This window comes from Staphylococcus sp. HMSC13A10, from assembly GCF_001808005.1.
GTDB classification, from domain to species: domain Bacteria; phylum Bacillota; class Bacilli; order Staphylococcales; family Staphylococcaceae; genus Staphylococcus; species Staphylococcus pasteuri.
Genome location: NZ_KV791856.1, coordinates 403398 through 459065 on the forward strand (window position 1 = coordinate 403398; position 55668 = coordinate 459065).

The window sequence follows — 55668 nt, forward strand, 5'->3', positions numbered from 1 at the left end:
CTCTGAAATCTCTGATTTCTTAGTGTTGCCCCGCAAAGATGATTAGATAACTAACGAGTGTTACGATGCTTAGTTATCAATCAGCTACTGCGTGGCATGAGCTTTAGCTCAGGCGTTCCTCTGCAACTTAGTAATTTTATTACTTAGAACTTCTTAGGGCGCTACTCTGAAATCTCTGATTTCTTAGTGTTGCCCCCGCAATGATGATTAGATAGTATTCAACTTACTTTAACCTTATAAATTTCTTGTTACATTTTTTCATTTAAATGTACGAGCCTGGGACATAAAACAATGTCTCAGGCTACATTTAGTGTTCAAATAAAATAAAGAAAAGCCTTCATAAGACTTTTTCTTAATGAAGGCTTTAATATAGATTTATTAACTTTTTGTACGTTCTGATAATTTAATAGTGCAGTAAATAATTAATATCACTAATAAAATCCAAATGACTAATGAGAATATTTGTGCAACATCTGGATTTGAAACCATAGCATCAATCGTTTTTTGACAAACTAACAATCCCAAACCAGTGAATTCTAATTTTCTAAAATAAATTCCGATTATAGCTAAAACAATTCCGACAAAGAAAACAAATTGATGGCCATATATTGATATTGGAATAATCGACCAATTAAAATGGAAACCTTGCATCGTAATGAGTATAATCGCAATTGCTGCTATAATAAATCCAAATATCATTTCAAACCGGTTACTGTAGAGATAGTTCTTTTTATTAATTCTGACATAAATCCAAATTGATATTGGAAAAATAACTAAACAATAAAATAGACTGATACCAGTAATCGCCTGAAATTGAACATACTGTTTATCATATAAATAAGAAATCAGAATAAAATTAATGATAAAAAAGATAATAGGATTAAGTTCAAGAGCAAATAAATTACGTTGAATAATCAATATAATTTGTGCTGGAGATTTACCTCTATATTCTATATAATCTTGGTCTTTGGCTTCTGACTTTTGGATATCTACACGAAACTTTTCTTTTATATCATCAATTAGATTAGGCGACATACCTTTATGACTGAAATAGTCATTGATATTTTCAAGTAAAACTTTATCATTTACCCTCATATTAAGCTCCTTTAATAACACTTTCTTGATGTTCATTTTATTCGATAAACTACTTAAGAAGAAAACTTAAGCATACTATTTTCACTCTATACATAAATTTTAAAATATTAAACACGCTTTAATTACTATCAATATAGCATTGTAACATAATATTTTCGTGATTTCTTTACACTTAAATTTAATTTTATACTAATGGTTAAGTTTATCCTAGATAAAATAAACTAATTTTATTTATTCAAAACACAAAATAACCGACAAACATATATTCAAAATATTGATGTACACCTTTAAAGTTGAACTAAGTTCCTAACTTTATGACATGTATATCATTTATGAATATGTTTATCGGTTATTAGCTATTTTAAACGCTATTTTATTTACCTAAATCCACTCTATAAAGTTTTACATTTTTATCTTTAGGTGAATTTGAGCTAAATTGATAGCTTGCATTTTTATCTTGGATATAACCAAAGTTACCAGTTACTTTATTATAATGTACACGGCTTACAGCACTAGGGCTTACATTTTGTTTAACTGATTTATATGTTGGTCCGTCAGCTTTATTATAAGTCATAGATACACGTGTCACGTGACCTTTATCTTTTTTGCCATCTGCTGTAACTAATAGAACGCCTTTATGTGTTCTAAATTCATAATAGTGTTCTGACCCATTTTCATTATAAGAATAAATTGGATGACTATATTTATTTAAAACACTTTGAATAGACTCGCCTATTTTAACATTTTCTAATGATTGATCGCCTTGAGTGATTTGTTGAACGGTTTGAAGTGAATTTCCAGTTGCTGCTTCAACGTGATTAACGTTTACTCCTGTGACAACTAGACCTGAAACAAGTAATGATGCCATTAGCTTTTTCATAAGCACACGCTCCTTTTTATCAATATCTCTTTCTTGTGCTTACTGTTAGTATACTATAAATATTACTAAAATGACAATAATATTACAAAAACATTACAAATTTCATTCTAAAGTCTTACATAAACCCTTCATTAAACCAATGTTTACATTGTTTATCAACGTATGTGTTGCTTGATAAATGTGGATACATCATCAATAAACTTATGTTCCTCTTCTACAAATGGATATAAACTAGAAGCACTATACACTAAAAATTCTCCGTGTACTATTAAATCTAATACTTCTTTCGCTTCTAATGTTGTTGTTCTTTCTCCATATTCTCCAGCAATAATTAGCGTCGGTGCCTCTACTTCTGAAAATACTTCAGCAATACCCTTAGATTTAAATACCTCTTCGATAGCTTGTATTTCCTCTTTTGTTGAAATAGCATTCGTATCTTCTACATGTTTTAAAAATTTATTCATTTTACGTGGTTTGTAATATTTTTTATTATTTAAAAATTTAGACTGTTCCTCATCATTCCAATTACGTATTTTATGAGCATATTTTCTAAATAATCGTTCTTCAGGTAATTCTCCCTCAACAGATGTAGGATTAACTAAAGTTAATGAAGAAACATAGTCAGGATATCTTACAGCCATATCAGATATAATCATAGTAGCTAGTTCATGGCCAATAAATGCAGCTTGGTCTATGTATATGTAATCTAATAATGCGATAATGTCATCTGAAAACTCTTTAAATACTATGTTTCTAGGCTTATCAGAGTATCCATGCCCTCTTAAATCGATCAACACCACTTGAAATGATTTAGCAAGCTTTTTAGCCAAATTATTAAAAACAGAATAATTATCGTATGCTGTATGAACAAGCACTACAGGATAACCCTCGCCTAACGTATTGTAGTGTAATGTTGTTCCATCATTTCTAGTAAATAAATCCATTAGATTGTTCTCCTTCTAAGTTAAAGTTTTTCGGTAATATATCTAATAATTCTTCGATTGTTGTAATTGTAAAATCTACTTCTTCTTTAAGAGGCTCTATTTCAGCATATTCTTGTTTATACCATACACTTACCATTCCCATGGCACGTGCAGGTGCGACATCATTTAAAGCATCGTCTCCGACATACATAATCTCCTCTGCTTTAACATCTAGTTGATCAATCATATCTTCAAATATTTTTGGATGGGGTTTTCGATAACCTACTGTTTCAGAAGTAGATAAGTAATTAATCACATGCATAATACCTAAAGAATGTAATCTGAATTGCTTTATTTTTGATTTCCCATTAGCTATAACACCAATAAGATAGTCAGCATTAGACAATCTCTCCAAAGTGTATAACGTGTCATAATAAGGAAAGACATAACGATAGAAATGCATCTCAAAGTCATTAAATAAATCTTTCCAAGTTAATCTATCAATATGAAATTGCTTTATAATTTCTTTATACAAATCCGGTTTATCATTATCTTCATCATCATCTAACTCGATAAATTTATTTTTAAAATCAGCGAGCTGTACATGGACAAAATAATCATGAAATCTTTCATATTGTTCTTCTATAAATTTCTCACGTGATTTTACTCGATCTAGCAATGTCCCCTCTAAATCAAAGACAATTGCTTTTATATGACTCAAATCCATCTTAGTAACCTCTTCATAGTTTATTAATTCCTATTTTAGCAAATGAATAGGATTAGCGTAATACTTTATATTGAGATAATAATATATAACATAATACTGGTATACCTAGTAATGCCATGACTATACTGGCTGGTATTTGTATTGGATGAATAACCGTACTTCCTATGAAATCTGCCATTATCATAACAGTAGCCCCAATGATTGTATTCAAAATCATCTGTATTCCTAACTCAAAACGCCAATAATAACGACGGACTAATTGAGGCACAATCATACCTATGAAGCCGATAATGCCCACATAGGCTACGACAACTGCCGTTATAATTGAAGCTATAGTAAGTACTATAAATGTAATACGTTGAACATTTAAACCTAAAGACTGCCCCTTCAATTCACCCAGTTGCAATAATTTAATAGAACGGATTAATAAGGATAAACATACAATAGCTACAATTAATACGATAGCTATCACTATATTATTTTCAATTTCAGCAGAGGCAAATCCTCCAAATAAATAGTTGGCTACTGAATTTAATTTTTGTGGCTTAATTAAAATCAAAATATATAATAAAGCATTAAATAAGGCACCTATCATCAAACCAATGAGTACTAAAACTCGCACAGGATACCCGTGAGATAATGCCATAGTTAGTCCTAACACTATTACAAGTGTAATAAGACTAAAGCCAATAGAGAAAAAAGGAATCCATAAGAAACTTAAACCAAGAAAAAGTGCTAAACCTGAACCAAATGTTGCTCCACTTGCTAACCCCAACGTAAAACTATCAGCTAATGGATTATTAAGTACAGTCTGAAACATTTGACCTGCTAAAGTTAAAGTTGCTCCCGTAAGTACAGCTTCTATCACTCTTGGTAATCTAACTTTCAATAAAATAGTTTGATTAAATGGATCTGATAAATCACCAATTTGCCATACCAAACTTATTAAAGTAATCACTATTAATAATAATGCCCATATTAAAATTGTTTTCAACTTTTTCATTTTATTCTCTTTCCTATTTACAATATAGATATCGTGCTCATCATAACAAATTTTAAATAAAAAAAGTACTAGCCATTCAAGTTACCACCTATCTAAAAACTTTACTTATAGGTCTGACATGTTTCTGCTAGTACTTTTAAATTCATATTATTTTTTATAAATAGCGTCTCTTAATTCTTTTAATCCATCATCAATTCTAGGTCCTGGTCGTGATATTTCGTCACCATTTACCGTTTCAATACGATTGTGTTTTACCCCATTCGTTTTATCGAATCCACCACGTTTTTCTATGATTTTTTTATAATCAGATTGGGGCATTCCTTCAGTTGAAATAAATATATCTGGATTATGCTTTATAATACTTTCTTTGCTTACAGATTTCCAACCTTCAATATCATTAAAGCTGTTTTTAGCTTGCAGTTTGTTTAACATATCATTAAAGAAAGTATGTTGACCTGCTGTGTAAATATCTGGTTTTGATGATACTTCAATAAATACATTTTGTTTTTTATGATGCTTTGGAATAGATTGCACTACTTTATTTACATTGTCTTTCGTTTCTTTGACTAATTGATTCGCTTGTTTTTCTTTATGCGTTAACTTTCCTATAGATTTAAATGTATCGTATGTTTCATCAATTGATTGAGCATCTTTCACATAGACGACCTTAATCCCGTCTTTTTTTAGTGAATCTAATACTTTTCCAGATGATGATTTTTGTGATTCGTGCGCAAGTATTAAATCAGGTTTTGCTTTTAATAACGCTTCTTTATTTAAGTTCATTGAATCAAATTGCTTTTTCCCTTTTTTAACATTTTTAGGGTAATCATCTACTGTAGATACACCTACTACATTGTCTCCTAAACCAAGTTCATATAGAATTTCTGTGTTGCTTGGCATTAGCGAAACGATTCGATGATATGGTGATTTTCCATCAGAAGCTTGTTTATCTTTATTATTAGATGATTTAGAATCATTACCTTGACTGCAACCTGCTAGAATTAAAATTGTAGCTATCATGACTATCCACAAATGACGTTTCATATATTCTCATTCCATTCAGTTTAATTTTTATATGTATAATCTTTCTTTTAATCATATCAAATTCTATACAAATTTCATTAGGTTTTTCATTTTTTCAAAATATAATTTATTTTTACATTGATTTTAAACAAAAATGAGGTTGAGACATAAAGTTTTTGTGCTCTGGGAAACCGATTAACGGCGTCCCAAAAGCAGGATTTTCGGCAGAAGCTCTCACGATTCGACAAAATTTGAGAAACAATTTTGCTCATCGTCCGGTTCTGCTCAAATCCTAAGCGCTTTTGTCCCGACCTCTTTGTTTTAATCTATTACTTATTTTCTTCAGTGATGACTTTTTGATCCCATTTTCCAAATTGATAATATGAGACTGCAAAGATACTACTTATAATAAAACCAATTCCCATACCTATAGCAATACCATTTTGACCAAACATTTTTGAAAAAAGCTCAGTTAATGGAAATCTTAGTATCCAGAATGAGATGATATTTAAAATTAACACTTGATACATGGCTCCTGATGCTCTCACAATACCATTAAACACAAAATTTAAGCCTAAGAATGGATAACAAAGCGCTACAATTCTCAAGTAATGACTCCCAAAATTAACGGCTTCAGGATCTTGAATAAAGAATCTAATTGCAACATCTGCAACTAAAATAACAATTAATGCAATCGTAGTCATAATCATGAAATTATATAATGCAGATACTTTGGCAATTTGTCTAACTCTTTTCCAATCACCAACACCAATATTTTGACCTGCCATACTATTTACTGCCGTTCCAAGTGCCATTGCCGGTAACATGATTAAACTATCTAATCTTTGAGATGCACTAAAACCAGCTACAGTATCTCCACCAAATTGAGTCACTACACTTAAAATAGCTGCATTACCGCCTTGAATAACAGCCATTTGTAGACCGGCTGGTATCCCTAATTTTAATATTAATAACACTTGTTCTATAGATGGTACTTTAGGAATGGTGAAGGGAACTAATTCGTGTTTCATTGAATGATATAAACTATAAATAAATGCTAGACCTTGAGATACAACAGTTGAAAGTGCCGCACCCGCTATGCCTAACTTAAATCCACCTATAAATAATGGGGCTAAAAAAGCATTGAGTACAACAGCTAGAAAAACGATACGCATCGGTGTTTTACTATCTCCAAGCGCACGTGACACAGTATTTACAAAATTATATCCAAATAAGAACAAAATACCTAAAAAGCTTATTTGTAAATAGGTATTTGCTTGCCCTAATAAAGATTCCGGTGTTCCCATCAATAATAATAATTGCTTTGAAAAGATAAATCCAAGTGCACCAAAAATAATTGCCATCGTCGTCATAACAACAACAAAGGCATTCAAATATTGTTTTAAACCTTGATAATCTTTTTTACCGAAAAATTGAGACAATATCGTTAATACTGCGTTATTGAGACCAATAATAAAAGAAAGCATTGTAAGTAAAATCGTCGTTGAAATTGCAACTGCACCTAAAGCATGTGCACCTAATAAATTACCTACCCATAAACTCGCAATAATCTGAAACGAAGATTGAAGAAGGTTTGTAAGCATGATTGGTCCTGAGAAAAAGAATAAAGATTTAAATATATTACCATGTGTAAAATCTCGTTGATTACTTGGCATGAAACCACCCTCATTCATAGTAATTAAACAAGCGACTCGTATTATCATTTGATTATAACTTTTTTATCTTACTTATTCACTAGGATAATGTCAATTTGTAAATATAAGTCCCCTTTTTTAAGAATTAATTTATAGTTGCTGATGAGTTTATACAAAATAAAACTGTATTATAAGCTACAAAGCTCGTAACACAGTTTTAAAAAATTAGTATTTATTTAAGATTGAGTTGTCTCACCTTTAGGATTAGGTCCATATTGGTTTGTTCCTTTTTCACTGTCTTGTATGCAATAGATTAAAGACATAATTGAAATGACAATAGCTAGTATTACAAACGCAAAAGAAATCACACCTAAAATACCAATTAAAATATGGTTATCTTGGTTTATTTGGTAATTAAAATTAAATAAGTTGATAATATTATTACACAATGAAAGAATTGTTAAAATTAGAAAGATAACTGGAATAGTCTTTCCTTTACCTATATCATGAAATCTTCTTACTGATAGTGTAAAAATAACAAAATAAATTAATAAAGCAATCACATTAAATAAAATACCGATTACTATTGTCAAACTACCTGTAATATTAGTTAAGGAACTAAGAATTGCTTCTAGTATAATTAATAAAATAAAATTACCCAACAAGGCCCACCAGAAATCTTTTCTTCGAGTTCGTCCTTCTAATATCAAGGCGTTTTGCCAAGATTTTTTGAATGCATTAATCATAATTAATCTCCTTTATTTTTAACTTTTTTAGGATTGGGACCATACTGATTCGTTCCTTCTTCACTATCCTTAACACAGTAAACTAGAGCCATAATTGAAATGACAATAGATGCTATTGCAAGAATTATTGAGACAATAGCTATAATTATTAATAATGCTACATTTGAATCAGAAATTTGAGAAATCCATTTATAATCCTCACTAATCTGATATATAGGGGATAGTAATGTTAAAACCAAATAGATGATTGGTATTGTTTTTCCTTTACCTATATCATGAAATCGTCTCACTGATATCGAAAACATAGGTATTGCCAGCACAACATAAAATATATAAAACACAATATCGTATAAAACTTTACCATTTTCCATATGTGCAAAAACTAATGCAGCAATAATCGCCATGATTATTAAACAAATAATATTTAATAAAGCACCTAACCAAAAATCTTTGCGTCGTGTCCGTCCTTCACACGTAAAAGCATATTGCCAAAACTTTTTATATGCATTAATCATAATCATTTCTCCTATTTTTTCTTATCTCCTATTATATAATTTATATATTGTTTTTCAAACGTTTTCAAAATAATAGTAATTTATAGTTATGATTAATTTTAAAATGATTATTATATGATTAAAGTTCACAAAATCAAAGAATACCAATACTTATCATAATTCTTTATATACAATATTTTATTCAAAATACGGATCTAAAAAGGTATAATGTGTGCCATTTTTAATATTGAAGTAGTTCTTTCCAAAGTTATCTAACAAAGCATGAAATTCATTAGCATCTTGATTCGTAAAAGTACTTGGTAATTGAATTTCTTTTTTAAACTTATCATAACTATCAGTATTAGAATATCCTAATTTGGCATACAAACGTCTCGTATAACTATCTGGAATAAATTCTATTCCACCAAAAATGTAAACTATTAATACGTCAGCCGTTTCACTGCCGACGCCTCTAATTTTTAATAATTCCTTTCTCAAATCGTCTCCAAATTTTGAAACAATAGCCTCATAATTAAATTGATAATCATTTAACCATGATAATAAAGCATGTATAGCCTTCCCTTTATTTTTATAGAATCCACTCGATTTAATGATTTGTTGTAAGTCTTCTAGTGGTATATCTAAAATGTGTTGTGGATTAAAATTTGTCTCATGTTTTAAAGATGTTAAGGCTAAGTCTGCATTTTTCCAATTTGTATTTTGGACGAGTATTGCTCCTAACATCATTTCTATTTCACTGGCGGCAGGCCACCAATGTTGAGGCCCCATATTTTGATATAGAATGTCATATAACTCTTGTGTGTGTAACAATTTTTCACCACTTTCTAGTTCTTTATATTAAAAATACCCCTATAACCGCAGCTATAAGGGTATTTGAGACAATTTGTTTTATACTATTTACTACATTGTTTCTGGAGCTGACACACCAACTAATGCTAAAGCATTATTTAATGTTATTCTTACCGCTTCTATTAATGCAACATGTGCTTTTGTTTTTTCAATGTCATCTGTAAGTACTTTTTCAGCATTATAGAATTTATGGAAATGAGAAGCTAAATCTTGAATGTAATTAGTCATACGATGTGGTGCTCTTGATTCTGCAGCACTTTCAATCGTAGTTTCAAATTCAGCTACTTTTTTCAATAATTCAATTGCTTTGTCATTAGTAATTTTTGAAAAATCAACATCAGTACTAACCTCAATACTTTGATCTTTAGCTTGTTTCAAGATAGAACAAATACGAGCATGCGCATATTGTGCATAATACACTGGATTGTCTTGAGATTGTTCTTTTGCTAATTCCATATCAAAATCAAAGTGTGTATCTGGGCTACGCATAGTTAAGAAGTAACGCGCAGCATCCACACCAACTTCATCCATAATTTCGCGTAAAGTAATCGCGTTGCCTGTACGTTTACTCATTTTAACTTCTTCACCATTTTGCATTAAACGTACCATTTGCATGATTTGAATTTCTAATCGGTCACTGTCTACACCAAAAGTTTCAAGTGACGCTTTCAAACGATTAATATAACCGTGATGGTCAGCACCCATTAAATCGATTAAAATATCATTTCCACGTTGAACTTTATCAAAATGATAGGCAATGTCAGGTAAGAAATAAGTGTAATTGCCATCTTTTTTAATTAAAACTCTATCTTTGTCATCTTTAAAGTCAGATGTACGTAACCAAGTCGCACCATCTGCTTCATAGGTATAGCCTAATTCATTCATTTTAGCTAATACTTCTTTAATTTCTCCTTTTTCATAAAGAGATGTTTCGCTAAACCAACTATCAAAATGAGTATGGAAATCTGATAAATCTTTTTTCAATTTAGACATTTCATAATCGACACCTAGCTGTCTAAATGTCTTCAAACGTTCTTCATCGCTATAATCTTTAATTTCTGGTTGTTTATCAGCTAAATCTTTACCAATTTCAATAATATCTTTGCCGTTATATCCATCTTCAGGCATTTCATGACTGTTATCACCTAACGCCTCAAAGAAACGTGTTTCGATAGAGCGCGCAAGATTAGAAATTTGATTACCAGCATCATTAATATAATATTCACGTGTGACATTATATCCAACTGCAATTAAAATATTAGCTAGCGTGTCACCAACAGCCGCATTTCGTGCATGACCGATATGTAAATCACCAGTTGGGTTGGCTGATACATATTCAAGTAAAATATTTTTGTTTTTAGATGTTTCTGCATTCCCAAATTGATGTCCTTTTTGGATTGCTTCTGGAATGATGTCAGTTAAGTATTGATTGTCTAGATAGAAATTAATAAATCCAGGTCCTGCAATATCAATTTGTTTAACATGTGCTTTACTAGCATCTAAGTTGTCGACAATCGCTTGAGCAATGTCTCTTGGGTTACGTTTAGCAATTTTAGTTAATACCATTGCGATATTTGTTGAATAATCACCATTCTTTACATCTTTAGGTATTTCAATTTTAATTTCTGGAATATCTTCTGCTAATTCAGCTTTTTTAATACTTGCTTCTATTTCTTGAATAAGCGTCTGCTTTACTTGATCGATAATATTCATTAGCCTAACTCCTTATAATTTATTTCATATTGGTATGAACCCATTTTTTCATCATTTTGATATAGTTCGTAATGTACTTTCAGTTTACCACCATCTGGTGTTACAAAATGTAGAATACTTAACGTTTTAACATTTAATGGAATACGTCCAGCTTGTATATCGTAAAGGGTTGTTGTTTCCACACCTTCTACAAAATGAAAGTTCATATTAATGTCGCCTTTACGGATCAATTTTACGCCGTCGTCCTCTATCTTAATCGTTACATTCACTTTGGCATCATCTATATTTTCGTTATATCTAATGATGTGAGACTGACGTTTGTGCCATGATCCCTCAGTAGTAAAATCAAACTTCTCTTTATCGCCGTTCTGTTTAATAATTTGTTTCGTTTGAATTTTTACATTATTTTCCAATTTACTACTCCCTTATTCTACACAATAATACATGATATTATAGCATAATTGCCCTATTGCTTGTAGTATTGGCCTATTTAAAATATTTAAAAAACAAAAAAATGAGCAAACTATAATTAGTTCACCCACTTAAAGTAAAACAAGTATACTTAAATCAAATCTTCTACTGATTCAATATCAACAATATCACTTTGATACTTATATTTTTCCATTTGATACTTATAGAAATATACGATGCCGAAACTCAATGTTGTAATGAATATTAATTTATTCATGTCTATACCTCATATTCTATAATATTAATTATTTAATTTTTATATTATCATTTTTATATGTATGTGTAAATATACCCTATGCTGAAATGATAACTATTGGAACGCTCCTTCTTTATAAATCACTTTTTCTTTATTTCCATCTATAAACTTGTCATAGTTTTCTTTTTGAAAGTCACTTAGCAACACTTTAGATGTGCCATATTTTAATATACCCGCTTCAGTTACAATTCGCATTTTTCTAAATAACATACCATCTTTAAGTCTTATCTCTATAACAGGTGCATAATCTAAAATATCAGCATCTTTAATTTCAAAAGTTTTAAATGCAATAGTGACACACGCAAACGTATCTTCTCCTAAATAATACACATGTAAGTCTTCTTGCTTATGTTGTCCTACTAAAAATCTACCTTTAACAAAATTTAACTCAGGATATTTTAGTTCTAAATAATCGATTAGTTCATTTTCTTTTAATTTAAATTGCATGGTCTCATCCCCTATATCAATTTTAATTCATTAAAATTCATTAAACTTTCCTATAATAATAGCCATTCATTCTTTTTCAAAATGAATGGCTGAATTTATAGCTGTATTTTATTTTCTTACTAAATTTAACTATTCTACTTCATATGATTTATCTTAAAAGCTATTGGTAAAATTATGCACCTGCATTTGATGCAATAATATATCCTAAAGTGAACCCTAAAATAGTGAATACTATTGCAGCGACGATAATGATAATACCGTGTGTCTTTTTACCTTTACTAATTGTTAAAGCACCAAACACAATTCCTGCTGGACCAAAAATAATTGGTAATACAATTAGTGATAACGCAGAAAATACCCATCCAAGGATTATAAAAACTAATGCATTATTATCTTTTTGTTATTCAGGCATATTTTACCCTCCTTATGTTTATCTATATTAAATATACATTTTTTTGATGAATTTTTTAATACTATTTAATCTTTTTTTTACAATATAAATATAGAAAACAAAATATTAATTCATAAATTTACATTTACATATAAATGAACAATTCAATGGTGGTAATAGTTGTATACTTTCATAAATTAAAATATTGCAATACCTATGATATAATTTAACTATAATAATCAAACAATTCAGAACAAAAACAAGAAGAGATTTCAATGCTTCTACAACGGAGGGGAATATTTTGTTAACAAAAGTATTATATGGGAAATCTGAAATAGATGTTGAAGTTCCTGACGATAGCACAGTCATAGAACCCTTAAATATTGATCCAGTGGAAAACGTAGAGGGAACGATTAAAGATGTATTACAACATCCTACCAACTCGAAGCCCTTAAAAGACATGGTTAAAAGTAGTGATACAGTTTCTATTGTCATTAGTGATATTACACGACCTACACCTAACCATATATTGGTACCGTTATTAATGGAAGAGTTAAGTCATGTACCTCGAGAAAACTTTGTGATTATTAATGGCACTGGCACACATAGAGATCAAACGCGAGAAGAATTAATAAGTATGTTAGGCGAAGACATTGTTGACACTGTTAAAATTGTTCACAATCATTGTAATGAAGAAGAAAGCTTAACAAAAGTTGGCCATAGTCAATATGGTTGTGATGTTTATTTAAATAAAGATTATGTAGAATCTGATTTTAAAATTGTGACTGGTTTTATTGAGCCTCACTTTTTTGCAGGTTTTTCTGGTGGTCCTAAAGGTATTATGCCAGGTATTGCTGGAATTGAAACCATTCAAACTTTCCATAATGCCCAAATGATTGGCGACCCTCGTTCAACTTGGGGAAATTTAGATGATAATCCTGTCCAAAATATGGCTCGTGAAGTAAATAAAATGTGTAAGCCACACTTTATGTTAAACGTTGCATTAAACAAAGATAAAGAGATTACTGCAGCATTCGGCGGAGAAGTTTTTGAAGCACACAAACAAGGTTGTGCCTATGTTAAAGAACATGCCATGTTTAAATGTGATCAAAGATTCGATGTCGTTATTGCCTCTAACTCAGGTTATCCACTTGACCAAAACCTTTATCAAACTGTTAAAGGTATGAGTGCTGCAAGTAAAGTGGTTAAAGAAGGCGGTAATATTATTATGGTTTCTGAATGTGCAGATGGTTTCCCAGATCATGGTAAATTCGCTGAAATTTTCAAAATGGCAGATACGCCTCAAGGTATTTTAGATTTAATACATGATCCTAACTTTTCTGAAGTTGACCAATGGCAAGTACAAAAACAAGCAAGTATTCAAACATTTGCCAATGTATATGTATATTCAGAGTTAACTGACCAACAACTTAAAGACTCAATGCTTAATCCTACATCAGATATCGAAAAAACATTACAAGAATTAGAAGAATCGTATGGTCGTCCATTAACGATTGGTGTCATGCCTCAAGGTCCATTAACAATTCCATACGTAGAAAATGAATAATTTAAATTACTTATAGGAGGAATTCAACATGACTAATATAAACAATAAAGAAGAAAAATTAGATCAATTATTAAACAATATGGGAAGTGTAGTTATCGCCTTTTCTGGTGGTGTAGATAGTAGTCTCGTTCTAAAAAAAGCAATCGACAATTTAGGAACTGAAAATGTAATGCCTGTTGTAGTAAAATCTGAACTTTTCCGTAATGAAGAATTTGACCAAGCTATCGAACTTGGTAATAGCTTAGGTATTCATGTAGTAGAAGCTGAAATGTCTGAATTGAATGATGAAAATATTATTAAAAACACACCAGAAAGCTGGTATTATAGCAAACGTTTGATGTATAGCAATTTAGAAGATATCAGAAAACAAGTCGGATTTAACTATGTTATCGACGGAATGATTATGGATGACTTAGAAGATTTCCGTCCTGGATTAAAAGCTAGAGAAGAATTTAATGTTCGAAGTGTACTTCAAGAAGCTGAGCTATACAAATCTGAAGTACGTGATTTAAGTCAACAACATCATTTACCAGTTTGGAATAAACCAGCATTATGTAGTTTAGCTTCAAGAATTCCATATGGTGAACCTTTAAGCTTTTCAAAAGTAAATAAAGTTAATGAAGCAGAAAAATATATTCTAAGTCTAGGCGTTAATAATGTTCGTGTACGTTATCATCAAAATATAGCACGTATTGAAGTAGAAGATGATGCGTTATCTACAGTTATTCAAAATAAAACAAATATTACATTAAGACTTAAAGAGCTAGGATTTGACTACGTAACTATCGATTTAGAAGGTTATCGTACAGGTAGTATGAACGAAGTTATAAACACTAAGTCATCTGAATTTTAAGTATTAATTCTAATAATTATAAGGATGTCAAAATATGAAAGATAACAACGAACAACTAGAACAAATTCTAAATAAAGTTCACAACAATCAAATATCTGTAGAAGAAGCGAAAGCCCAACTCCGTCATTACGACGAATTGGGCTTTGCTAAAATCGATTTACATCGTGCACAAAGACAAGGTTTCCCTGAAGTCATCTTTGGACAAGGTAAAACTAAAGAACAAATTGATCAAATTATCGAAAGTTTACTTAATACCAATCAAACTATTCTCGTAACTCGAGTGAATAATGACAAAGCGCAATATATTATCAATAATCATCCACAATTACAATATCATGATTTAGCACAAATCATATCTAGTCCAATTGATGCTATACCTAAATCAAACGCGTACATTTCAGTATTATGTGCTGGCACTTCGGACTTACCTATCGCTGAAGAAGCAGCCTTAACAGCAGAAGTCATGGGTACAAATGTTCAAAGATTTTATGATGTAGGTGTTTCAGGTATTCACCGCCTTTTTGAACATATCCAAGATATACGTAAAGGTCACGTTTCAATTGTTATAGCAGGTATGGAGGGTGCATTAGCTAGCGTTGTCGGAGGATTAGTGGATCATCCTGTTTATGCAGTTCCTACTAGTGTAGGTTACGGTGCTAATTTAAATGGTATAACAACATTATTATCAATGATTAATTCATGTGCGCCTGGAACAAGTGTACTTAATATAGATAATGGTTTTGGTGCTGGTTATAATGCTTCGATGATTATAAACATGTTGGAAAATAAATAGAAATGGAGACACTAATATGAGTAATGCATTGTATTTAGATTGTCATGCTGGTATTGCTGGTGACATGCTATTATCCGCACTTGTAGATATAGGTGCTAACCCTCAGGAAATTGAAAATGAATTAAAAAAATTACCCATCGATACGTTTTCATTACATTTTAATAAAGTAATGAAGCAAGGCATACAAGCCACGTCACTGAAAATTGATTTTGAAGAATCACACCATCATCGTAAAGCTTCTGATATATATAACATTATAGATAATAGTACTTTAAATGATAGAGTTAAAACGCGTAGCAAAGCTATTTTCAATGTTATTGCACATGCTGAAGCTAAAATACATGGTATGTCAGTAGACGAAGTTCATTTTCATGAAGTAGGCGCTATGGATTCAATCATTGATATTATTGGAGGCTGTATTGCTCTAGAACTTTTAGACATAGATATTCTTTATTGCTCACCTATTCCAACAGGAAATGGTCGAATAAAAATCGCACATGGTGTTTATCCAATTCCAGCACCAGCTACTGCAGAAATATTAAAAGGAATACCTTTAGCACAGTTTAATGTATCTAGTGAATTAACTACACCTACTGGGGCAGCTTTTGCTAAAAGCCTTGTAAATTCGTTTGGTACATTTCCTGCAAATACAATGAAGAACATTGGTTATGGAGCCGGAACCAAAGAATTCGACTTTCCAAATGTGTTAAGAGTCATTCAATTTGAAGTGCTAGATCAACAAAATGAAGCTGACCAGGTACAGGTCATAGAATGTCAAATTGATGATATGACCGCTGAAATGTTAGGTGATATAATGGAAAATACTGTAAATCAAAAGGTATTGGACATATTCTACACACCAATTATTATGAAAAAACAACGCCCTGCTACTCAACTTACAGTTATTTGTAAACCAGATTATAAATCAACTATTGAAGATTTCATACTTACACATACATCAACATTAGGTGTTAGAAGCTATACAGTTAACCGTCGTATTCTAAGTCGTCAATATCATGATATTGAAACACCTTATGGCAATGTGTCAGTTAAATTAGCTTATAAAAATGATGAATTAATCAAAGCCAAACCAGAATTTGATCAAATCAAAGAAATCGCCAAAAAGTATAATCAAAATATCCAAACTATTTACCAACAAATAACTAAATGTATGGTTGAACAACTCAATTTATAATATAAAAATAAACCAACAACTACACATCATCAAAGGATGATTTTGAAAGTTGTTGGTTTATTAATTATTTATTCAAATGCGTCAAATAATTCTTTGCTTGAGTTATTCCACATATCTTCATTATGATTTTGTAAAAAGTCTTTAAGTACTTTTTTATTCTCTTTACCAATATGATCGATAATAATTTGATGTTTCATAGATTTATCCATCATGTTCACATGTTCAGGCATACTTTTATACCCACGACGAATGCTTTTATTTACTAATAAATAGCATCCCGTTACACCAGCGTAATATGGGCCATGTTCTCCTCTTTCAGTAGTAACCCAACAAAGCCAGTATTCTTTTGCTTCTTCGCCTTCTACTTCTGATTTGTCGGTAATCCATTTAACACCTTTTTCAACTTTAGCACGTGCATGCATGCCACCAATATCAATAAAAGCTTCTTGATTTGCAACATCTATAAATACTGGCGCAATATTATCTAAAGTAATTGAACCAATATTGGTACCTTTATGTCCATCTAAGGGATCATTTTTAATAATATTAAAATTAAAACCTTTCTTTTCTGACACGTAGGCCACCTCCTCTGACAATTTCCAACTGAATTCTATATTAAATGAGCAAACAATTTCTATCAATCGATTGATTAATTTAATTCATTTAAAAGATTAATAATAGAACCTTTTATCTCTTCATCCTTAATATTTAAAATCAATTCTTTTGGATAATATAATTTATAATCTTCTCTATTAATTCCTGTAATACTATTAATGACTAATGATTGATTACTAATCTCTCTAATTGAACCATCTCTTCTTAGTAAGTGAATGGGTTTACGATTAGAACCTGGTCGATCATAATCGTAAGGTAAATCTGAAAACGACTCGCTCACAAAGTAATAATTAGGATTAATTCCTCCCGCTTCAAATAACTCTTGAAGTTCTGAAATTGTTATTATTGAGCCGTCAAACGGAATATATTTAAATAAATCACGATTAATAAAACGACGTGATAAATCACTCAAAATCATGTCATCTTCCTCGACCCATTTTTTCAAATAATAGATAACAACTGCTTCGTCTAAATCAACATATTGTTGAATTGTCATTGTCCCTTCGAAAAATGGTATAAAATCTTCAGGTGATTTCTTAAATTGATACCCTTCATTATATAGTTGTTTAGCTCTTTTCAGACAGTTATTTAATAATACCTCTCCACCTCTGCTGACAGGATGGAAATATATTTGCCAATACATTTGATAACGACTCATGATGAAATTTTCAACTGCATGCATACCACTTTCTTTAATTAAAACTTCATCTTTAGAAGGTCTCATCAAACGTAAAATACGTTCCATATCAAAAGCACCATATGATACTCCAGTAAAGTAAGCGTCACGTTGTAGATAATCCATTCGGTCTGCATCAATTTGTGATGAAATCATAGATATGACTAACTTATTATCGTGAGTCTTATTAATTACATCAGCTACTTGTTGTGGAAATGTAGCTGAAACACGACTCAATACTTCATTTACTTCTGTATTTCCGGTAATAATTTCCTGAGTAAACGCTTCATGATCTGTATTAAAAATCTTTTCAAAGCTATGTGAAAACGGTCCATGACCTAAATCATGTAACAACGCAGCACACAAGGCAAGAGGACGGTCTTCGTTATCCCATGCATCGCGACCTTCAAATGTTTCATCTATCATACGACGCACTATTTCATAAACACCTAGAGAATGTCCGAATCGACTATGTTCAGCTGTATGAAAGGAAAGATATAATGTGCCAAGTTGCTTAATTCTACGTAATCTTTGAAATTCCTTTGTCTTCACTAAATCCCAAATCAATTGATCTTTAACATGTATATACCTATGTATAGGATCTTTGAATACCTTTTCCTCTGCAAGTTTCGTCGTTGCATACGATGATTGTGTCATGAAATACCTCCTTTTAAAGGGAGACATATATTTTTTTGTCCCCTAACATTTACTCTATAGACTCTATTCAATTTAGTAAGTAGTCATAATCATTGATAGCATACATTCATTGTAATTTTCTTTAAAATAAAAATAATTGTGAACTAAAAGACTTTCTTCATTAATGCTAAATTCATGACTTCCCCATACATTTCTGGTTGATAAGATCTTATAATTTCAAACCCTTGTTCTTTATAGAAATGAATACCTTCATCATTTTGATTATCAACTTCTAAGAAAACCGTGTCATACTTCCCTTTAAATGACTCTAAACCTTTTTCTAATAACAACGTACCATAGCCTTTATGTTGAGACTCAGGATGTACATAATGCGCTGATAAATATAATTCTTCACCATAAATAAAATTGGCAAAACCTACAATTTCTTCATCTTCTTCTGCAACTAAAAATAATTGCTCTTGCATTCTTTTCTTTAAATGTTCTTCGTTATATGACGCTGCTAATAATTCATTGATTGTGCTAGCAGCATAAATATTTAAATACGTATTATACCAAGCTTTTGTTGCTACATCTCTAATCGCTATCGCATCTGTACTTGTTGCTTCTCTGACTCTATGCATTTTTGTCTCCCCTAACAATTACAAGTTATTAATAAATGCATTATATCATATATGTATCGTATTCATTTAACGCAGCGTATTTAATTTTATATACTTATATATTTTTTAAAATTATCTATGAAAACAACTCATAAAAATTCATATTTTGTATTCTTCGTATTGTAAGAAGTACTATAAACATAACAAAGCCCTTCACTAATACATAAGCGAAGGGTCTTATATTGTACTACAAGTTATTTACATTAATTCTATTGTTTGAATAAATGATTCCATTCTCTCGCTCTTTCTAATGCGTAATTGTCTTTCATGATATCGCCAGGTCTTTCAGCTGTACCAATAATGTAACCAGCGAGTTCTCCGCCAATAAATTCTAATGTATATTTCATTTGATCAACACAAGGTTTAGACTTCACTTTTGGACAGTCTCCACCTACTAATATTAATCTAAAGTCTTTTTTAGACATTATTTCTTTAAAATCTGAATATCTTTCATCTACCATTGTTTCTGACCAATGATCAATAAACGCTTTTAATGATGCTGATAAACTATACCAATAAATTGGCGACGCAAAAATGACAACATCACTTTCTAGCACAGTTTTAATTAATTGTTCATAATCATCTGGATATGAATCTATCTTCTTATCATTATGACGTACATCTCTTACTGGATTTAATTGATATTGTGTAACGTCTATCCATTGGTGTTCAACATTTTCTAATGCGTATTGCGTTAATTGCGCTGTGTTTCCTTCTGGACGACTGCCACCGAATAAAACTGTAATCATTACCCTTTCCTCCTTATCTATTATTCTTTAAGTAAGTTGCTCAACTATTCAATATGTTTTTTTACCCGTTAAAGTTAAAAATATGTATCAGAGAATGAAAAAATTTTAACTATTATATCTAATCAATTGGAATTATATAAATTTAAAATATCCCGTAAATCGCCAATATTTAGCTTATTTACGGGATTAATTTTAAAAAAGGTTGGTTTATTTATTTGTTAATTGGAAATAGAGAATCGATTTTATCAATTTCGTCTTGTGATAATTTTACGTTAGCCGCTTCAATATTTTCTACCACTTGTTCAGCACGTTTCGCACCTGGAATAACAACATCTAACGCTGGACGAGTAAGATAAAATGCTAACACTACATTAGCTATAGTTGTATCATGAGCTTCAGCAATATCTGTAAGCTGTTTTACTCGACGTACATTATCTTTAAATACCTCAGGTTTAAAGTCTCTTCTTGTCGCACGATGATCTTCAAATGTTGTATCTTCATCATATTTACCCGCTAGAATTCCAGACGCTAATGGGAAATATGGCACGAATGTAATTTGATTATCAGCAGCGTATGCCATCACTTCTTCATTTTCTCTATGCAATAAATTATATTCTAATTGAACAACATCTACTAAACCATCTTTATTTGCTTCTTTTAATTGATCTAATGTGAAGTTAGATACACCGATTGCTTTAATTTTTCCTTCTTCTTTTAATTCTTGTAATGCTGCAACTGCTTTATCTTTTGGCGTATTATCATCTGGAAAATGAATATAAAATAAATCAATATAATCTGTTTGAAGACGTTTTAAACTGTTTTCAACTTGTTGTTTAATAAACTCTGGATCATTATTTTGATGTACATCATTGTTTTCATCGAAGTAATGAGAACCTTTCGTAGCAATTTTGATTTGTTCTCTTGGATATTCTTTCACAACTTCTCCAACTAATTCTTCAGAACGTTCAGGACCATAAATAAATGCTGTATCTAGTAAGGTAATTCCATTATTAATCGCTTGTCTAACAACTTCTTTACCTTGTTCTTCATCTAAATTTGGATAAAGATTATGTCCACCTACTGCATTAGTACCTAGTGCAATTGGAAATACTTTAACATCTGATTTACCTAATGTTACTTCTTGAGCCATTCTATTCATCTCTCCTTCAGCGAATTGTATTTTAATGCTTTATGTTTACCCTAAAATTAAACGTATCATTCATATAGTAATATTTGATATTATAAAGTAACTATGAGAAGGAGTTGATTAAATGAGAATTAATGTTTTACAACATACACCAAATGAAGGTGTAGGAGCTATTGGTGATTGGGCAAAAGAAAATAACCATGACTTATATATCTATCATCCCTATTTTTATAACGGTGTATTACCAACTGCAGACGAAACAGATTTACTTATTATCTTAGGTGGGCCTATGAGTCCTAATGATACAGATGAATGGATTTATAAAGAAAGAGAACTTATAAGAGACTTATTAAAAGTGAATAAGCCAATGTTTGGAGCTTGTTATGGTGCACAACAAATTACAAAAGCGATTGGCTACACAGTAAGTAAATCACCAGTGAAAGAAGTTGGTTGGGATAAAGTTTACCTAGAAACTGATACTATTCCATACTTACCAAAAGAATTAATGGCTTTACATTGGCATGAAGAAATGTTTCAAATACCTAAAAATGCCGAGCTATTATTTTCAAGTGAGCATTTAAACAATCAAGGCTTTCTACTAAATCAAAATGTAATTGGATTACAATTCCATTTTGAACCAGGGCCTTACGACGTTAAAGAAATCGTTATTAATGACTATACTTATGCAGTTGATTCTGTATTAAATCAAATGCCTCAAGAGATTATTAACTATGATGTACCTGAGGAAAATAAAGAAGTCATGTTTAAATTATTAGATTTCATAACGCAATCATAAGATTAATTAAAAATCGTACTTTTAATCTCTTCAAATTTATACCCATTGACTATTAATTAATTTTTTTATTTAATGTAACTATAACAGTTACATTTTGGAGGATGTTATGAACTTAGAGTTTAATATTGCGATTCATGTGCTCGCTTTCTTAACAAAACATAATCATCAAAGATATCACAGTACAGCATTAGCAGAACTTACTTGCATTAACCCTGTTCAATTACGACGAGTTGCAACGCTTCTTACCTATCACGATTATATTGTCACCATTCGTGGAAAAAGTGGTGGCTACCAGGCTAATGATATGACAAAACATGTTAAACTGTCTGACTTATATCAATACTTTGTGTTAGATAAACAACCTAATCAAAAACGTATTTTTACAGGGAAGCAATCAAGTCATTGCATCATAGCAAGACATATTGCCGATACAATGACATACCATCAAAACCAAGAAGCAAATCATATATTAAACTACTATAGTTCTATAACTATCCAAGATATAGTTCATCAAATACAACAGGAGGACAACATCAATGAACAAATATGATCTAATTATTATTGGATTTGGTAAAGCTGGGAAGACATTAGCAAAATTCGCAGCAGCACAAGGACAACAAGTCGCAATGATAGAGCAATCAAAATCTATGTATGGTGGCACCTGTATCAATATAGGGTGTATCCCATCAAAAGTACTTGTTCATGACGGGATTGCAGGTACAAAATTTGATGATGCATTTTCAAGAAAACAAGAAGTTGTACAAGCATTAAATCAAAAAAACTATCAACTTTTAGCAAGCGATGAAAATATAAGTGTATTAAATTATAAAGCGCAATTTAAGTCGAATACTGAAGTTCATTTGTTAGATAAAAATAACAACATCATTAAGACTATTACAGCCCCACATATCGTTATTAATACTGGAGCTAAAGCAAATATTCCTAATATTAAAGGTATCAATAATGCTAAACATCTATTTGATTCCACTGGTTTATTAGATATATCTTATCAACCTAAACATTTAGTAATCATTGGTGGGGGTTATATCGCTTTAGAATTTGCCTCTATGTTTGCTAATTTAAATACTAAAGTAACCATCTTAGAACATGGTTCAAAATTAATGCCTAGAGAAGACCGTGACATCGTTAATGCAATTATTAATGACTTAGAGAATAAGGATGTTACTATTTTAACTAATGTTAATACGACTGAATTGATTGATGATGTCGACAAAACCATTATTAAAACCACTCAAGGAAACTTTGAATCTGATGCTGTATTACTTGCGACAGGACGTAGACCAAATGTCGATTTAGGATTGGAAAATACTGATATCCAATTAACTAAAGATGGTTCAATAGCAGTGAACGAACATCTACAAACATCAGTAGCACATATTTATGCAGCTGGTGATGTTAAAGGTGGCATGCAATTTACTTATATATCATTAGATGATTATCGTATTATACAATCTCATCTTTATGGAGGTGGAAATCGTACAACAGAAAATAGAGGTTTCATACCTTATACTATGTTTATAGATCCACCATTATCTCGAGTTGGAATGACTAGCGATCAAGCTAAATTAGCAAATTATAATTATATAGACAAGCTACTTCCCGTCAATCAAATTCCTAGACATAAAATTAATAATGACAGTCGAGGATTATTTAAAGTAGTCATTAATAAAGAAAATCATCAAATTTTAGGTGCATCATTATATGGTAAAGAATCAGGAGAAATGATCAACCTAATTAAGTTAGCAATGGATCAAAACATTCCATATCAAGTTTTAAGAGATAATATCTACACACATCCAACAATGACAGAATCATTCAACGATTTGTTTAACATATAAAGAAAGAAGCCATCATTCGTTAATATGATGGCTTCTCTACTATTATTTCAATGCTTTTTTCTTTTCAAGTTTTTCTTTTAATTTTCTATCTTGTTCTTCTTTACGTCTTTTACGTTCTTCATTACGTTTTCTTAAACGTTCTTCTTCTTCAGGATCTCGAGGTTTTTTCAGTTGTTTAGTAACCTTTTCAATTAATTCCTCTTCAGTTAAAGCAGCTAGTGGACGATTATTTACGAATGCAAAAGTCTTACGTCTACCCGGACCACAATATGACTGACAACCTATTTCTATTTCAGCTTCAGGGTCTAACTTTTCTAATTTCTTTTGCAAAGTTTTAACGTTAACTGCCTGACATTCATCGCATATTAAAAATTTATTTTTCATATTGTCATCGCCCACCTTTCTATATTTTTGTATTATTACTTTTTAATAGTTATCTATTTTTATAATTGTGCTTCCTAATCTATATATAACTTTAATTATTTTACTCTTTTTACCAAAAAATTCAAGTTACTTTTTAACTATGTAACGTTTTGTTCATAAAAAAGCCTTCTAAAATAGATTAGATATTTATCATCAAGTTATTTGTTATAACGACGATAAAATCAATCATTTTAAAAGGTTCATATCATTATTGCCCATGATATATTTTAAATAGTAAAGGTTTAATACCATTAGACGTCCATTCTTCATATATCTTTTGTTTGTCAGCATTTTGGTGAATGATGGCAATACCACAATCTCCACCGCCAGCTCCTGAAGTTTTAGCAGCACCGCCATGTTGCTCAGCGATGTCACACAAATGTTTTAATTTCTCTGTTTCAATATCTACTGATGCTTGATTATCCATTTGACGAATGATAAGACGATTTTGACGAATCATCTTTTGTACACCTTTAATATTGTTAGTTTTAAATGCATGGATTAAATTTTCAACACATTGATGTGAACTATCTAAAAATTCGCCATAAAAAGCGGGATCAGATTTAAGTCTTTTAACTTCGCTAACTAGGTGTGGTGAAGATGCTGGTGAACCAGTCCATCCTATTAATACTTCCATATTTTCTGGCGCTTGTAATGGTTCGATATGAAGACCAGGCCAATTCTTGTCTAATACCGTATTTACTGAAGTCGTTTCGATTTGCTGCTTAACCCAGTCATGGTCGAATGTACTATATGCTAACCAACCACTATAAACACTTACGGCAATGTCGCCACAAGAACTTAAACTTTGTAATTTCATATTCGAAATAACTGCTAATTTATAAATATAAAGATTAGATAATTCTAATTCATAAAACTCGTTAAGTACTTTAACAACTGACACTAACACAGCGGCACTTGAACCAAGACCATACTTATTACCATTAGCATCATCTAAGTTACTATCAATTGTTAAATGAAAATGTTTTAAAGGGATGTCACAACTCTTAGCATACTGTTCAAACACTTCTATGGCTGTAACAACATAATTTAATTGTTTAGCCGCCTGTGGATCAGAAATGACAATGCTATCTTCATCTCTATAAAATGTTACAGGTTCGTGATGTAATGTTTTTGAATGAATTGTACCTTCAACTTGATTTGAAGGTTCGATTGTTGCTGTAACAAAGCGATTTAATGCAATTAACACAGATTTATATCCTGGTTCTGTAACTGCATATTCACCAGCTATATAAAGTTTACCGGGTGCTTTGACCTGAATCATTCTATCAATTCCTTACTTAATTATTTCAACGCCTGTAGCGATAATATCACTTGCAATTATTTTTGAATCATCAAATTGTTTTTTAAATTGTTCAATCACTGCTTGTTTATTTTTCTTTTCAACAAGGACTTTCACATTTGGACCAGCATCCATTGTGAAATAACAAGGTAATCCCATTTCCCTACATTTGTGAACAATAGCCATTGCATCATAGCTTTCTTGTACTAAATATGTAAATGGCGGTTGAGCACCAAGGTTTGTAGCATGCATACGTAAACCATTTGCCTCAATCACTTCTCCAAGATGTTTAAAGTCTTTAGATGACATCGCGCGCTTAACTTCAGCTATATCCTCATCTACGTGATCTAACCAATATTGATAAAAGCGAGATGTATCACGTGTCAATGACATACCTGAACGACTGGATACTTTTTTAGATTGATTATTGATAACGACAAATATCATAGACAAATCATCTTCCCAATGATTTGCATCGACTGGATGAGCATATGATGTTTCGTCATCATGACCCTTTTCCCATTCAGCAAAACCACCGAAAATGCTTCGAGATGCCGAACCAGACCCAAGACGTGCTAAACGAGATAAATCTTTATCTGTTAATCGAAGTTGTAAAGCTTCATTACAAGCTGCTGCGAGCGCTGCGTATGCACTTGCAGATGATGCTAAACCAGCAGCTGTCGGCACAAAATTATGACTATCAATACGAGCATGTAAATTTGTACCTGCTACTTCTCTAACAATATCCATATAAGATTGAATTTTTTTAGTTTCTTTTTCATTGGCTTCTTCACCATTTAAAATAAATTGATCATTTTGATAGTCACTGTCAAACGTTACTTCAGTTTCGGTATAAAACTTTTCCAATGATACAGATAGACTATTATTCATAGGGATAATTAACTTTTCGTCAGCTTTTCCCCAATATTTAATCAATGCAATATTTGTATGTGCACGTGCTTTGCCACTTTTTGCCAATGGGTTAACCTCCTAAATACTCAATCCATGTATGTGCAGCTCCTGCTTTTTCAACTGCCGCTACAATTTTTTCTGCAGTATGTAAATCTTCAGCTAGTAACAACATGCTTCCGCCACGTCCACCACCAGTCAATTTACCTGCAATTGCACCATGGGATTTTCCTATTTCTAACAACTCTTCTATTTTATCATGACTTACTGTTAAATTTCTTAAATCTTGCTGACATTCATTAAAAATATTGGCTAATTGTTTGAAATTATGATATTCGATTGCCTGACTTGCTTGGTATACTAAGTCCCCAATATTTTCAATATGTTTCATGTATTCTTGTGATTCACATAAATTGTGAACATCTTCAACTGCTTGTTTTGTTGAACCTTTTACGCCAGTGTCAATAACAACCATATAGCCGTTTAATTGAAGTGTTTTTAAAGTTTCAGCATGACCATTTTGAAACCATACTGGTTTATTAGAAACAATCGTTTGTGTATCAATACCACTTGGTTTACCGTGAGCAATTTTTTCTGCCCAGTTAGCCTCTTCAATTAATTCTTTATCACTTAAAGTTTCTCCTAGAAAATCATAACTTGCTCTAGTAAAAGCAACAGCTATTGCTGCACTTGATCCTAACCCTCTTGAAGGTGGTAAATTAGTTTGAATTTTAATTAATAATGGCTCTTCTACACCCGTTTTGTCGATAAAACGTGTCACGATTGATTTTAAATGCTCTGGCGCATCATAAAGAAGACCATCATAAACATCACTTTCGATGGCTGAATAATTTCCCTTTTCAAGGCTTTCTATTAACACTTTAATTTTACCGGCGTTAAATGGAATAGCTATAGCAGGTTGGCCAAAAGTTACTGCGTGCTCGCCTATCAAAATAATTTTACCTGTAGACTCCCCGTATCCTTTTTTTGTCATGTTATTATCACCTTTTATTATACCTTCACTAATCTGATTCTTCATTGTCTTTACGTGTTTATGTTTGTATATATAGTTTTTTACAGAGTAATATTTTAACGAGTATCATATGTAATGATATTATTACGATTTTAAATAACAAACTATATATTTTATACCTCTATACAAAATCTTGAATATATTTACCTTTAACTAAGGTTTTGTAAACATTTTTACATTTTATAAACTTAAATCTGCTCTTTTTATATAAATTTTTCCACCTAAACTATAATACTACAAATAATTCTTGGAATACACAGATTTATATATAATATAAGAAATTTAATGTACTCAATACATCATTTTTATAGTTTATTAAACTACGTTATCACTGCAAAAACTATAAAAAACCGTCTTATTTTAAAGACATTAAACCTCAATATCGATTATATTGTGGTACTAAGTCATATTAAATAAGACGGCTAATTATTTTAAATTGTCATTGTTATCTAATTTATACTACTTTTCGTTCATTTTAGTTATCATTTTTGCATTACGGTCTATCATTTTATCAAAATAACCTTCATAGCGTTGCCACTCATCGTCAGTGATTGGGTCCATATTTAAGCGTCCACCTAAATCTTTGATGGCATATAGTAATAAAAACATGGTGTCTTGTACAGTAATCTTTTTATTTAAAAGCGTTTCAAGGGATGCCATGCATTGTGGTTCAATATCAGGATAAATAAACTTAGTTGTTTCACCTTTTAAAGCACGGTCATAAAAATGTTTCATCATTAATGCACGTTCTGAACCTGAACCTTCAACACATAGATAGACTTGAACTGCAATACCGCCTCTTACACGTCTTTGTGAAATGCCTGCAAATTTCTTACCATTAATACTTAAATCGAATTTTCCTGGGCAATAAGAATGTGTAATTTCAAGAGTATCTATCTCTACATCTTCGTCTTCGAACATTTTGGCAACAAGCAAATACATAACAGTAAATGCTTCATCAATTGTCGTTTCTGACTGCCCTTTGAACATTAATGAAATATTTAATATTCCTTGATCTAAGACAACCCCAAGACCTCCCGAATTACGTACAATCGCGTTATAGCCCATTTCATCTGTTAGATAGGCAATACCATCCTTTAAGAATGGTAATCGAGAGTCATGAATACCAAGAATAACAGTATGTTGATGAATCCAAGTTCTCACTACGTTAGGTGATAAATCTTTACCTACACTTTCGCTAAACGTGTCATCAAAAGCAAATGATTGCATAGGTTCCAAACCACTGGAATGGTCAATGTATCGCCATTCTATGTCATTAAAATATTTATTTGCTAAGTCCATTATTGTAATGATTGTGCAGCAGTAATAATTGATAAGTTATAGACATCTTCAATTGAACATCCACGAGATAAGTCATTTACAGGAGAATTCAAGCCTTGTAAAACTGGACCAACTGCATCATATCCACCTAATCTTTGAGCTATTTTGTAACCAATATTACCTGCTTCTAAACTAGGGAAAATGAAAACATTTGCATCTCCTTGAATTTTAGCACCTGGCGCTTTTTTCTCAGCTACACTTGGTACGATTGCTGCATCAAATTGGAATTCCCCATCAATAACAACATTGTCTAATTGTTCTTCAGCTACTTTATCTTGCGCTAATTTCAATGCATCTTGAACTTTAGTCACGTCATCTGATTTAGCAGATCCTTTAGTTGAAAAGCTTAACATAGCCACTTTAGGTTCCATACCAAAACTTTGTGCAGATTTAGCACTTTCAACAGCAATTTCAGCAAGACCTTGTGCATCTAATTCAGGGTTAATTGCACAATCGCCAAAGATATATTGTTCTTCGCCTTTCATCATAAAGAAGATACCAGATGTTTTAGATACGCCAGGTTTAGTCTTGATAACTTGTAATGCTGGACGAACAGTATCACCAGTTGAATGCGCTGCTCCACTTACTAAGCCTGCTGCTTTACCAGTGTATACAAGCATTGTTCCAAAGTAATTAACGTTTTCTAATAATTCTTCAGCTTGTTCTTGTGTTGCTTTGCCTTTACGGCGTTCAACAAATGCGTCTACTAATTCTGATTTCAATTCACTTGTTGAAGGATCGATGACTTCTATATTAGCAATATCCAAACCTTTGTCTTCTGCTAAGGATTGAATTTTTTCTTTATTACCTAAAACGATTGGTGTTACATAATCTGTAGTTTGTAATTGTGTAGCCGCAGTTAACACACGTTCGTCTTCCCCTTCAGGTAACACGATATTTACATTTTTTCCTGATAATTTGTTTTCTAATACATTTAATAGATTAGTCATAATGTCCTCCTTGAATTTCTTTTTCATAATAACGTTTACAAAACTAATTATACGTTATTTTAAAATAGAATTCCATTTCACTTTTTTGTAATCATTTACTTAGGAGCTGACTATTTATTTATGATAAAATTTAATGTGAATTGATATTATAGAATTAAAGGAGCGATAAATATGAGTGAAGCAGCCGAAACATTGGATGGTTGGTATAGTTTACATTTATTTTATGCAGTTGATTGGGCTAATTTTAGATTAGTCCCTCAAGAAGAACGCGAATCAATGATTGCTGAATTCGAAAGTTTCGTGAACGATAAATCTGAAGCTAGAAGCTCTCATACAGGAGATCAAGCTATTTATAATATTACAGGACAAAAAGCCGATTTATTATTATGGTTCTTACGTCCTGAAATGAAAGACCTTAATTTAATTGAAAATGAACTTAACAAATTACATATAGCTGATTTCTTTATTCCGACATACTCTTATGTGTCAGTCATTGAATTAAGTAATTACTTAGCAGGTAAATCTGATGAGGATCCATATGAAAACCCTCATGTAAAAGCTAGATTATATCCTGAACTACCACATTCTGATTATATTTGTTTCTATCCTATGGATAAACGTAGAAATGAAACATATAACTGGTATATGTTACCAATGGAAGAAAGAAAATCATTAATGTATAACCACGGAATGATTGGACGTAAATATGCTGGTAAAATCAAACAATTTATCACTGGTTCTGTCGGCTTTGATGACTTTGAATGGGGTGTTACTTTATTCTCAGATGACGTCTTACAATTCAAAAAAATTGTTTATGAAATGCGTTTTGATGAAACTACTGCACGTTATGGAGACTTCGGAAGTTTCTATATAGGTCATATTTTAAACCCTGAAAACTTCAATCAATTTTTCAAAATTTAACAGTTGATTATTAGAGAATTCCTATTTTTATATGAATAGGGATTCTCTTTTCATATCTATAAACTAATTAAAAAAGTACACTTTGCAAGCAAAGTGTACTTCTGACGTGTAGTATCCTTGGGAGAACTTTAATCACTACTACGTATAAGTTAACTAAATTAAATATATTGTCGCTACCCAATATATTTTGTAATAGTTAACTAATATTAATTTAACCTTTTTGAAATATTTGAAACATTATTTTAGTGTTGAGTTATATATATAAAATGCAATAAGTTTATATAAGTATCAATTTATACATTTTCCTTTTATTTTTCTAAATTTTATCGAAAAATCATGAATTAAATTGCTTATCAATTTTGTCATTCACTTCTTTTTTCTATATAGTTATTAAAACTGAAATGTTTTACAGCCTTTCTTTATCGCTATATAATGGTTTTTTCTCTTTTCATACTCTATAATTAATATATCTAAATTTAAAAATTTTAAAAACTGGTGATTAAATGACAAAAGTAGTAAATGAAAACGAGCATGAACGTCTCATCAAAGATGTGGTTATGTTAGCCGCACGTGTTTTACTTGAATCTGGTGCTGAAGGTACACGGGTAGAAGATACAATGAATCGCATCGCTAAAAAATTAGGTTATCAAGAAAGTAATAGCTTCGTTACAAATACCGTTATTCAATTTCATTTACATAATGAAGCAACCCTACGTATGTTTAGAATAAAAACAAGAGACACTAATTTAATTAAGATTTCACAAGCAAATGAAATTTCTCGTTTAATTACTAAAGGGACGATGGGTCTTGAAGAAGCTAAAGAAAAATTAGAAAAAATTTATGTCGCTAAAAGAGATAGCAGCCTTCCTTTTAAAGGATTTGCCGCAGCAATCATTGCAGTTAGTTTTTTATATTTACAAGGTGGTTCCCTAGTAGATATTATTACTGCTCTACTTGCAGGTAGTTTAGGTTATCTAGTTGTTGAAATACTAGATAGAAAGTTACATGCTCAGTTCATACCTGAATTTATAGGCTCTGTTGTTATAGCTTTGATTGCTGTAACTGGTCATACTTTAGTACCTCAAGGTAATCTTGCGACCATTATTATCGCTTCAGTCATGCCTATTGTTCCTGGTGTATTGATAACAAATGCGATTCAAGATTTATTTGGTGGCCATATGCTTATGTTTACAACGAAATCTTTAGAAGCACTTGTCACTTCATTTGGTATAGGTGCAGGTGTAAGTTCAATATTAATATTAATCTAGGAGAGTTGTTATATGTTTTGGATATTAAATTTTATATTTAGTTTTTTAGCATCTCTGTTCTTTTGTGTCATATTCGATGCTCCTAGAAAATTATATCTATCTTGTGGATTTGTTGGGGCTTGTGGTTGGATGGTTTACACACTGTTCTATAATGGATTAGAAGCTCATACAATATATTCCAGCTTCTTCGGTAGTCTTGCATTAGGTCTATTAAGTCACTATATGGCTAGATATAAAAAAGAACCCGCTATTATTTTTATGGTAACTGGAATTATACCTTTAGTTCCTGGTGGTCTTGCTTACGATGCTACTAAAAGCTTAGTTTTATTACACTTTAATAAAGCAATCAATACCATGCTTGAAGTTACATTAATTGCAGGTGCTATTGCTTTAGGTTTACTGTTTGCAGATCAAATTTCAAAAATCATTATTTCTGGGTTCGCTATAACTAGAAAAAAACTATAAATATAAAAAAAGTCATGATGAGTATTTAAGAGGTTCTCTCTTTTCTCATCATGACTTTTTAATTATTATTTATTTTTGACTGGTTCATCAACCATGTTTTCTACCTCATCTTCACTTCTGTTTAAAATTAATCTACTTAATTCATCGTTATCAATTTTTTTCAATTTAGGATAGCGAATGACAAAGAAAATCAATCCTAATACTAACCATACACCTAATGCAATATAAGATGGTAATGAAAGTGATGCTGGTGTACCAGGTATTAATAATAAACATAAGAAAATGAATGATACGACTGAACCAATAATACCGAATGTTTTATAAATTGGTGCATACGTATTACTTTGTTTATTGTAACTGAATAACTTAGTAGCAGATAAACAAGTCACAAAGTATGCTACAGAAACACCTGTTGAAGACATATCAACAATCCATGTTAACGCAGTACGTCCTAACCATGGTGCTATTAAAGATACCGCAACTAAGAAAATAATTGCTACATAAGGTGTCTTGTATTTACTATGAATGCGGCTAAATACTCTTGGCATAATTCCTGAACGTCCCATAGAGAATAGTAGTCTGCTGGCACTCATCAAGAATCCATTTAATCCAGTAAAGATACCCATCATAATAGCAATAGCTAATACAGCTAAACCAATATAACCAAATGCTGTTTGTGTTTCTGCACCTGTTAACCATAACTGGCCATTTAAACTTTTTTGATCTGTACTTAACCATCCTGTATATAAAATCATTACAACATATGTCATAGATGCTGCAAGTAAACTATACACAATTAACTTAAATGTTTTGTTTGGTGCAAAGTTAAATTCTTCGGCTGTTTGTGGTATATTATCGAATCCTACATAAGCCCATGGAGCAATTGCTACTATAGTGATAATAGACATGAACCAACCTTCATGTGGATTTGATAATGGTTTTAAGTTATCTAAGGCAAAGTTATTACCAAAGAATGAACCAAAGAACATTAATAATACTACAATAACCATAGATACACAAAAATAATATTGTAATGACCCAGATACACTTGCGCCTCTAATAGCTATAAACATAAAGACAAGTAATAATACTGTTGCAATAATAATTTCAGTTATGTAGACATCCCAACCTGCAACTGAATACATTTTTCCGTTATTGAGTACACTTGGTAATAAAAATTTAATCAATAAACTAAAAGCGGTGGCATTCAATGCTACAACACAGACATAACCAAAGGTTAAGAACCATGAAGAGAAGAAACTTACATATCTACCAAAACTTAAGAAACTAAATGCAAATGCCCCACCAGAAACGGGGAATTTTTCTACTAAAGCACCATAACTTACTGCGATTAAAATCATAAGTATAGCGCCAATGACAATACCAATGGATGCAGCTACAGGACCTGCTTGCCCAATCCAATCCCCTGGTAGTATAAATGCGCCCCAACCAATACATGAACCATATGCAATCGCCCAAACAAACTTTTCTGATAAGTTCTTTTTGAGGTCGCCTCTATCTACCTTTTTATTTTCGTTATTTTCCATAATTAAAAACTCACCTCGATGTATGTGTATACCCGAAAAGGTGAGTCATGTAACTTAAATATCGAATTATTATTAATTTTATTTCAAAAACTGAACTAACGGTTTTATTAACCTGAAAACTTAAACGTTGCAATAATTAACATTAACCAGCCGACAATAAATAATACGCCACCAATTGGTGTAATAGCACCTAATATTCGCACTTGTGTTAAAGCTAATACATATAATGAACCACTAAAGAATACAATACCAAAGAATATTAACCATCCAGCCCAATTAATGTTGATTGATGTTGTTCCGCCAATCACACCAATAATTAATAATGCTAGTCCATGGTACATTTGATACATTGTCGCTTTTTCCCAAACAGACATGTACTTTTCTGATAGCTTACCTTCTAAACCATGTGCACCGAATGCACCAGTTCCAACAGCCATCATTGTATTTAAGGCTCCTAATATAATAAATAATTTCATCATAATTTATGTTCTCCTTTATGTTTAAAAATCAAATATAGACTCACCGTTGCCTATTTCATCATCAGTCGTCATTAAATTAGAATTAGAGATTGAATTCGTATTGGTTGGTTGAGATTTTGCACTTTCCGTATTAGAAACTTTTCCACCCATTGCTCTAATTTCTTCAACTGTCACATTATCATAGCCAGATTTACTATAATTATCACTCATTGGTTTATTCGCTGTACTTACCTCTGTATGCGTAAAATCATTACCTTTAGATTTTCCCATACTCATTTTGTCTGTAGCCGAAGATGTATAAAGTGCTGTAATTGTATGTATCGCATACATATGTTTCTCAAAATCTTGTTGTGAAGTTGATTCGTCAGCTTGAACGAGTTCTCGTTCTATTAATTGAATCACTTTGTCTTTATCCATGACTATTATCCTCTCTTTCACACCAATGAATAGGCGTTTTACCTTTTGATACTAAAAATGAATTTGCTTTTGAATAAGGTTTAGAGCCGAAGAACCCTCTATACGCAGATAATGGACTTGGATGTGGTGACTTTATTATATAATGCTTAGATGTATCGATTAATTTTATTTTTTGTTGGGCGGGTTTTCCCCATAAAATAAACACAACATCTTCTCTTTCCCCTGAAATGGTACGAATCACTTCATCTGTAAATATTTCCCAGCCAATATCTTTATGGGAGTGAGCATCACCCTGTCTTACAGTTAATACTGTATTAAGAAGTAACACACCTTCTCTTGCCCAATCCTGTAAATGTGGTGACTGACGTCTACAACCTATGTCTTCTTCTAATTCTTGGTACATATTTCTTAATGAAGGTGGAAATTTAGCATTAGGTTGTACTGAAAAAGCTAACCCATGCGCTTGATTAGGGCCATGATAAGGATCTTGCCCTAATATGACAACTTTAATGTCTTCAAACGGTGTTAAATCAAAGGCTTGATAAATATTTTCTCTATCTGGATAAACAATTTGTGTTGTATATTCTTTTTCAAGAAAGTCATGCATTGCCTTGAAATCATGTTTAGACGTAATATTATGAAAAACTTCAGACCATTCCATCCTTTTTCACCTCAAAGATATTTTAACATATCTCTACCTTCAAATTATAATTAGGTTTAATGTAAACTTTTGTTTAAAATAAGTTTACAAATTATCTTGAATTATATATAGTTCATAATAAGATGAATTAAAAGTTTGGAGAGACGTATATGTGTACAGGATTTTCATTTTACACAAAACAGCAACATCATTATTTAGCTAGAACTATGGACTTTGCTTTTGAATTTAACGGCATACCAACTGTAGTACCTAGAAATTTTGATTATCAATTTGATTTAGAACCATCTATGAAACTCACTTACGGTTTTGTCGGCACTAATTTAAAGGTAGGTCGATATCGTTTTGGAGATGGTGTTAATGAATGCGGCATCGCTATTTCAAATCATTATTTTACTGGCGAAGCATCTTATAGCAAACATAAACGTTATGGTTATTTTAATTTAGCTCCTGAAGAATTTATCATATGGGTGCTTGGCTTCACTAAAAATATTCAAGACTTAAAGCAAAAAGTCAAAAAGGTCAATATTATGCATGAGAAGAATGAAACGTTGAACATTGTACCACCGCTTCACTTCATTATAACTGACCGTGAAGGTCATACTGTGTCAGTAGAACCACATAATGGTTTGCTTATTGTTAAAGACAATCATATAAATGTGCTTACTAATTCACCCAATTTAGAATGGCACATACAAAATTTAAGAAATTATGCTTTTTTATCGCCTAAAAAGTCTACTAATCATTTAGTAGGCAAATTATTAGTAAAATCTATGGGTGCTGAAGCAGGTACAAATGGATTACCAGGTGGATATACTTCTCCTGAACGTTTCGTAAGAGCAAGTTATTTAAGACATCAACTACCACAATCAAACGATGAAGAACAAAATTTGATTAATTGTTTTAAAATATTAGATTCTGTAAGCATTCCTCAAGGTGCCGTCATTGATGCTGGGGAAACACACTACACGCAATATCAATTAGTAATGGATAGTAAAAATAGGACTTATTTTTTAAAACCTTATTTCACAAACCAAATATTTAAAATTCAATTAAATGAAGACTTACTATCAAAAAATGATATGACATTTATCGATATTGATCATCAGTTAAAAATAACTCATCTTAACTAATTAGATAACATGACAAATAAACTTTATAATATGACACTATTTTATTTTGCTACTATGTGAATCGTGATATGATGGTAACAGTATTAGAAAACATTAGGAGTGAATTCAAATGGCATTAAAAAAAGTATTAACAATTGCTGGTTCAGATACTAGTGCAGGTGCTGGTATGCAAGCTGATTTAAAAACTTTTCAAGAATTAGACGTATACGGTATGGTAGCTTTAACTTCTATCGTAACTATGGATAAAGAAACATGGTCTCATGATGTAACACCATTACCTATGGATGTATTTGAAAAACAACTTGAAACTGCTATTTCTATTGGTCCAGATGCTATTAAAACTGGTATGCTAGGTACAGAAGAAATCATTAAACGTGCTGGTGAAGTTTATGAACAATCTGGCGCTAACTATTTCGTTGTCGATCCTGTTATGGTTTGTAAAGGTGAAGATGAAGTACTTAACCCGGGAAATACTGATGCAATGATTCAATATTTATTACCTAAAGCAACAGTGGTTACCCCTAATTTATTCGAAGCTGGTCAATTATCAGGATTAGGTAAACTAACTTCTATTGATGAAATGAAAAAAGCAGCTCAAATCATTTATGACAAAGGTGCTCAACACGTTATTATTAAAGGCGGTAAAGCTTTAGATCAAGATAAATCATATGACTTGTACTTTGATGGTAAAACATTCTATCAATTAACTACAGATATGTTCCAACAAAGCTACAATCATGGTGCTGGATGCACATTTGCAGCTGCGACAACAGCTTATCTTGCAAATGGTAAATCACCTAAAGAAGCAGTCATTGCAGCAAAAGCATTCGTTGCTTCAGCTATTAAAAATGGTTGGAAAATGAACGACTTTGTTGGCCCTGTTGACCATGGTGCTAACCGTCGTATAGAACAAATTGACGTTCAAGTAACTGAAGTTTAAATATAATCATAGATTTTATTAAATAGACTAGGCTTACACTATCGCATGTTTTGTATAGTGTAAGCCTTTTTCATTCTATTAATCACCTAACTTCTACCTACATATATAGTCGTAGTTGATTATCCAATGATAGACTGAGTTAAAGTTGATACCAAAGCCTCATGTCTAATGGTTGATGAACGTGTATGATATAAAGTGTAGAGAGATAAAGGAGGTATAACAACATGATTATTCATAAACAAGATATCCAAGACGGTATTCCTAAATACGAAATCATTACTAAAAAATTCAAATCAATCACTGTTAAGTTTGATGAAACCTTTAATAAAAATGATATCTATCGATTACTCTCTCTACTTGAAAATGACGTCGACAGAATGCATTTCAGTCACGCATGATTGTTATTTTCAGCATCAAGAATCTACAGATTTAAAGTTTAAAAGGTAAAAGATCCATGTTTCAAACGTTCAAACAATGGTTTTAAAGTTTCTTGTCCCCTAACTACAGACACTTTAAATGCCATCATCCATAAAATACTCATCTTAATAACGATAAAAAGTGCTAATGTTAACCAAAGTTGTCCCCTTTGGTGGTTCAGAGAGAAACTTTGAACCTTCTTAACATTAGCACTTTTCTATTAAAAAAAGAGTCTTATGACAATTGTATTTAACAATTACCACAAGACTCACATATTAATTAAAAGTCTTCTTTTTCTTGTCGTTCTTTTACCCACCATAATGCTTTTTCAGGGTGAGCTTCATAATAAGCTTTATCTTTTTCATTATCTACGTTAGGGTAAGAACCTTTAAGTGACTTACCTGCTGTAGCTGCATGTAATAATGTAATAACTAAGAATCCAATAACACTAATTGCTGTTAAGTAATAAGCTGGTGCTAATACATTACCTGTAGCTTCAACTAACCATGAAGCAATTAATGGTGTTGTACCACCAAATAATGATACAGATACGTTAAATGTTACTGATAATGTACGATATCTAATATGTGTATAGAATATCGTTGGAAGTGATCCTGGCATTGTTGCTTCATAAGTTGATAAGAAGAATCCTAGAATTAAGACACCAATGATAATGAACGGTAATGATTTTGTTGCTAATAATGAAAATGCAACAATACTTAATAACGTTAATCCACCAGTACCGATTAAGAATACTTTCTTTTCACCTATTTTATCTGCCAATTTACCGAATCCTAAAGCTAATGGAATCATAATTGCCATGATACAAGTAATGATGACACTAGTTGTCGTTTGATCTACTTTTGCAACTTGACCTAAATATGTAGGTAAGTATGCTGTCACCATATAGTTCGTAACGTTAAAGAATACTACTGCTACGAAACAAACTATGATATCTTTGTACTAATAACGAATGATACCAAAGAAATTAATCGTATCTCTTTTCGGAGTTTCTGCAACATCATTTTCAAATACAGGTGATTCTTCCAATTTTCTACGTAAGTATAATCCAAATAAACCTAAGAATAAACCTAAAATAAATGGAATTCTCCAACCCCATGCTTGCATTTGATCATGAGTTAAGAAGAAACTTAATAATGCAATCATAATTGAAGCTGCAATATAACCAGATAATGTACCAATTTCTAATCCACTACCTAAGCTATTACGCTTTTTATCTGGTGAAGACTCTGCAACATATGTCATTGCACCTGCATATTCCCCACCAGTAGAGAAACCTTGTAAAATACGCGCTAATAACAAGAGAATAGGTGCCCATATACCAATCGTGTCATAATTTGGTAGTAAACCAATTGTTAATGTAGACAGTGCCATTAATATAATTGTTGTAGTTAATACAACTTTACGACCGTATTTGTCTCCCACAATACCAAATACGATACCACCTATAGGTCTAAGTAAGAATGCAATCGCTAATGCAGCAAATGTAAATATTTGCTGCATTTGAGGATTGTCGACTGGAGAGAAAAAGTTCGCTCCTATGTAAGCTGTCGTATAAGCATAAACACCAAAGTCAAACCATTCCATGGCATTACCAATACCGGTTGCGACAACGGTTTTTTTCGCTTTTTGAGCGTCGACCATGTTAATATTTTCTTTTTCGAAATCCATGTAATTTAACACTCCTTTGTATGTTACATAATTATACTATGATAGTTAATGTTGTCAAATTGATTTAATTTTATTTAAATTCAAAAATACAAATTTATTCATTTTACAGAAAATTAGTTAAAATAAAAAAATCTATTCAATCAAATCATCCATTAAGAAAAATTATTTAAAACAAATTCTATTTTATCTAATTTTTACAACAATTAACTTTACCCCATCTTCTTTATTCCAAACCGTTATCGTATCCTTATTTTTCATTGAATAATCAATATCTTCATTAATACCAATGGTTCTAAAGTATTTTATTTTATAAGAAGACCACGTTATATCGAGTTTATTCATCACAATATCACAAACTAATTGTCCTGGAACAATATCATCATGGATTTCATTTTTATCGTTTACACATGCCAAATAGTGTTTTATTAGTTGCTCATTTATCTTCATATCTGATTTACCTTTATAAATATTTGTTCTATATAAATACAATTATTATTATCTTTATTAATTTTCAAAGTGTAGGTGTATTTGATGAAATTTTTGATTTTAAGTACCTCTTTTTTGCGTAATTCTGCTTTATAATTTGTACATGTAACTAATTTATTGGTTTGGTATACTTTTGTTTCTTTCAAATAGATTTTTTCATTTATAAATTCCTGGAACAATGTGAATTCTGGCCATAACTTGGCACAAAATAATTCAGGAACATAACCCTTATATTCCACACCAATAATTTGACAATATCTCATTACCTCCTCTTCATTAAATCGAATTTCTCTTATTTCACTTTGTGTCCCATCGTTCGAATAAAGCTGCATTACCGAGGCCACCTCCTATACCCATAGTCGCTATTGTTCTAAAATTATCTTTCATATAAAACAATCGTGTCACTAAGGCTGCACCACTTGCTCCATATGGATGTCCAGACGCTAAAGCACCACCCCATTGATTTAATTTATAATCTGGTATATTTAATAATTTTTGTGAGGCTAAAACTTGTGCGCTAAATGCTTCATTCAGTTCTATTGCATCAATATCATGAATGGTTAATTCATAACAATTAAGTAAATTCTGTACAGCAGGTACCGGACCAATCCCCAGTATGTTAGGGTCTACACCTTTTGTCATAGCACCCTTAAAATATAGACCATTGTTAAATCCATAATATTTCGCTGTTTCAAGTTCCATAATTAAAACCAATACAGCTCCATCATTCTTCATACAACTATTTCCTACTGTCACTGTACCATTAGGTAATTGTGGCTTAAATCGCGATAATGTTTTTAAATTTAAATTAGGTTTTATACTTTCATCGTCTTCAAATTTTTCACCTTTTACTATTAAAGGGACTATTTCTTGGTTTATATTTCCATTTTCATAATTCAATCTTGTGCGCTGATGACTTTGATATGCAAATTGATCTTGGTCTTCCCGTGATACGTTGTATTTTCTAGCAACGTTTTCAGCTGCTTCAATCATAGTTGGATCCTGTCCCTTTGGTGCAAATGAAGCTTTCTCATAAAATTGAGGGAAATGTTGTTCATATACAGATTGAGGTCGTAGTATTTTCCATGGTGCTCGACTTGTACTTTCTACTCCTCCAGCAAGATAAATTTTTCCAGCTTCACTTTGTACCATTCGACAAGCATAAATGATACTTTCTAACCCCGAACCACATTGTCTATCTATCGTTAATCCTGGTATCGCATCATCAATGCCAGCCTCTAATAAAGATTTCCGTGCAATATTGCCACCATTTCCTACTGTATTTCCTAAAATAACTTCATCTAAATTAGCAATCACTTCTGAATAATTATCTTGATAATAGTTAAATAATGATTTTAATAATTCCTCTGGTTCTAGATGTTTTAATTTACCTCCATATTTGCCAAATGCTGTCCTTTTAGCTGCAACAATAACGGGTTGTTTCATTATTTTAGTTCTCCTGTATTCCATCTTTTTTCCATTTCAAATCGAGATATTTTGCCGCTTCGTGTATACGACATTTTAGTTACCTTCTTTATCTTAGAAGGAATTTCGTACCTATCTATTTTATTCATTAAATACGTTTTCAATTGTCTATAATCTAATTCAATATCGCCTGTATATAGTAAAACAGCAATTTCTCCAAATTTATCATGTTGCTGTCCTATAACAATAGCTTCATTAATTCCATGGATTTTAGTAACTTCGCTTTCTATTTTAGCTGGATAAACGTTTTTACCGCCTATAATCAATCTTGACCCAACTCTTCCTCTTAAATACAAACATTGCTTCTCATCAATATGTGCATAATCACCTGTACTAATCCATTGATAATCATGTAATTCGTTCTCATCATTCACATAACCACTAAACGTCATATTACTTCTGACATATAATCGACCTATACCTTCTTCATCTTTGTTCTTTATTTGGTAATCAACATTTGAAAATAATTTACCAACTGATGATTCGGGTGCGCTTTGGTTTAAGTTATAACTTATAAAACTAGCTTCCGATGTCCCAAAAAATTCTATTAAATTTACATGAGATAACTGTTCTTTTAATTTATAGAACATATGCTTATTTAATTTAGCACCACTACTAAAAATACTAGACAAACATGTTGGCATATCATGATTGGACAATAGTTGATGTAACATGGTTGGCACTAAAAACATCGCAGTAGGAAGTTGAATGGTGTTCAATTTGTCAATGAGTTGTATCGAATTAAAATGATTTTGTCCAATAAACGTGCGACCAGTATAAAGAGCGTATATACAAGCATATAGTGACAAAGAGTGTGATAAAGGGCCAGGTGCTACAAATATTTTTTCTTGTCTTTGCATAAGCATTTCATTTTGTTCGAACGAAACAATCCATGACGGTTCGTTACGATAGTAAGTTTTAGGTAAACCAGTTGTACCTGAAGTAAAACCAATATGTAAGATATTAGTTGGATTATCTTTTATTGATGTCAGTTTAACTGCTGAGACTTTCGATATTTCATTTTCCATATTATGAAATGGTATATGATAAGTATTCATAAGCTCTCTAATCATTTTCAAACTCCATTTGCTATCCAATAAACACGGTACACAATCTAAAGACAATAAAGTCAAATAGTCGATAATATTTTTTAATGCATTATGATGGCATAATGCTACCCTGACGCCTTTTGGGATAGAAGTCATTGTTTTTTTGTTTTGGTTTATCAATAAACATATTTCATGGTACGTAACTGTTTCATCATCAATAATCACAGCTGGTTGATCTGATTTTGTTATAGCGTATTGTTGTAATTGTCGAAGTAATTCTGACATATTCCCACCTACAAATGTTAACTTATTTGTATATTATATTAACATTTAATTTGTTTCATTGATAAATAAAAAAGTTAGAGCATTTTTAACTGTCATTTTAATGACTTAATACTCTAACTTTAATTGATATATTATTTATTTATCATGTTTGTAAGTTATAAAACTCTAATTATCTCGTCCACTTCACTTAATACATAATCTGGATTTTCACTGATTAAATCTTTTGATGAATGTGAACCCCAAGTTACTGCACAAGATTTAATTCCAGCTGCTTTAGCCATTTGAATATCAAATATAGCATCCCCGATATATATACTATTCGCTGGATTAAGGTTATGATTTTGAAGAATGTACTGTAATCCGTCTGGGTCGGGTTTATAATGTTTCACTTTATCAGAACCAATAGCTTCTTTAATAAATCGACTCAAACCTAAATGTTCTAAATTCCTTTGTAATACATTCGTTTTTTTACTAGATACAACAAACATTTGCTTATTTTGTCTACTTAATTGATCTAGTGTTTCTGCTATTCCAGAATAAGAACATAAATATCTCGCCTCGAATTGTTGATACTGTTCTCTAAAAAGTTGTATCAGTTGATCTAACGCTTCTTCAGATAAAAAACGATCACTCATCTCCATAAATGACTTTTCAATTGGTATTCCCATATAATGAATAATTTCTGAATCACTTGGCTCTGTTAATCCAAATTGTGCAAAGGCTTCTTTAGTCGCCTCAATTGAACATTGCTTTGAATCTGCTAATGTCCCGTCAAAATCAAAAATATAATTATCAAAATTCAAATTATTCACCTCTAAAATATCAAATTAAGGTTTATCTTTTTATTATATAACAAAATTAACATATATTATGCCATAATAAAAGCTGAGACATCTTTCTATGTCCCAGCCTAAATTGATTATTTATTCTAAGTTTGCATGATTATTTTGCATTGTCGTTTCGTCAACATTAAGTTGGTTCATTAAACCAATCACAATACTATCTAAAAAGATTTGAGACGATTGTTCGAATAAACTACCTAATGGTTGATTTGAACCTTCAGCATCATGTTTAGTACCTGCCGGCAATTCAACAACCGTGTCTGCAATTTCACCAATTGCAGAATCAAGTTTAGTAGTTAATAGTACAACTTCTGCTTCCACTGATTTTGCTTTATCAGCTAATAAACGTAAATGTTCTGTAGAACCTGAACCAGAAATGACAATGAATAAATCGCCTTTTTGTATAGATGGCGTCGTTGACTCACCAATGACAAATGCTTGCTTGCCTAATTGATTCAATCTCATTGCAAAGCTATTTGCAACAAATCCAGAACGACCCTTACCTGCAACGAAGATTCGTGAAGCTTCTGTTACTTCAGAAGCAAATCCGTCGAATTCTTCATCCTTTACGTGAGATAAAGTTCCTTTTAACTCATCTAAAATGAGTTGATAATTATTAAATTTAGTCATAATTACTTACCTTCAATAGCGTCACGACATTGTTTAGCAGCTTCTACAGGGTCGTCAGCGTTAGCAATACCGCCACCAACAATAACTAAGTCAGGATCTTCTGCAACAATATCTTTAATAGTATCTGGTTTAATACCGCCAGCTACAGCTACTTTAGAATTTTTAATTACTGATTTAACTTTACGTAAGCTATCTAATGGAGATTGTCCTTCTGCTTGTAAATCATAACCAGTATGGACTGCAATGTAGTCAGCACCCATTTCGTCTAATTCTTTTGCGCGTTTTTCTAAATCTTGCACTGCAATCATATCTACTAATAATTGTTTATCATTTTTGTGTGCTTCTTCTACTGCCGCTTTAATTGAAGTATCTTCAGCTACACCTAAAATTGTTACAACATCTGCACCAAATTTAACTGCTTGGCTAACTTCATAGTCCGCTGCGTCCATGATTTTTAAGTCAGCTAAAACTTTTGCATTGTTAATATTTTCATTTAAATGTTGTACTGCAGGTAAACCTTCATTAATAACGATTGGAGTACCAATTTCAACAATATCAACATATTCTTCTACTTTTTTCGCTAATTCTGCTGCTTCTTCTTTATTTAATAAGTCAATTGCTAATTGTAATTCCATTATAATTCATCCTTTCAGTTTAAACTGTTTTTCTCTCACATTGAATGAATTACCCTTTAAACTTTTACTTTAAACGAAACGTATATTTATAAGCTAATCGACATCCGGTGTAGCTGCATCATCTACATATATTTCTACATTAGCATGTGTTTTTAAAATGGTAGATGGAATATCTTCTGATATAGGTTGAGTTAATAAATTGTTTATGGCTTGTCTTTTTTTCTCGCCAAATGCTAATAATATAATTCTTTCAGCTTTAATGATGGATTGAAGTCCCATAGATACTGCTTGTTTAGGCACTTCAGACTCATGATTAAAGTATCTACTATTCGCTTTAATTGTACTTTCAGTTAAATCAACAACGTGTGTTTCGCTACCAAAATCTGTACCTGGTTCGTTAAATCCTATATGTCCATTTTCTCCAATACCTAGCAATTGAATGTCGATAGGCCCCTCAGATTCAATGATTTGATTATACCGTTTCACTTCTTCATCTAAGTTGGGTGCATCTCCATTTGGTATATGAATATTTTGACGATTGAAATACGGATACTGATTAAATAAAATTTGATTCATATAATAATGATAACTTTGATTGTGTTCAGGCTCTAAACCAACATATTCATCTAAATTAAATGTTGTTATCTTTGATACATCTAATTGATTTTTCTTTAATAACGAAACTAAATGTTCATAAACATTTGTCATAGTTCCACCAGTCGCTAAACCTAAATTACTATTTGGATATTCATCCATTTGTTTAAATAATTCGCAAGCAACATAAAATGATGCTAATTCTTTAGTGCCTAAATTAATAATTTTCATAATAAATCACCTCAAATAATTACTACCAAACAATATAATAACCAACCCCTTAATTACATTTTGGATTATAACACGACACAACATTTTTCCGTAATAAAGTGATATCCCTTCATGAAAATGTTAATATATGGAAATAATTACAAAATTAATTAAATAAATTGAGCAGAGATGTACATTTATTGAGTTGTTTTTAGTAAAATAGACTGATAAACACATTGAATGGTGTAAGGAGTGAACGTGTTGGAACCTATTAAATATGAAGAAGTAATGGATTTATTAACTTCTTATGAAAACAAACCCGTTTACCTACATGTTGAAACAACAAATGGTGCTTATGCTAACCATTTTGATGAACGTGTATTTAATGCTGGTACTTTTTTGAGAAATATACAAGTAACATTTGAACATGCACAACTTAAAGGTGGAGATAAAGATCCATACCGTATCGGATTAAAACTTCGCGACGGAGGTTGGGTTTATGTTCAGGGACTAACACATTATGAAGTTAACCAAAATAATGAATGTCTCATAGCTGGATTTAATTATGAAGGACAATTGGCTGCTACATTAGAAATTAGCGATAAGCCATTTACAATATAGAGGAGGTAAGATTCATGACAGATGAAAGACATGTACTCGTTATATTCCCTCATCCAGATGATGAAGCCTTCTCATCTGCGGGAACAATCGCAAGTTATATCGAGGCAGGCGTTCCGGTAACATATGCTTGTTTAACTTTAGGCCAAATGGGCAGGAATTTGGGTAATCCTCCATTTGCTACTAGAGAATCATTACCAGATATTCGTGAAAAAGAATTGGAAAATGCCGCTAAAGCGATTGGCATTACTGATTTAAGAAAAATGGGACTCAGAGATAAAACTGTTGAATTCGAACCACATGATCAAATGGATGATATGGTTAAAAATTTGATTGATGAAACTAATCCTTCATTAATTATTTCTTTTTATCCGAAATTTGCAGTTCATCCAGACCACGAAGCAACTGGTGAAGCAGTAGTAAGAACTGTTGGTCGTATGCCAGAGAATGAACGTCCAAGATTAACATTAGTTGCGTTTAGTAATGATGCACCCGATATATTAGGTGAACCTGACATCCAAAATGATATTTCTAAATATAAGGATATTAAAATTAAAGCCTTTGAAGCACATGCTTCACAAACTGGACCATTTTTAAAAGAATTAGCAAGTCCACAAGTTGGTGGAGAAGTTCATAGCTTTTTAGAAATTGAACCATTCTGGACTTATCATTTCGAATCTTAATGGAGGTTAACAATGACAGAATTTGATTTATCTACACGTGAAGGCCGATGGAAACATTTTGGTTCTGTTGACCCTATCGAAGGTACGAAACCCACAACTAAAAATGAAATGACTGATTTGCAAAGTACGCACAAAAACTTCTTATTTGAAATCGAAGAAGTTGGTATTAAAAACTTAACTTATCCTGTATTAATTGATCAATTTCAAACAGCAGGTACATTTAGTTTTTCAACAAGTTTAAATAAAGATGAAAAAGGCATAAATATGAGCCGCATTTTAGAAAGTGTTGAAAAACATTACAATAATGGTATTGAATTGGAATTTAATACGTTATACCATGTTTTACGAACATTGCAAGAAAAAATGAACCAAAATGCTGCGGGTGTTGATGTTAGTGGTAAATGGTTCTTTGATCGTTTTAGCCCTGTAACTAATATCAAAGCGATTGGAAATGCTGATGTCACTTATGGTATTGCAATTGAAGGTACTAAAGTTACGCGTAAAGAAGTAACTATTCAAGCAGCTGTTACTACTTTATGTCCTTGCTCTAAAGAAATCAGCGAATACTCTGCGCATAACCAACGTGGGATTGTTACAGTTAAAGCATATCTAAACAAAGATGACATAGTTATAGATGATTACAAAGATAAAATTTTAGATGCTATGGAAGCTAACGCTAGCTCAATATTATACCCTATATTGAAACGCCCAGACGAAAAAAGTGTTACTGAACGTGCTTATGAAAATCCACGTTTTGTTGAAGACTTAATTCGTTTGATTGCTGCAGATTTAGTTGAATTCGATTGGATTGAGGGATTTGATATCGAATGTCGAAATGAAGAATCAATACATCAACATGATGCATTTGCTCGTTTAAAATATAGAAAATAAAAAAACAGTCCATCCGATATTTCTATAACGGATGGACTGCCAATATATTATTTATTTGTTAACCTGAGACTTGTAATTAAGTCTCAGGTTATTTTTATTTTGAAATATGCATTTTCTTTTCACCTGGTTTAACAAAGCACATTGCAACAATACTAATCAATGATGCTACTACTGCAGAAACGAACATTGAAGAATAACCATATGATGCTACTAAGTAACCTGTTAATGTTGGTGCAATAACTGTCGCTGTATTAACAAAGAAATGTGTGATACCACCAAATGTACCAGTATTATTTGGTGTAGTATCAATGATAACTGCCCAATAAACTGCGTTTGGTAAGAAAATAAATGCATTTCCTATCATCATCAATATCATCACTGCGACAATACTATGCGTAAATGGAATAATCACGAAACATGTTCCAGCACAAATCATACCAGCTATTGATAAACCTGATCGTGCAATTCTTAAACTTCCCGTTTTCTTTCTAAGCCAATCTGAAAGTTGACCACCAAAGTATGCTGTGAACACCGCACCTATCCAAGGAATCATACCTAAATACCATAAAGAGTGTATTTCAAAGTGATATTCATCTTGTAAGTATTTAGGAGTCCAAGTTAATATCAAGAAGTTCACATATTGGAAACCAAAATAACCTAACATATTACAAATAAGTGTTGTACTTGTGAAAAAGTGATACCATTTTTCTTTAGATTGTTCAGTATCAACTGTCTTTTCAACATTTAAACTATCCTCTGTAGAACGTATTGATTTAAGTTCTTCTTCAGAAATTCTTTTATTATCTTCAGGGTAATCTGTAAATACCTTCGCCCAAATAACTACCCAAACAAGACCTAATAAACCTAGTAAAATAAATAATAGACGCCAATTTGAAATAGTTAAAAAGCCTGAAACTATTGGAGCTGTAATTACTGCGCCTATAGGGACTCCAATTAATCCTAAGGCAGAAAGTAAGCCTCTTTCTTTTGGTGCTGCCCAGTTCGCATTTGTTTTACTGATTGTTGAAAATATTGGACCTTCAGCTATACCAAACATAACGCGTAGCATACCAAAACCAGCTAAAGCTGAACCACCAAACACTGCTATACCTAGTTCCCCAGCAAATGCCATTCCAATTTCAACTAATGACCAAGCTGTTCCTGCTACAATCCAAACAAATTTTGGCCCTTTTTTATCCGCTGTAATTCCACCTAATAGGGAACCAAACATATAACCATAACCGAAATAGCCAAGAATAGTTCCCCAAGCAATCGTGTCAAATCCAAATTCTTTAATAATATCTTCTTGCGCGTATGAAATGGCCCCCCTGTCAATGTAATTAATCATTGTCATAAGCACAATCATAGTAATAATAAAATAACGATAACGTTTCATTAAGCCCCACCCCTTCATGAACATTTACACTTGTATGTAGTTTATCATATATTTATTTGTAAGCGCTACCACAAATAGTTAGAATTTTAAAACAATTATCCTTAAATTATATAAATCACTTAAATCACACACAATATCATGATATAATTATTGAAGATTTATTTTAAAATTTAAGTTATCCTATTTTTATTAATATTTTTAAATAAAAATGCTATTAAAAAGTGTAGGGAGTTTAAGGGGATTATTATGTTAACAATTAAAGATATATCAACTATTATAGAAGGCTCTTTGTATGATGTTGAACCAAATGAATTAAATAAAGAAATTAACGATTTTGAAACTATTTATAGCTTTGTCAAATCTAAAAATACTGCTTACTTTTCTCCAAACAAAGAAACTTGGTGGAAAGAACTCGGGAGAAGTAAAAATGCTCCAGATGGAAATGATTTAATTGATAAATCTAACGAAAATATTGGCTTAATAATTACTGAAAAATACGTTGAAAATATGGAACATAAAATTCCTCAACTTATCGTTCATGATTCTGTTAAAGCCATTAAAAAACTTGCAACTTACATAAGAAACCAATATAAAAATCCAGTTATAGCTATTACAGGATCGATGGGGAAAAGTTCAACTAGAATGCTAACTTCTTCTTTACTGCAAGATTATAATGTTCTTGAAAATAGAGGGAATAATAATATTAGAGCCGCTATTTATGCTAATATGCTAAAATTGATTAAAAATCCTGACTTTGCCGTAATTGAAACTTCTCTTAATGCTATCAATCATAGGGAAAACACAGCATTATATCTCAAACCAGATATTGCCGTTATTACTGGAATTGGTGCTGCACATTATTCAACATTCAAAAGTATTCATGAAATCGCTGAGCTAAAATCTCGAATTTTTGCAGGTCTCAATAAAAACGGCATAGCTATTATTAATGGCGACACAATGTTCTTAGATTATTTAAAGCAACAAGCTTTACAATTCACAGAAAATGTACAGACTTATTCAATAGATAATACTAAACCTTCTAATCTAGCACCGTCATATATAAATTATTTAAAAGGTGCTATTCAAATTGGTATTGAAAATAATCATGATATTAATGAGTATCAAATCAATACAATAAGTGATGGTATGATTTCAAATACATTAGGTGCATTACTTATCATGAAAAATTTAAATGTGCCTATTAATCCTAAACATCTTTATGATTTTAAACCATTCTCTAAAATATTAAAAATGAAAAAAGTTATAACAAAATCTCATCAGTTAACATTAATTGATGATACTCATAATGCTTCACTTCCTGCCATGATAAATGCAATAAAAGCTTTTGATAGTCAGACTCAATTCTTTAGTGGCAATAAAATTATTGCAATAGGGAAAATTAATGATTTAGGGCATAAGTCTAAAGAAATCCATCAGGAATTAATACCATATTTAACTAATTCAAATGCTGATCATATTCTTTGTTTAGATGATGATTTAAGACCTGTAGTTAATAAAATTAATAATAAAAATATTACATGGTACCCAAACAAAGAATTAATGATTAATGATTTAAAATATTTATGTAATTCAGATTCAATTACATTATTAAAATCTTCAAGTGGTGGTACTGAGTTTCCTGAAATCGCTAAAACTCTTCCACATATATTAAAAAGAATGAATTTACAAAATGAAGAAGAGTTATTTTCTTCAATAAGTAAAGCAGGAAAAAGTTATATTATTGTCGATAATGTAACTAGTAAAATCGAACACGAATATAATACAGAAAATTCTATGACAGTTGAAGGCATGGGTCCACTGCTTTATTACATGAATGCAATTGATGAAAATGCTCAAAACGAAGAATTAGAGTTACAAGAATGGGTAACTAATAACTCAACATTTTTCAAAGGAAAAAAAGTAAATGTATTTAGTTTGCTATCTTCAATGACTAAAGGGCCACATCCGTCAGAAACATATGAACTTGTAGATTATTTATTTGAAAATTTTGCAAATAGAAAGAAATATACAAATTTTGCAATTAATAAATTTAATTTAAGTAATTCTATCGCTATCAATTTAACAGGTAGATTCAGAGTTAAAGAGAGACAAAGCTTTACTGTTGGAGACTTATTCAATATTTACAAAAATTATAAATATAGTTTATTTAAATTCAACAATTACTTCTTAATAGGTTTAAAATATAAAAGTGGATTTATTCGTGGAGATAATAAAACAATCATTTTCACATCATTTGCAAATGAAAATGAAGCGAAAGAAATATTATTTCACTATACAGGAGATGTAAAATGAATAATAAAATAGATGTTTCCATAATTGTTCCTTTATATAATAGAGAAAGCACAATCGCCAGACTGTTAACTAAAATTGCTAAACAAGATTATAATTTAGATAAAATTGAAGTTATTATTTCTGATGATAAATCTACAGATAACTCTTTAAAAGTAGTTGAACAATTTAAATCATTAATACCTAATCTAATTATTTTAGAAAGTAATATGAACTCAGGTGGCGCTTCAGTTCCTCGTAATAAAGCACTGGATAACGCTAACGGAGAATGGGTATTATTTATTGATTCAGATGATTACATTACACCTTATTCTATAAGCGATGCAATGGAAATTGCAAATACAACTAATAATGATATGATATGCATGCCTTATTTCAGAGCAATAAATAGCAATAGACCTATAAGTCGATCCGCCTTTTCATACAAATATACAAAATCTGATTTAATATTTGAAAATACTAAACTTTATAATAGTTTAAATGTTATAGGTAAATTTATTAAAAGATCTATTATCGAGGATTACAATATTCGCTTTCCAAAAGATATAAAAGTACGTGAAGATAATTGGTTTTTAATGCAAGTATACAGTGTAGTTAATTATATAACCATTTTAGGCTATGAAAAAGATTATTATTTTTATGAAGCTCAAGATGATGTTGCATTGTCAAATTCATCTACGCCTCCTCGAGATGCAGTGAAAATATATTCTGCTGTGTATGATTTTATAGTGAACCAAAATAATATTTCTCAACAAAGAAAGCAAGATTTGCTTACTATATTTTTAAACCGTTATGTTGACATGATTCAACGAGGTCAATATGCTCCAATGAGATTATTTAAACATACAAAAAAAACATTAATTAAATTATTACGTAATCCATTCATTTCAGAAAAGTCTATTACATTCATTGAAAATTTATTTTTGGGAAAATATGACAAGTACCAATAGTTAAATATTTCCAAACCAAATATAATTAATAATAACAATCAAAAAGCACTAAGATGGTTTTTATAAAAAACCGTCTTAGTGCTCATTTTTGTTAATTCTTTGTAACACTATAAGTACAATCATATATTTAATAACTAAGCCATTTTAATGTATTAGTGAATGCAAATCAATATACATAAAATGCTTAGCGAATTTAACCATATATAAGATTGCAATGACTAATGCAACAATAAATCCAGCTGTTTTATATTTCTTTTTTTCTTCTTTTTCTTCTTTTTTATCACTATTCATATATTCAATTAATTCAGCTTCAATTTCTTTATCTAATTCAGATTTTTCATCATCATTATTAATATTTTTTTCGTTCTCTTTATTATCCATAACTTATACTCCTTGGTCTTTATTTAAAAACATTTTGATACTGAACATATCCTGAAAGATAGTGTTCAATGTCATCGATCCTCACTCTATAACCATGGTGTTTGATAAAGAAACTACCCAATATTCTTGAAGGATTTTTAAAATACATTGCTAATTCTGGATAAAAGAATCCAGTTCTTTGATAATTAGCTCTTACGTGGATAATATCTATCAATTTTTGTTCATCAATGAGTGAATTAACTAAATCTTCATATCCCTCTGCCTTAGCTTTTTGAACTAATTTATATGTAGCCATTAGCATTTCTAGAAATGTTGGAAAAGTTGTCTCTCTATTTTTAATATAATCTAAATGTGTACTTACATTCTTAATACCAAATTCAAAATATTTTTGTTCTGGACTGATTTGGACAAGTTCATTCGTACAATAACCTAACCAATGGTCATGATATTTCCAGTAATCTTTAGAAATAAATTGATCCACTAAACTCTTAACAGTATTCAACCATTTTTCATTATGATCTTGTTGATATAAACGCATTAAAGCCAATGCTGCTTCTCCATCATAATAAACGATCCTAAATTTTTCTTTAACTGATAAATCTGGATAGTTTAAAACATGGGTAGTATCCCAAGTATTTTCATCAATCATAGACAGAATTCCTTTAGCTACTTTTTGAGCAGCTTCTAGATAATATGGATTTTGTTGTTTTTTTAAGTATTCACAAACAGCAAAAATAAACGACGCATTTTGACCTAGTTTAATTTCATTTGCGTTTTTAGTATTATCAAATACATAAGCATTTCCATTAACTTCATAAATATGATTTTCAATAATATACTCTATAGCTTTTTCTGTTGATTCAAGAGATTCATTCATATAATTTAAACCTTCAATTAATGCATAAGTTGATGATGAATGTCGTAAAATATTATAAAATCCTATCTCTTTATCGAAATGTGGAAAATATCCATATTTAAATTTACCATTATCTTCTAACATATTTTCTAAAAAATGAGCACTACTATTTATTAATTGATCGATTTCATCGTTTAAATTATCAATCTTTCTTAGACCTTTCTTATAACCCTTTGATTCTAGCTCATATACTTGATCATCATCCAAAAAATAAGACTTTGTATAAAATTTAATAACTTCTTTAGATTCATACAATTCATGTGAATATGGTCGTTTATAATTAGTGTATTTTCTAATATAGTTATTAATATTATCTTCTGACAAATAAAACTCCTTTGTCTTTTTAGACGGTCTAACAAATGCATTGACATTAATTTCTTCAGGTAAGAATGTAACATTCCAATTTTTATCTAATGATATTCCAAAATCGATATAATTTCGTCTCGTATTAATCATTTCTTTTTTTAAGTCTTTAAAAAGAACAGTTTCATAATTAGTAACAATATCTAGTTTAATCCAAGTTGGAAACTCGCCTGCTTGTTTCTTATATTTTTGACATATTTTAATTATTTCTCTTTCTAAATAATTAGTTCTTTTTATAATTTTCACTTGAGCTTTAACATTTGGTTTCCCCAAACTCAAAAAAACATACTCTTTAATAATTTCTTTATTTTTTATAAATTCTACTAAATCCTTAATTTTACTTTCTATATTCATATTACCCTCCGTACTTTAAACTCTTTATGCTTTTAATTATAACAATATTAGTTAATTTTATGTAATTTTGTTTTTTATTTTAAATAAAGCCAGGTCTCATTGACCTGGCTCCTTATCATACTTAATATTTGAATAATATTTAATTATTACTTGTTTTCTGCATCTTTTTTACGGCGTCTACCGAATAAGAATAATGAGCCTAAGCCAGCAAATAAAGTTCCGAATAATGTTGCATTATTTGAATTTGATTCTTCACCAGTTTCTGGTAATGCTTTATCATCTGAATGATCTTTATCATTGTCTGAGTCTGCATCTGAATCTGACTCATAATCTGCATCACCATCGGCATCACTATCTCCTTCGTATTCTATAAAACCGTCCGAGTCTGCATCACTGTCGGCATCTGAATCTGAATCAGCGTCGCTATCTGCGTC

60 protein-coding genes and 1 pseudogene are annotated in these 55668 nt (G+C 31.1%); 18 read left to right on the plus strand and 43 right to left on the minus strand.

Features of this window, described 5'->3' with window-relative positions:
- Positions 1 to 378: 378 nt before the first annotated feature.
- The 15 genes from HMPREF3125_RS06520 to HMPREF3125_RS13035 all read right to left on the minus strand — a co-directional run bounded on the left by HMPREF3125_RS06520 (position 379) and on the right by HMPREF3125_RS13035 (position 12604).
- The gene (locus HMPREF3125_RS06520) at positions 379 to 1095 is read right to left on the minus strand and encodes a hypothetical protein (RefSeq protein WP_070452627.1); all 717 of its coding nucleotides are present in this window, start codon (positions 1093 to 1095) and stop codon (positions 379 to 381) included.
- 373 nt (positions 1096 to 1468) lie between these two features.
- Positions 1469 to 1975: an SA0570 family protein gene (locus HMPREF3125_RS06525; protein ID WP_017636350.1), complete on the minus strand. Its 507-nt coding sequence runs from the start codon at positions 1973 to 1975 to the stop codon at positions 1469 to 1471.
- 155 nt (positions 1976 to 2130) lie between these two features.
- On the minus strand, positions 2131 to 2919 hold the full coding sequence (locus HMPREF3125_RS06530; protein WP_029056400.1) for an alpha/beta fold hydrolase: 789 nt from the start codon (positions 2917 to 2919) through the stop codon (positions 2131 to 2133).
- The gene (locus HMPREF3125_RS06535; protein WP_029056399.1) at positions 2903 to 3625 is read right to left on the minus strand and encodes an HAD family hydrolase; all 723 of its coding nucleotides are present in this window, start codon (positions 3623 to 3625) and stop codon (positions 2903 to 2905) included. Before HMPREF3125_RS06535 ends, HMPREF3125_RS06530 begins: the two co-directional genes overlap by 17 nt.
- A 52-nt stretch (positions 3626 to 3677) precedes the next feature.
- Positions 3678 to 4628: a FecCD family ABC transporter permease gene (locus HMPREF3125_RS06540; protein WP_070452631.1), complete on the minus strand. Its 951-nt coding sequence runs from the start codon at positions 4626 to 4628 to the stop codon at positions 3678 to 3680.
- Between the two features lie 147 nt (positions 4629 to 4775).
- A complete protein-coding gene (locus tag HMPREF3125_RS06545) occupies positions 4776 to 5672 on the minus strand; it encodes an ABC transporter substrate-binding protein (protein ID WP_070452634.1) in 897 nt (298 codons plus the stop codon).
- A gap of 308 nt (positions 5673 to 5980) precedes the next feature.
- The gene (locus HMPREF3125_RS06550; RefSeq protein ID WP_070452637.1) at positions 5981 to 7327 is read right to left on the minus strand and encodes an MATE family efflux transporter; all 1347 of its coding nucleotides are present in this window, start codon (positions 7325 to 7327) and stop codon (positions 5981 to 5983) included.
- 215 nt (positions 7328 to 7542) lie between these two features.
- On the minus strand, positions 7543 to 8052 hold the full coding sequence (locus HMPREF3125_RS06555; RefSeq protein ID WP_029056396.1) for a DUF805 domain-containing protein: 510 nt from the start codon (positions 8050 to 8052) through the stop codon (positions 7543 to 7545).
- A gap of 2 nt (positions 8053 to 8054) precedes the next feature.
- The gene (locus tag HMPREF3125_RS06560) at positions 8055 to 8567 is read right to left on the minus strand and encodes a DUF805 domain-containing protein (protein ID WP_017636357.1); all 513 of its coding nucleotides are present in this window, start codon (positions 8565 to 8567) and stop codon (positions 8055 to 8057) included.
- Positions 8568 to 8744: 177 nt separating this feature from the next.
- On the minus strand, positions 8745 to 9377 hold the full coding sequence (locus HMPREF3125_RS06565; RefSeq protein ID WP_017636358.1) for an endonuclease III domain-containing protein: 633 nt from the start codon (positions 9375 to 9377) through the stop codon (positions 8745 to 8747).
- A 90-nt stretch (positions 9378 to 9467) separates the two neighbouring features.
- Positions 9468 to 11129 (minus strand): arginine--tRNA ligase, encoded by a 1662-nt coding sequence (gene argS, locus HMPREF3125_RS06570; RefSeq protein WP_070452640.1) that lies wholly within the window; start codon positions 11127 to 11129, stop codon positions 9468 to 9470.
- On the minus strand, positions 11129 to 11542 hold the full coding sequence (locus HMPREF3125_RS06575) for a YwiB family protein (RefSeq protein WP_070452643.1): 414 nt from the start codon (positions 11540 to 11542) through the stop codon (positions 11129 to 11131). The genes argS and HMPREF3125_RS06575 overlap by 1 nt, the downstream gene beginning before the upstream one ends.
- A gap of 149 nt (positions 11543 to 11691) precedes the next feature.
- Positions 11692 to 11817, minus strand: a complete 126-nt coding sequence (locus HMPREF3125_RS13030) for a hypothetical protein (RefSeq protein ID WP_017636361.1) — start codon at positions 11815 to 11817, stop codon at positions 11692 to 11694.
- A gap of 93 nt (positions 11818 to 11910) precedes the next feature.
- Entirely contained in the window at positions 11911 to 12303 is a 393-nt protein-coding gene (locus HMPREF3125_RS06580) for a hypothetical protein (RefSeq protein ID WP_070452646.1), read from the minus strand.
- Positions 12304 to 12475: 172 nt separating this feature from the next.
- Positions 12476 to 12604: a hypothetical protein gene (locus tag HMPREF3125_RS13035; RefSeq protein WP_256278076.1), complete on the minus strand. Its 129-nt coding sequence runs from the start codon at positions 12602 to 12604 to the stop codon at positions 12476 to 12478.
- Between the two features lie 391 nt (positions 12605 to 12995).
- Between HMPREF3125_RS13035 and larA the strand changes: the two genes are divergently transcribed.
- The 4 genes from larA to larC are packed head-to-tail and all read left to right on the plus strand — an operon-like array spanning position 12996 to position 17102.
- Positions 12996 to 14261, plus strand: a complete 1266-nt coding sequence (gene larA, locus HMPREF3125_RS06585) for a nickel-dependent lactate racemase (RefSeq protein WP_046466402.1) — start codon at positions 12996 to 12998, stop codon at positions 14259 to 14261.
- Positions 14262 to 14289: 28 nt separating this feature from the next.
- The gene (gene larE / locus HMPREF3125_RS06590; RefSeq protein WP_029056390.1) at positions 14290 to 15114 is read left to right on the plus strand and encodes an ATP-dependent sacrificial sulfur transferase LarE; all 825 of its coding nucleotides are present in this window, start codon (positions 14290 to 14292) and stop codon (positions 15112 to 15114) included.
- 34 nt (positions 15115 to 15148) lie between these two features.
- Entirely contained in the window at positions 15149 to 15907 is a 759-nt protein-coding gene (gene larB / locus HMPREF3125_RS06595; RefSeq protein WP_070452647.1) for a nickel pincer cofactor biosynthesis protein LarB, read from the plus strand.
- Between the two features lie 16 nt (positions 15908 to 15923).
- On the plus strand, positions 15924 to 17102 hold the full coding sequence (gene larC / locus HMPREF3125_RS06600) for a nickel pincer cofactor biosynthesis protein LarC (RefSeq protein WP_070452650.1): 1179 nt from the start codon (positions 15924 to 15926) through the stop codon (positions 17100 to 17102).
- A gap of 68 nt (positions 17103 to 17170) precedes the next feature.
- Here larC and HMPREF3125_RS06605 read toward each other — a convergent pair whose 3' ends face one another.
- From HMPREF3125_RS06605 to HMPREF3125_RS06625, 5 genes are all read right to left on the minus strand, one after another.
- Positions 17171 to 17677, minus strand: coding sequence for a YwhD family protein (locus tag HMPREF3125_RS06605; RefSeq protein ID WP_017636367.1), 507 nt, complete (start codon positions 17675 to 17677; stop codon positions 17171 to 17173).
- 74 nt (positions 17678 to 17751) lie between these two features.
- Positions 17752 to 19050: an HD domain-containing protein gene (locus tag HMPREF3125_RS06610; protein WP_070452652.1), complete on the minus strand. Its 1299-nt coding sequence runs from the start codon at positions 19048 to 19050 to the stop codon at positions 17752 to 17754.
- Positions 19051 to 19193: 143 nt separating this feature from the next.
- Positions 19194 to 19670: a GNAT family N-acetyltransferase gene (locus tag HMPREF3125_RS06615; RefSeq protein WP_017636369.1), complete on the minus strand. Its 477-nt coding sequence runs from the start codon at positions 19668 to 19670 to the stop codon at positions 19194 to 19196.
- A 248-nt stretch (positions 19671 to 19918) separates the two neighbouring features.
- A complete protein-coding gene (locus tag HMPREF3125_RS06620) occupies positions 19919 to 20458 on the minus strand; it encodes a flavodoxin family protein (RefSeq protein ID WP_017636370.1) in 540 nt (179 codons plus the stop codon).
- Positions 20459 to 20669: 211 nt separating this feature from the next.
- Positions 20670 to 21608 carry an aldo/keto reductase gene (locus tag HMPREF3125_RS06625; protein ID WP_029056386.1) on the minus strand — a complete coding sequence of 313 codons (939 nt, stop codon included), beginning with the start codon at positions 21606 to 21608 and terminating at the stop codon, positions 20670 to 20672.
- Positions 21609 to 21729: 121 nt separating this feature from the next.
- On the opposite strand from HMPREF3125_RS06625, the gene HMPREF3125_RS06630 reads away from it, so the two are divergent.
- The 3 genes from HMPREF3125_RS06630 to merA all read left to right on the plus strand — a co-directional run bounded on the left by HMPREF3125_RS06630 (position 21730) and on the right by merA (position 24260).
- Positions 21730 to 22401 carry a type 1 glutamine amidotransferase gene (locus HMPREF3125_RS06630; RefSeq protein WP_070452655.1) on the plus strand — a complete coding sequence of 224 codons (672 nt, stop codon included), beginning with the start codon at positions 21730 to 21732 and terminating at the stop codon, positions 22399 to 22401.
- A 106-nt stretch (positions 22402 to 22507) separates the two neighbouring features.
- Positions 22508 to 22951 (plus strand): redox-sensitive transcriptional regulator HypR, encoded by a 444-nt coding sequence (hypR, locus tag HMPREF3125_RS06635; protein WP_017636373.1) that lies wholly within the window; start codon positions 22508 to 22510, stop codon positions 22949 to 22951.
- A complete protein-coding gene (gene merA, locus HMPREF3125_RS06640; protein ID WP_070452658.1) occupies positions 22938 to 24260 on the plus strand; it encodes a hypothiocyanous acid reductase MerA in 1323 nt (440 codons plus the stop codon). Before hypR ends, merA begins: the two co-directional genes overlap by 14 nt.
- Positions 24261 to 24302: 42 nt before the next feature.
- Here the strand turns inward: merA and HMPREF3125_RS06645 are convergent, their stop codons facing one another.
- From HMPREF3125_RS06645 to pta, 6 genes are all read right to left on the minus strand, one after another.
- Entirely contained in the window at positions 24303 to 24644 is a 342-nt protein-coding gene (locus HMPREF3125_RS06645; protein WP_017636375.1) for a YuzB family protein, read from the minus strand.
- A 247-nt stretch (positions 24645 to 24891) separates the two neighbouring features.
- A complete protein-coding gene (locus HMPREF3125_RS06650; RefSeq protein WP_017636376.1) occupies positions 24892 to 25968 on the minus strand; it encodes a phosphomevalonate kinase in 1077 nt (358 codons plus the stop codon).
- Between the two features lie 12 nt (positions 25969 to 25980).
- Entirely contained in the window at positions 25981 to 26964 is a 984-nt protein-coding gene (mvaD, locus tag HMPREF3125_RS06655; protein ID WP_070452661.1) for a diphosphomevalonate decarboxylase, read from the minus strand.
- A gap of 4 nt (positions 26965 to 26968) precedes the next feature.
- Positions 26969 to 27889, minus strand: coding sequence for a mevalonate kinase (gene mvk, locus HMPREF3125_RS06660; RefSeq protein WP_017636378.1), 921 nt, complete (start codon positions 27887 to 27889; stop codon positions 26969 to 26971).
- Between the two features lie 498 nt (positions 27890 to 28387).
- Positions 28388 to 29230 carry a lipoate--protein ligase family protein gene (locus tag HMPREF3125_RS06665; protein ID WP_026083429.1) on the minus strand — a complete coding sequence of 281 codons (843 nt, stop codon included), beginning with the start codon at positions 29228 to 29230 and terminating at the stop codon, positions 28388 to 28390.
- Positions 29230 to 30219 carry a phosphate acetyltransferase gene (gene pta, locus HMPREF3125_RS06670; RefSeq protein ID WP_046466392.1) on the minus strand — a complete coding sequence of 330 codons (990 nt, stop codon included), beginning with the start codon at positions 30217 to 30219 and terminating at the stop codon, positions 29230 to 29232. Before pta ends, HMPREF3125_RS06665 begins: the two co-directional genes overlap by 1 nt.
- 171 nt (positions 30220 to 30390) lie before the next feature.
- Here pta and hemQ point away from each other — a divergent pair, with 171 nt between their 5' ends.
- The 3 genes from hemQ (at position 30391) to HMPREF3125_RS06685 (ending at position 32873) form a co-directional block, all read left to right on the plus strand.
- On the plus strand, positions 30391 to 31140 hold the full coding sequence (gene hemQ / locus HMPREF3125_RS06675) for a hydrogen peroxide-dependent heme synthase (RefSeq protein WP_070452664.1): 750 nt from the start codon (positions 30391 to 30393) through the stop codon (positions 31138 to 31140).
- 503 nt (positions 31141 to 31643) lie between these two features.
- Positions 31644 to 32408 (plus strand): threonine/serine exporter family protein, encoded by a 765-nt coding sequence (locus HMPREF3125_RS06680; protein WP_070452667.1) that lies wholly within the window; start codon positions 31644 to 31646, stop codon positions 32406 to 32408.
- Between the two features lie 12 nt (positions 32409 to 32420).
- A complete protein-coding gene (locus tag HMPREF3125_RS06685; protein WP_017636383.1) occupies positions 32421 to 32873 on the plus strand; it encodes a threonine/serine exporter family protein in 453 nt (150 codons plus the stop codon).
- A gap of 65 nt (positions 32874 to 32938) precedes the next feature.
- On the opposite strand, the gene HMPREF3125_RS06690 is transcribed toward HMPREF3125_RS06685, so the two are convergent.
- The 4 genes from HMPREF3125_RS06690 to HMPREF3125_RS06705 all read right to left on the minus strand — a co-directional run bounded on the left by HMPREF3125_RS06690 (position 32939) and on the right by HMPREF3125_RS06705 (position 35977).
- Positions 32939 to 34420, minus strand: coding sequence for an APC family permease (locus HMPREF3125_RS06690; RefSeq protein ID WP_070452670.1), 1482 nt, complete (start codon positions 34418 to 34420; stop codon positions 32939 to 32941).
- Between the two features lie 107 nt (positions 34421 to 34527).
- A complete protein-coding gene (locus HMPREF3125_RS06695) occupies positions 34528 to 34896 on the minus strand; it encodes a DUF423 domain-containing protein (protein WP_096807881.1) in 369 nt (122 codons plus the stop codon).
- Between the two features lie 24 nt (positions 34897 to 34920).
- Entirely contained in the window at positions 34921 to 35316 is a 396-nt protein-coding gene (locus HMPREF3125_RS06700) for a DUF5327 family protein (RefSeq protein ID WP_017636386.1), read from the minus strand.
- On the minus strand, positions 35309 to 35977 hold the full coding sequence (locus tag HMPREF3125_RS06705; protein ID WP_070452672.1) for a uracil-DNA glycosylase: 669 nt from the start codon (positions 35975 to 35977) through the stop codon (positions 35309 to 35311). The genes HMPREF3125_RS06700 and HMPREF3125_RS06705 overlap by 8 nt, the downstream gene beginning before the upstream one ends.
- Positions 35978 to 36126: 149 nt before the next feature.
- Here HMPREF3125_RS06705 and HMPREF3125_RS06710 point away from each other — a divergent pair, with 149 nt between their 5' ends.
- The 3 genes from HMPREF3125_RS06710 (at position 36127) to vraX (ending at position 38445) form a co-directional block, all read left to right on the plus strand.
- On the plus strand, positions 36127 to 37107 hold the full coding sequence (locus HMPREF3125_RS06710) for a choloylglycine hydrolase family protein (RefSeq protein WP_070452674.1): 981 nt from the start codon (positions 36127 to 36129) through the stop codon (positions 37105 to 37107).
- Between the two features lie 109 nt (positions 37108 to 37216).
- Positions 37217 to 38047 carry a bifunctional hydroxymethylpyrimidine kinase/phosphomethylpyrimidine kinase gene (gene thiD / locus HMPREF3125_RS06715; protein WP_017636389.1) on the plus strand — a complete coding sequence of 277 codons (831 nt, stop codon included), beginning with the start codon at positions 37217 to 37219 and terminating at the stop codon, positions 38045 to 38047.
- Positions 38048 to 38271: 224 nt separating this feature from the next.
- The gene (vraX, locus tag HMPREF3125_RS12830) at positions 38272 to 38445 is read left to right on the plus strand and encodes a C1q-binding complement inhibitor VraX (RefSeq protein WP_017636390.1); all 174 of its coding nucleotides are present in this window, start codon (positions 38272 to 38274) and stop codon (positions 38443 to 38445) included.
- A 298-nt stretch (positions 38446 to 38743) separates the two neighbouring features.
- Here the strand turns inward: vraX and HMPREF3125_RS06720 are convergent.
- The 9 genes and pseudogenes from HMPREF3125_RS06720 to nagB all read right to left on the minus strand — a co-directional run bounded on the left by HMPREF3125_RS06720 (position 38744) and on the right by nagB (position 46393).
- Positions 38744 to 40156, minus strand: a pseudogene (locus tag HMPREF3125_RS06720) (MFS transporter).
- Positions 40157 to 40339: 183 nt separating this feature from the next.
- Positions 40340 to 40603 carry a hypothetical protein gene (locus tag HMPREF3125_RS06725; RefSeq protein ID WP_029056373.1) on the minus strand — a complete coding sequence of 88 codons (264 nt, stop codon included), beginning with the start codon at positions 40601 to 40603 and terminating at the stop codon, positions 40340 to 40342.
- Positions 40600 to 40974 carry a hypothetical protein gene (locus HMPREF3125_RS06730; RefSeq protein WP_029056372.1) on the minus strand — a complete coding sequence of 125 codons (375 nt, stop codon included), beginning with the start codon at positions 40972 to 40974 and terminating at the stop codon, positions 40600 to 40602. Before HMPREF3125_RS06730 ends, HMPREF3125_RS06725 begins: the two co-directional genes overlap by 4 nt.
- Positions 40940 to 42088 (minus strand): thiolase family protein, encoded by a 1149-nt coding sequence (locus HMPREF3125_RS06735; RefSeq protein WP_070452677.1) that lies wholly within the window; start codon positions 42086 to 42088, stop codon positions 40940 to 40942. The genes HMPREF3125_RS06730 and HMPREF3125_RS06735 overlap by 35 nt, the downstream gene beginning before the upstream one ends.
- Positions 42088 to 43461, minus strand: coding sequence for an AMP-binding protein (locus tag HMPREF3125_RS06740; protein WP_070452680.1), 1374 nt, complete (start codon positions 43459 to 43461; stop codon positions 42088 to 42090). The genes HMPREF3125_RS06735 and HMPREF3125_RS06740 overlap by 1 nt, the downstream gene beginning before the upstream one ends.
- Before the next feature lie 155 nt (positions 43462 to 43616).
- The gene (locus HMPREF3125_RS06745; RefSeq protein ID WP_017636396.1) at positions 43617 to 44264 is read right to left on the minus strand and encodes an HAD family hydrolase; all 648 of its coding nucleotides are present in this window, start codon (positions 44262 to 44264) and stop codon (positions 43617 to 43619) included.
- 120 nt (positions 44265 to 44384) lie between these two features.
- Positions 44385 to 44933, minus strand: a complete 549-nt coding sequence (gene hxlB, locus HMPREF3125_RS06750) for a 6-phospho-3-hexuloisomerase (RefSeq protein WP_037555767.1) — start codon at positions 44931 to 44933, stop codon at positions 44385 to 44387.
- Positions 44934 to 44935: 2 nt separating this feature from the next.
- Positions 44936 to 45568: a 3-hexulose-6-phosphate synthase gene (gene hxlA, locus HMPREF3125_RS06755; protein WP_070452683.1), complete on the minus strand. Its 633-nt coding sequence runs from the start codon at positions 45566 to 45568 to the stop codon at positions 44936 to 44938.
- 93 nt (positions 45569 to 45661) lie between these two features.
- Positions 45662 to 46393: a glucosamine-6-phosphate deaminase gene (gene nagB / locus HMPREF3125_RS06760; protein WP_070452685.1), complete on the minus strand. Its 732-nt coding sequence runs from the start codon at positions 46391 to 46393 to the stop codon at positions 45662 to 45664.
- A gap of 237 nt (positions 46394 to 46630) precedes the next feature.
- On the opposite strand from nagB, the gene HMPREF3125_RS06765 reads away from it, so the two are divergent.
- From HMPREF3125_RS06765 to folE2, 3 genes are read left to right on the plus strand one after another with little or no spacing between them, the layout of a single operon-like run.
- The gene (locus HMPREF3125_RS06765; protein WP_176745285.1) at positions 46631 to 46993 is read left to right on the plus strand and encodes a YojF family protein; all 363 of its coding nucleotides are present in this window, start codon (positions 46631 to 46633) and stop codon (positions 46991 to 46993) included.
- A gap of 14 nt (positions 46994 to 47007) precedes the next feature.
- On the plus strand, positions 47008 to 47673 hold the full coding sequence (gene bshB2 / locus HMPREF3125_RS06770) for a bacillithiol biosynthesis deacetylase BshB2 (RefSeq protein WP_017636401.1): 666 nt from the start codon (positions 47008 to 47010) through the stop codon (positions 47671 to 47673).
- A gap of 12 nt (positions 47674 to 47685) precedes the next feature.
- Complete coding sequence (gene folE2 / locus HMPREF3125_RS06775) at positions 47686 to 48564, plus strand: GTP cyclohydrolase FolE2 (RefSeq protein WP_017636402.1); 879 nt, start codon at positions 47686 to 47688, stop codon at positions 48562 to 48564.
- A 94-nt stretch (positions 48565 to 48658) separates the two neighbouring features.
- On the opposite strand, the gene HMPREF3125_RS06780 is transcribed toward folE2, so the two are convergent.
- Positions 48659 to 49960, minus strand: a complete 1302-nt coding sequence (locus HMPREF3125_RS06780; RefSeq protein ID WP_070452687.1) for an MFS transporter — start codon at positions 49958 to 49960, stop codon at positions 48659 to 48661.
- A gap of 246 nt (positions 49961 to 50206) precedes the next feature.
- Between HMPREF3125_RS06780 and HMPREF3125_RS06785 the strand changes: the two genes are divergently transcribed.
- Together HMPREF3125_RS06785 and HMPREF3125_RS06790 are read left to right on the plus strand one after the other, a co-directional pair.
- Positions 50207 to 52273 carry a Mur ligase family protein gene (locus HMPREF3125_RS06785; RefSeq protein ID WP_070452690.1) on the plus strand — a complete coding sequence of 689 codons (2067 nt, stop codon included), beginning with the start codon at positions 50207 to 50209 and terminating at the stop codon, positions 52271 to 52273.
- Positions 52270 to 53220, plus strand: coding sequence for a glycosyltransferase family 2 protein (locus HMPREF3125_RS06790; protein WP_070452693.1), 951 nt, complete (start codon positions 52270 to 52272; stop codon positions 53218 to 53220). Before HMPREF3125_RS06785 ends, HMPREF3125_RS06790 begins: the two co-directional genes overlap by 4 nt.
- A gap of 144 nt (positions 53221 to 53364) precedes the next feature.
- On the opposite strand, the gene HMPREF3125_RS06795 is transcribed toward HMPREF3125_RS06790, so the two are convergent.
- From HMPREF3125_RS06795 to HMPREF3125_RS06805, 3 genes are all read right to left on the minus strand, one after another.
- A complete protein-coding gene (locus HMPREF3125_RS06795; RefSeq protein WP_029056365.1) occupies positions 53365 to 53601 on the minus strand; it encodes a hypothetical protein in 237 nt (78 codons plus the stop codon).
- Between the two features lie 19 nt (positions 53602 to 53620).
- Positions 53621 to 55234, minus strand: a complete 1614-nt coding sequence (locus tag HMPREF3125_RS06800) for a poly(glycerol-phosphate) alpha-glucosyltransferase (RefSeq protein ID WP_070452696.1) — start codon at positions 55232 to 55234, stop codon at positions 53621 to 53623.
- Positions 55235 to 55380: 146 nt separating this feature from the next.
- Positions 55381 to 55668, minus strand: a 288-nt coding sequence (locus HMPREF3125_RS06805) for an LPXTG cell wall anchor domain-containing protein (RefSeq protein ID WP_141738049.1), incomplete at its 5' end; no start/stop codon positions are given.

Coding starts and splice junctions, on each gene's coding strand:
- HMPREF3125_RS06710 (WP_070452674.1), top strand. CDS start 36,127: ATGTGTACAGGATTTTCATTTTACACAAAACAGCAACATCATTATTTA.
- HMPREF3125_RS06735 (WP_070452677.1), bottom strand. CDS start 42,088: ATGAAACAACCCGTTATTGTTGCAGCTAAAAGGACAGCATTTGGCAAA.
- hxlA (WP_070452683.1), bottom strand. CDS start 45,568: ATGGAATTACAATTAGCAATTGACTTATTAAATAAAGAAGAAGCAGCA.
- larC (WP_070452650.1), top strand. CDS start 15,924: ATGAGTAATGCATTGTATTTAGATTGTCATGCTGGTATTGCTGGTGAC.
- HMPREF3125_RS06520 (WP_070452627.1), bottom strand. CDS start 1,095: ATGAGGGTAAATGATAAAGTTTTACTTGAAAATATCAATGACTATTTC.
- HMPREF3125_RS06690 (WP_070452670.1), bottom strand. CDS start 34,420: ATGGAAAATAACGAAAATAAAAAGGTAGATAGAGGCGACCTCAAAAAG.
- mvk (WP_017636378.1), bottom strand. CDS start 27,889: ATGACAAAAAAAGGATACGGGGAGTCTACAGGTAAAATTATTTTGATA.
- HMPREF3125_RS06785 (WP_070452690.1), top strand. CDS start 50,207: ATGTTAACAATTAAAGATATATCAACTATTATAGAAGGCTCTTTGTAT.
- HMPREF3125_RS06800 (WP_070452696.1), bottom strand. CDS start 55,234: ATGAATATAGAAAGTAAAATTAAGGATTTAGTAGAATTTATAAAAAAT.
- HMPREF3125_RS06530 (WP_029056400.1), bottom strand. CDS start 2,919: ATGGATTTATTTACTAGAAATGATGGAACAACATTACACTACAATACG.
- HMPREF3125_RS06525 (WP_017636350.1), bottom strand. CDS start 1,975: ATGAAAAAGCTAATGGCATCATTACTTGTTTCAGGTCTAGTTGTCACA.
- HMPREF3125_RS06535 (WP_029056399.1), bottom strand. CDS start 3,625: ATGGATTTGAGTCATATAAAAGCAATTGTCTTTGATTTAGAGGGGACA.
- HMPREF3125_RS06645 (WP_017636375.1), bottom strand. CDS start 24,644: ATGAAAAATAAATTTTTAATATGCGATGAATGTCAGGCAGTTAACGTT.
- HMPREF3125_RS13030 (WP_017636361.1), bottom strand. CDS start 11,817: ATGAATAAATTAATATTCATTACAACATTGAGTTTCGGCATCGTATAT.
- HMPREF3125_RS06705 (WP_070452672.1), bottom strand. CDS start 35,977: ATGGAATGGTCTGAAGTTTTTCATAATATTACGTCTAAACATGATTTC.
- HMPREF3125_RS06580 (WP_070452646.1), bottom strand. CDS start 12,303: ATGCAATTTAAATTAAAAGAAAATGAACTAATCGATTATTTAGAACTA.
- HMPREF3125_RS06790 (WP_070452693.1), top strand. CDS start 52,270: ATGAATAATAAAATAGATGTTTCCATAATTGTTCCTTTATATAATAGA.
- HMPREF3125_RS06610 (WP_070452652.1), bottom strand. CDS start 19,050: ATGACACAATCATCGTATGCAACGACGAAACTTGCAGAGGAAAAGGTA.
- HMPREF3125_RS06700 (WP_017636386.1), bottom strand. CDS start 35,316: ATGGATAAAGACAAAGTGATTCAATTAATAGAACGAGAACTCGTTCAA.
- HMPREF3125_RS06630 (WP_070452655.1), top strand. CDS start 21,730: ATGAGAATTAATGTTTTACAACATACACCAAATGAAGGTGTAGGAGCT.
- nagB (WP_070452685.1), bottom strand. CDS start 46,393: ATGAAAATTATTAATTTAGGCACTAAAGAATTAGCATCATTTTATGTT.
- HMPREF3125_RS06730 (WP_029056372.1), bottom strand. CDS start 40,974: ATGCAGCTTTATTCGAACGATGGGACACAAAGTGAAATAAGAGAAATT.
- HMPREF3125_RS06615 (WP_017636369.1), bottom strand. CDS start 19,670: ATGCATAGAGTCAGAGAAGCAACAAGTACAGATGCGATAGCGATTAGA.
- pta (WP_046466392.1), bottom strand. CDS start 30,219: ATGACTAATCTATTAAATGTATTAGAAAACAAATTATCAGGAAAAAAT.
- HMPREF3125_RS06540 (WP_070452631.1), bottom strand. CDS start 4,628: ATGAAAAAGTTGAAAACAATTTTAATATGGGCATTATTATTAATAGTG.
- bshB2 (WP_017636401.1), top strand. CDS start 47,008: ATGACAGATGAAAGACATGTACTCGTTATATTCCCTCATCCAGATGAT.
- vraX (WP_017636390.1), top strand. CDS start 38,272: ATGATTATTCATAAACAAGATATCCAAGACGGTATTCCTAAATACGAA.
- HMPREF3125_RS06685 (WP_017636383.1), top strand. CDS start 32,421: ATGTTTTGGATATTAAATTTTATATTTAGTTTTTTAGCATCTCTGTTC.
- HMPREF3125_RS06650 (WP_017636376.1), bottom strand. CDS start 25,968: ATGATTCAGGTCAAAGCACCCGGTAAACTTTATATAGCTGGTGAATAT.
- HMPREF3125_RS06695 (WP_096807881.1), bottom strand. CDS start 34,896: ATGAAATTATTTATTATATTAGGAGCCTTAAATACAATGATGGCTGTT.
- argS (WP_070452640.1), bottom strand. CDS start 11,129: ATGAATATTATCGATCAAGTAAAGCAGACGCTTATTCAAGAAATAGAA.
- hypR (WP_017636373.1), top strand. CDS start 22,508: ATGAACTTAGAGTTTAATATTGCGATTCATGTGCTCGCTTTCTTAACA.
- HMPREF3125_RS06780 (WP_070452687.1), bottom strand. CDS start 49,960: ATGAAACGTTATCGTTATTTTATTATTACTATGATTGTGCTTATGACA.
- larB (WP_070452647.1), top strand. CDS start 15,149: ATGAAAGATAACAACGAACAACTAGAACAAATTCTAAATAAAGTTCAC.
- HMPREF3125_RS06545 (WP_070452634.1), bottom strand. CDS start 5,672: ATGAAACGTCATTTGTGGATAGTCATGATAGCTACAATTTTAATTCTA.
- HMPREF3125_RS06620 (WP_017636370.1), bottom strand. CDS start 20,458: ATGATTACAGTTTTATTCGGTGGCAGTCGTCCAGAAGGAAACACAGCG.
- HMPREF3125_RS06740 (WP_070452680.1), bottom strand. CDS start 43,461: ATGTCAGAATTACTTCGACAATTACAACAATACGCTATAACAAAATCA.
- HMPREF3125_RS06795 (WP_029056365.1), bottom strand. CDS start 53,601: ATGGATAATAAAGAGAACGAAAAAAATATTAATAATGATGATGAAAAA.
- larE (WP_029056390.1), top strand. CDS start 14,290: ATGACTAATATAAACAATAAAGAAGAAAAATTAGATCAATTATTAAAC.
- HMPREF3125_RS06560 (WP_017636357.1), bottom strand. CDS start 8,567: ATGATTAATGCATATAAAAAGTTTTGGCAATATGCTTTTACGTGTGAA.
- HMPREF3125_RS06665 (WP_026083429.1), bottom strand. CDS start 29,230: ATGGACTTAGCAAATAAATATTTTAATGACATAGAATGGCGATACATT.
- HMPREF3125_RS06725 (WP_029056373.1), bottom strand. CDS start 40,603: ATGAAGATAAATGAGCAACTAATAAAACACTATTTGGCATGTGTAAAC.
- thiD (WP_017636389.1), top strand. CDS start 37,217: ATGGCATTAAAAAAAGTATTAACAATTGCTGGTTCAGATACTAGTGCA.
- folE2 (WP_017636402.1), top strand. CDS start 47,686: ATGACAGAATTTGATTTATCTACACGTGAAGGCCGATGGAAACATTTT.
- HMPREF3125_RS06625 (WP_029056386.1), bottom strand. CDS start 21,608: ATGGCTCAAGAAGTAACATTAGGTAAATCAGATGTTAAAGTATTTCCA.
- HMPREF3125_RS06550 (WP_070452637.1), bottom strand. CDS start 7,327: ATGCCAAGTAATCAACGAGATTTTACACATGGTAATATATTTAAATCT.
- HMPREF3125_RS06680 (WP_070452667.1), top strand. CDS start 31,644: ATGACAAAAGTAGTAAATGAAAACGAGCATGAACGTCTCATCAAAGAT.
- merA (WP_070452658.1), top strand. CDS start 22,938: ATGAACAAATATGATCTAATTATTATTGGATTTGGTAAAGCTGGGAAG.
- HMPREF3125_RS06555 (WP_029056396.1), bottom strand. CDS start 8,052: ATGATTAATGCATTCAAAAAATCTTGGCAAAACGCCTTGATATTAGAA.
- hxlB (WP_037555767.1), bottom strand. CDS start 44,933: ATGACTAAATTTAATAATTATCAACTCATTTTAGATGAGTTAAAAGGA.
- hemQ (WP_070452664.1), top strand. CDS start 30,391: ATGAGTGAAGCAGCCGAAACATTGGATGGTTGGTATAGTTTACATTTA.